The sequence below is a fragment of the Streptomyces sp. NPDC002564 genome (assembly GCF_042889645.1).
Lineage (GTDB): Bacteria > Actinomycetota > Actinomycetes > Streptomycetales > Streptomycetaceae > Streptomyces.
In genome coordinates this window covers 235,790-283,030 of the sequence record NZ_JBIARE010000010.1, presented here as the reverse complement: position 1 = coordinate 283,030, position 47,241 = coordinate 235,790, and the positions used below count along the sequence as shown (strand labels likewise).

Annotated in this window: 44 protein-coding genes and 1 pseudogene; 19 read left to right on the top strand and 26 right to left on the bottom strand. The window is 71.8% G+C overall.

The window, feature by feature from the left end; genetic code table 11:
• Nucleotides 1-15: 15 nt before the first annotated feature.
• The 5 genes from ACFYXE_RS30795 (at nucleotide 16) to ACFYXE_RS30775 (ending at nucleotide 3,894) form a co-directional block, all read left to right on the top strand.
• Nucleotides 16-126, top strand: coding sequence for a pyridoxine 5'-phosphate oxidase C-terminal domain-containing protein (locus tag ACFYXE_RS30795; RefSeq protein WP_389318193.1), 111 nt, complete (start codon nucleotides 16-18; stop codon nucleotides 124-126).
• Nucleotides 127-273: 147 nt separating this feature from the next.
• Nucleotides 274-780, top strand: coding sequence for a PhzA/PhzB family protein (locus ACFYXE_RS30790; protein ID WP_389318178.1), 507 nt, complete (start codon nucleotides 274-276; stop codon nucleotides 778-780).
• Nucleotides 781-842: 62 nt separating this feature from the next.
• The gene (locus tag ACFYXE_RS30785) at nucleotides 843-1,868 is read left to right on the top strand and encodes a methyltransferase (RefSeq protein ID WP_389318176.1); all 1,026 of its coding nucleotides are present in this window, start codon (nucleotides 843-845) and stop codon (nucleotides 1,866-1,868) included.
• A gap of 68 nt (nucleotides 1,869-1,936) precedes the next feature.
• Nucleotides 1,937-3,148, top strand: coding sequence for a phage tail sheath family protein (locus ACFYXE_RS30780; RefSeq protein WP_389318174.1), 1,212 nt, complete (start codon nucleotides 1,937-1,939; stop codon nucleotides 3,146-3,148).
• A gap of 104 nt (nucleotides 3,149-3,252) precedes the next feature.
• Entirely contained in the window at nucleotides 3,253-3,894 is a 642-nt protein-coding gene (locus ACFYXE_RS30775) for a hypothetical protein (protein ID WP_389318172.1), read from the top strand.
• A gap of 181 nt (nucleotides 3,895-4,075) precedes the next feature.
• Here the strand turns inward: ACFYXE_RS30775 and aroC are convergent, their stop codons facing one another.
• The 15 genes from aroC to ACFYXE_RS30700 form a co-directional block, all read right to left on the bottom strand.
• Entirely contained in the window at nucleotides 4,076-5,260 is a 1,185-nt protein-coding gene (gene aroC / locus ACFYXE_RS30770; protein WP_389318170.1) for a chorismate synthase, read from the bottom strand.
• A gap of 10 nt (nucleotides 5,261-5,270) precedes the next feature.
• On the bottom strand, nucleotides 5,271-6,563 hold the full coding sequence (gene aroA, locus ACFYXE_RS30765) for a 3-phosphoshikimate 1-carboxyvinyltransferase (protein ID WP_389318168.1): 1,293 nt from the start codon (nucleotides 6,561-6,563) through the stop codon (nucleotides 5,271-5,273).
• 121 nt (nucleotides 6,564-6,684) lie between these two features.
• Nucleotides 6,685-7,671 (bottom strand): ketoacyl-ACP synthase III, encoded by a 987-nt coding sequence (locus ACFYXE_RS30760; RefSeq protein WP_361180811.1) that lies wholly within the window; start codon nucleotides 7,669-7,671, stop codon nucleotides 6,685-6,687.
• Between the two features lie 137 nt (nucleotides 7,672-7,808).
• Nucleotides 7,809-8,984, bottom strand: coding sequence for a hydroxymethylglutaryl-CoA synthase (locus ACFYXE_RS30755; RefSeq protein WP_389318166.1), 1,176 nt, complete (start codon nucleotides 8,982-8,984; stop codon nucleotides 7,809-7,811).
• A gap of 3 nt (nucleotides 8,985-8,987) precedes the next feature.
• Nucleotides 8,988-10,046 carry a hydroxymethylglutaryl-CoA reductase gene (locus ACFYXE_RS30750; protein WP_389318164.1) on the bottom strand — a complete coding sequence of 353 codons (1,059 nt, stop codon included), beginning with the start codon at nucleotides 10,044-10,046 and terminating at the stop codon, nucleotides 8,988-8,990.
• On the bottom strand, nucleotides 10,043-11,134 hold the full coding sequence (fni, locus tag ACFYXE_RS30745; RefSeq protein WP_389318162.1) for a type 2 isopentenyl-diphosphate Delta-isomerase: 1,092 nt from the start codon (nucleotides 11,132-11,134) through the stop codon (nucleotides 10,043-10,045). The genes ACFYXE_RS30750 and fni overlap by 4 nt, the downstream gene beginning before the upstream one ends.
• Nucleotides 11,131-12,246, bottom strand: coding sequence for a phosphomevalonate kinase (locus ACFYXE_RS30740; RefSeq protein WP_389318160.1), 1,116 nt, complete (start codon nucleotides 12,244-12,246; stop codon nucleotides 11,131-11,133). The genes fni and ACFYXE_RS30740 overlap by 4 nt, the downstream gene beginning before the upstream one ends.
• On the bottom strand, nucleotides 12,246-13,298 hold the full coding sequence (gene mvaD, locus ACFYXE_RS30735) for a diphosphomevalonate decarboxylase (RefSeq protein ID WP_389318158.1): 1,053 nt from the start codon (nucleotides 13,296-13,298) through the stop codon (nucleotides 12,246-12,248). The genes ACFYXE_RS30740 and mvaD overlap by 1 nt, the downstream gene beginning before the upstream one ends.
• Nucleotides 13,288-14,268 carry a mevalonate kinase gene (gene mvk, locus ACFYXE_RS30730; protein ID WP_389318155.1) on the bottom strand — a complete coding sequence of 327 codons (981 nt, stop codon included), beginning with the start codon at nucleotides 14,266-14,268 and terminating at the stop codon, nucleotides 13,288-13,290. Before mvk ends, mvaD begins: the two co-directional genes overlap by 11 nt.
• Before the next feature lie 207 nt (nucleotides 14,269-14,475).
• Nucleotides 14,476-15,384, bottom strand: coding sequence for an aromatic prenyltransferase (locus tag ACFYXE_RS30725; RefSeq protein ID WP_389318153.1), 909 nt, complete (start codon nucleotides 15,382-15,384; stop codon nucleotides 14,476-14,478).
• 597 nt (nucleotides 15,385-15,981) lie between these two features.
• Nucleotides 15,982-17,373: a dihydropyrimidinase gene (gene hydA, locus ACFYXE_RS30720; protein WP_389318151.1), complete on the bottom strand. Its 1,392-nt coding sequence runs from the start codon at nucleotides 17,371-17,373 to the stop codon at nucleotides 15,982-15,984.
• 91 nt (nucleotides 17,374-17,464) lie between these two features.
• The gene (locus ACFYXE_RS30715) at nucleotides 17,465-18,748 is read right to left on the bottom strand and encodes an aspartate aminotransferase family protein (protein WP_389318149.1); all 1,284 of its coding nucleotides are present in this window, start codon (nucleotides 18,746-18,748) and stop codon (nucleotides 17,465-17,467) included.
• Nucleotides 18,745-19,587 (bottom strand): nitrilase-related carbon-nitrogen hydrolase, encoded by an 843-nt coding sequence (locus tag ACFYXE_RS30710; protein ID WP_389318147.1) that lies wholly within the window; start codon nucleotides 19,585-19,587, stop codon nucleotides 18,745-18,747. Before ACFYXE_RS30710 ends, ACFYXE_RS30715 begins: the two co-directional genes overlap by 4 nt.
• A gap of 218 nt (nucleotides 19,588-19,805) precedes the next feature.
• Complete coding sequence (locus ACFYXE_RS30705) at nucleotides 19,806-21,488, bottom strand: hypothetical protein (RefSeq protein ID WP_389318145.1); 1,683 nt, start codon at nucleotides 21,486-21,488, stop codon at nucleotides 19,806-19,808.
• Nucleotides 21,489-21,605: 117 nt separating this feature from the next.
• Nucleotides 21,606-21,857, bottom strand: coding sequence for a helix-turn-helix domain-containing protein (locus tag ACFYXE_RS30700; protein WP_389318143.1), 252 nt, complete (start codon nucleotides 21,855-21,857; stop codon nucleotides 21,606-21,608).
• Between the two features lie 48 nt (nucleotides 21,858-21,905).
• Between ACFYXE_RS30700 and map the strand changes: the two genes are divergently transcribed.
• A complete protein-coding gene (gene map / locus ACFYXE_RS30695) occupies nucleotides 21,906-22,673 on the top strand; it encodes a type I methionyl aminopeptidase (protein ID WP_389318141.1) in 768 nt (255 codons plus the stop codon).
• A gap of 143 nt (nucleotides 22,674-22,816) precedes the next feature.
• On the opposite strand, the gene ggt is transcribed toward map, so the two are convergent.
• Complete coding sequence (gene ggt / locus ACFYXE_RS30690; protein WP_361168028.1) at nucleotides 22,817-24,646, bottom strand: gamma-glutamyltransferase; 1,830 nt, start codon at nucleotides 24,644-24,646, stop codon at nucleotides 22,817-22,819.
• Nucleotides 24,647-24,750: 104 nt separating this feature from the next.
• Here ggt and ACFYXE_RS30685 point away from each other — a divergent pair, with 104 nt between their 5' ends.
• The 3 genes from ACFYXE_RS30685 (at nucleotide 24,751) to ACFYXE_RS30675 (ending at nucleotide 28,539) form a co-directional block, all read left to right on the top strand.
• Complete coding sequence (locus ACFYXE_RS30685; protein WP_361168025.1) at nucleotides 24,751-25,506, top strand: hypothetical protein; 756 nt, start codon at nucleotides 24,751-24,753, stop codon at nucleotides 25,504-25,506.
• A 133-nt stretch (nucleotides 25,507-25,639) separates the two neighbouring features.
• Entirely contained in the window at nucleotides 25,640-26,821 is a 1,182-nt protein-coding gene (locus ACFYXE_RS30680; protein WP_389318138.1) for an Ig-like domain-containing protein, read from the top strand.
• Between the two features lie 116 nt (nucleotides 26,822-26,937).
• Nucleotides 26,938-28,539: an alpha/beta fold hydrolase gene (locus ACFYXE_RS30675; protein ID WP_361168019.1), complete on the top strand. Its 1,602-nt coding sequence runs from the start codon at nucleotides 26,938-26,940 to the stop codon at nucleotides 28,537-28,539.
• 35 nt (nucleotides 28,540-28,574) lie between these two features.
• On the opposite strand, the gene ACFYXE_RS30670 is transcribed toward ACFYXE_RS30675, so the two are convergent.
• The 5 genes from ACFYXE_RS30670 to ACFYXE_RS30650 all read right to left on the bottom strand — a co-directional run bounded on the left by ACFYXE_RS30670 (nucleotide 28,575) and on the right by ACFYXE_RS30650 (nucleotide 32,344).
• Nucleotides 28,575-29,444, bottom strand: a complete 870-nt coding sequence (locus tag ACFYXE_RS30670) for an amino acid ABC transporter permease (protein ID WP_389318135.1) — start codon at nucleotides 29,442-29,444, stop codon at nucleotides 28,575-28,577.
• Nucleotides 29,441-30,085: an amino acid ABC transporter permease gene (locus ACFYXE_RS30665; protein ID WP_361168013.1), complete on the bottom strand. Its 645-nt coding sequence runs from the start codon at nucleotides 30,083-30,085 to the stop codon at nucleotides 29,441-29,443. Before ACFYXE_RS30665 ends, ACFYXE_RS30670 begins: the two co-directional genes overlap by 4 nt.
• Nucleotides 30,086-30,094: 9 nt before the next feature.
• Complete coding sequence (locus ACFYXE_RS30660; protein ID WP_389318191.1) at nucleotides 30,095-31,012, bottom strand: glutamate ABC transporter substrate-binding protein; 918 nt, start codon at nucleotides 31,010-31,012, stop codon at nucleotides 30,095-30,097.
• A 29-nt stretch (nucleotides 31,013-31,041) separates the two neighbouring features.
• Complete coding sequence (locus ACFYXE_RS30655; protein WP_389318132.1) at nucleotides 31,042-31,785, bottom strand: amino acid ABC transporter ATP-binding protein; 744 nt, start codon at nucleotides 31,783-31,785, stop codon at nucleotides 31,042-31,044.
• A gap of 115 nt (nucleotides 31,786-31,900) precedes the next feature.
• Nucleotides 31,901-32,344 (bottom strand): DUF6278 family protein, encoded by a 444-nt coding sequence (locus tag ACFYXE_RS30650; RefSeq protein ID WP_389318130.1) that lies wholly within the window; start codon nucleotides 32,342-32,344, stop codon nucleotides 31,901-31,903.
• 485 nt (nucleotides 32,345-32,829) lie between these two features.
• On the opposite strand from ACFYXE_RS30650, the gene ACFYXE_RS30645 reads away from it, so the two are divergent.
• From ACFYXE_RS30645 to ACFYXE_RS30625, 5 genes are all read left to right on the top strand, one after another.
• On the top strand, nucleotides 32,830-33,474 hold the full coding sequence (locus ACFYXE_RS30645; protein WP_361168004.1) for a PRC-barrel domain-containing protein: 645 nt from the start codon (nucleotides 32,830-32,832) through the stop codon (nucleotides 33,472-33,474).
• Complete coding sequence (locus ACFYXE_RS30640; RefSeq protein WP_389318127.1) at nucleotides 33,471-33,914, top strand: hypothetical protein; 444 nt, start codon at nucleotides 33,471-33,473, stop codon at nucleotides 33,912-33,914. Before ACFYXE_RS30645 ends, ACFYXE_RS30640 begins: the two co-directional genes overlap by 4 nt.
• 169 nt (nucleotides 33,915-34,083) lie before the next feature.
• Nucleotides 34,084-35,361: a sensor histidine kinase gene (locus tag ACFYXE_RS30635; RefSeq protein ID WP_389318125.1), complete on the top strand. Its 1,278-nt coding sequence runs from the start codon at nucleotides 34,084-34,086 to the stop codon at nucleotides 35,359-35,361.
• Entirely contained in the window at nucleotides 35,358-36,017 is a 660-nt protein-coding gene (locus ACFYXE_RS30630; RefSeq protein ID WP_389318123.1) for a response regulator, read from the top strand. Before ACFYXE_RS30635 ends, ACFYXE_RS30630 begins: the two co-directional genes overlap by 4 nt.
• Nucleotides 36,018-36,209: 192 nt before the next feature.
• Complete coding sequence (locus ACFYXE_RS30625) at nucleotides 36,210-37,979, top strand: SGNH/GDSL hydrolase family protein (protein WP_389318121.1); 1,770 nt, start codon at nucleotides 36,210-36,212, stop codon at nucleotides 37,977-37,979.
• A 33-nt stretch (nucleotides 37,980-38,012) separates the two neighbouring features.
• Here ACFYXE_RS30625 and ACFYXE_RS30620 read toward each other — a convergent pair whose 3' ends face one another.
• The 3 genes from ACFYXE_RS30620 to pcaC are packed head-to-tail and all read right to left on the bottom strand — an operon-like array spanning nucleotide 38,013 to nucleotide 40,809.
• A complete protein-coding gene (locus ACFYXE_RS30620; protein ID WP_361167990.1) occupies nucleotides 38,013-38,792 on the bottom strand; it encodes an exodeoxyribonuclease III in 780 nt (259 codons plus the stop codon).
• A 30-nt stretch (nucleotides 38,793-38,822) separates the two neighbouring features.
• Entirely contained in the window at nucleotides 38,823-39,455 is a 633-nt protein-coding gene (locus tag ACFYXE_RS30615) for an MBL fold metallo-hydrolase (protein ID WP_361168046.1), read from the bottom strand.
• A gap of 55 nt (nucleotides 39,456-39,510) precedes the next feature.
• On the bottom strand, nucleotides 39,511-40,809 hold the full coding sequence (pcaC, locus tag ACFYXE_RS30610) for a 4-carboxymuconolactone decarboxylase (protein ID WP_389318118.1): 1,299 nt from the start codon (nucleotides 40,807-40,809) through the stop codon (nucleotides 39,511-39,513).
• Nucleotides 40,810-41,224: 415 nt separating this feature from the next.
• Between pcaC and ACFYXE_RS30605 the strand changes: the two genes are divergently transcribed.
• Entirely contained in the window at nucleotides 41,225-41,545 is a 321-nt protein-coding gene (locus ACFYXE_RS30605) for an AIM24 family protein (protein WP_389318116.1), read from the top strand.
• 53 nt (nucleotides 41,546-41,598) lie between these two features.
• Here the strand turns inward: ACFYXE_RS30605 and ACFYXE_RS30600 are convergent, their stop codons facing one another.
• The gene (locus ACFYXE_RS30600; protein ID WP_389318114.1) at nucleotides 41,599-42,246 is read right to left on the bottom strand and encodes a TetR/AcrR family transcriptional regulator; all 648 of its coding nucleotides are present in this window, start codon (nucleotides 42,244-42,246) and stop codon (nucleotides 41,599-41,601) included.
• A gap of 149 nt (nucleotides 42,247-42,395) precedes the next feature.
• Between ACFYXE_RS30600 and ACFYXE_RS30595 the strand changes: the two genes are divergently transcribed.
• Nucleotides 42,396-43,154 carry an SDR family NAD(P)-dependent oxidoreductase gene (locus ACFYXE_RS30595; RefSeq protein WP_389318112.1) on the top strand — a complete coding sequence of 253 codons (759 nt, stop codon included), beginning with the start codon at nucleotides 42,396-42,398 and terminating at the stop codon, nucleotides 43,152-43,154.
• Nucleotides 43,155-43,340: 186 nt separating this feature from the next.
• Nucleotides 43,341-43,838 carry a hypothetical protein gene (locus ACFYXE_RS30590; protein WP_389318110.1) on the top strand — a complete coding sequence of 166 codons (498 nt, stop codon included), beginning with the start codon at nucleotides 43,341-43,343 and terminating at the stop codon, nucleotides 43,836-43,838.
• A 1,166-nt stretch (nucleotides 43,839-45,004) separates the two neighbouring features.
• On the opposite strand, the pseudogene ACFYXE_RS30585 reads toward ACFYXE_RS30590, so the two are convergent.
• Nucleotides 45,005-45,154: pseudogene (locus tag ACFYXE_RS30585) on the bottom strand (AAA family ATPase); the annotation flags it as partial.
• Between the two features lie 347 nt (nucleotides 45,155-45,501).
• On the opposite strand from ACFYXE_RS30585, the gene ACFYXE_RS30580 reads away from it, so the two are divergent.
• Complete coding sequence (locus ACFYXE_RS30580; protein WP_389318108.1) at nucleotides 45,502-45,624, top strand: tryptorubin family RiPP precursor; 123 nt, start codon at nucleotides 45,502-45,504, stop codon at nucleotides 45,622-45,624.
• 133 nt (nucleotides 45,625-45,757) lie between these two features.
• On the top strand, nucleotides 45,758-46,810 hold the full coding sequence (locus ACFYXE_RS30575; RefSeq protein WP_389318106.1) for a cytochrome P450: 1,053 nt from the start codon (nucleotides 45,758-45,760) through the stop codon (nucleotides 46,808-46,810).
• The last annotated feature ends 431 nt before the right edge of the window (nucleotides 46,811-47,241 follow it).

Here is a 47,241-nt window from a genome sequence, read left to right as displayed (position 1 = left end):
TTCGTCGGCTACCACCTGCAGCCCACCACCATCGAGTTCTGGGCCAACGGCACCGACCGCCTCCACGAACGCCTGCGCTACGACCGCACCGACCACGGCTGGAACACCACCCGCCTCCAACCCTGAACCCCGCCACCGTGCCCACCGGGCAGGCCGCCGCGTACGCACGCGACCGTACGCGCGCCCCCGGCCGGGACCGCGGTGACCGCTGTCCTTGTTCCGCAAGACCGCCGGGCCGCGTCGGCCCGCCGGCCCTCTCGTCCGGAGACCTTCATGACCTCGACCCCGTCCACCGAACCCGCCGTCGCGGCGCCGGTGTTCACCAACGACCTCGACCTGCGTGCCCGCAACCGCCGGGCCGTGGAGCGGTACATGGAGATCGGGCCCGAGGCCCGGCTGCGCCGCTACACGCTCTACACCGAGGACGGCACCGCCGCCCTGTTCAACACCGACATCGGCCGCCCCATCGTGGTCACCGGCCGGGACAAGCTCCAGCGGCACGGCGAGCTGTCCCTGAAGGTACTGCCCGACTGGGAATGGTTCGACGTGCAGATCTACGAGACGCAGGACCCCGCGATCATCTGGGTCGAGTGCGACGGCGAGGGCACCATCCGCTTCCCCGGCTATCCCGAGGGCCGCTACCGCAACCACTTCATCCACGGGTTCACCCTGCGGGACGGCCTGATCGCCGCGAGCCGCGAATACACCAACCCGATCGAGCACATGCGCGCCCTCAGCATCGACACGCCCCACATCAAGCGGGACTGGATCCCCTCCTGACCCACCCCGGCGCGGCGTACCGCGCCCTTGCCCCCACCGAAGTCCGTAGGGAGAGACAGGCCATGAGCTCGGACAACACCCCCCGCCCGGCGGCCCGCGCCGCCATCGACCTCATCACCGCCGCCTGGCACACGCAGGCCGTCTACGCGGCCACCAAGCTGGGGCTGCCCGATCTGATCGCGGCGGGCCACACCGTGCCGGCCGCGATCGCCCGGGAGGCCGGCGCCGACGAGGACGCCGTCCGGCGACTGCTGCGGCTGCTGCTGCGGCTGGACGTGGTCGACGGCGACGAGACCGACGGGTACCGCAACACGGAGGTGGGCGAGCTGCTGCGCGAGCGGCCCGGCTCGCTGCGGGACGTGTCCCTGCTCTACGGCGAGGAGTTCTACCGGGCGTGGGGGGATTCCATAGAGACCTTCCGCACCGGGCGGCCCGGCTTCGAGACGGCGCACGGCCACTCGCTCGTCGACTATCTGAGCAAGGACACCGACGCGGCCCAGCGCTTCCAGCGGGCCATGCGGGCGCAGGCGAACAACTTCGCCTTCGACGCGGTGCCGGAGCACATCGACTTCACCGGTGACCGGCACGTCGTCGACATCGGCGGCGGCAGCGGCCAGTTGCTGGCCAGGGTCCTGGGTGCCGCGCCCGAGGCCCGCGGCACCCTGATCGACCTGGAGCACACCATCCCCATCGCCCGGGCGCACCTGGAGCAGACCGTCGGCGCCGACCGCGCCGAGCTCGTCGCCGGGGACATGTTCAGCACACCGGTCCCCCGGGGTGCGGACACCTACCTGCTGTCGCGGGTCCTCGGCGACTGGTCGCAGGAGCAGTGTCTGCGCCTCCTGCGCACCGTGCGCGAGGCCATGGCCCCGCACTCCCGGCTGCTGATCCTGGAGATGGTCGTCCAGGACGGCAAGGCCGGGCTGCTGGCCCCGCTGTGGGACCTCCACCTGATGGTGGTCAACGGCGGTCACCAGCGCTCCATCGGGGAGTACCACAGGCTGGCGGAGGGCTCCGGCCTGGCCGTCGACCGCTCGGTGTCCCTGCCCATGGAGACATCAGCCCTGGTCCTCACCCCTGTGGGCTGAGGACCCGACCGGGGAGGGGCCGTGCGGCCCCTCCCCTTCCGGAGAACCGTCGTGACCGAGGAGTCTGCATGTCCCAACAGCAGCCGAATCCCCCGCGCATCATCAGCACCGCCGGGCCGTTCGGCCCGGGTGTCCGGCTCCGGGAGGCGGACGGCGCCCGGGGCTCGGGGCTCGGGGCGCCCGTGATCCGCGGCGTGCACACGTCGGTCGCCGCCTTCGTGGGGGACGCGCGCGGCCTGCCGGGCAGGCCGGCCTACGTCCGCCATCCGCAGGAGTTCATCGAGGCGTTCTCGCACCGCAGGACCCGCGAGGACGCGCGCTCCCACGTCCACGACGCCGTGCTCGGCCACTTCCGCAACGGAGGGGGCGGGGTGTGGGTCATCGGCGCCGACGAGGGGGCCGCGGCGGGCACGGCCGGGGAGGGCGACCGGGTCGCCGCGTACCGGTCCGCCCTCGCCAGGCTGGCACGTCTGCCGGAGATCACTCTCGTGGTGGCGCCGGACCTGTGGCGGGTGCCGGCGGACGCGGACGGCATCGCGCGGGAGATCGCCGGGCACTGTGCCCGGCTCGGCGACCGGGTGGGGCTGCTGCACACCCGGCAGGGGCTCGCGCCCGCCGACGTCCGGAGCAGGCCGTTCGAACTGGACGAGCCCGAGGCCCAGTTCGTCGCGGTGCACTATCCCTGGCTGACCGTGACCGAGCCCGGCGGGACGGAACGGCTGGTGCCGCCGTCGGGGCACGTGTCCGGGCTGTGCTGCCGCGTCGACACGGAGCGGGGCGTGCACGCGGCGCCCGTGGGAGCCCTGGTGGGCGTGGTGAAACAGGAGTGGGAGCTGACGGACCAGGAGCAGGGTGCGATCGCCGAACGGGGCCTGAACGGGACGGGGTTCGTCGCGGGACAGGGCATCCGGGTGTCGGCGGCTCGCACGCTGTCCACGGAGTCCGGCTGGTCGGCCCTCGCCGTACGCCGCCTGGTGAACCACGCCCGCGCGTCGCTGCGCCAGGGCACCTGGTGGGCGGCCCACGAGACGAACACCGCCCCGCTGCGGGCGCTGGTGCGCCAGTCGGCCACGGCCTTCCTGCGCGGCCTGTGGCGCCAGGGGGCGCTGCCGGGCGCGTCCGCCGCCGAGGCGTTCGAGGTCGTCTGCGACGAGACCAACAACAGCGCGCAGGACACGGCACGGGGCCGGTTGAACCTGGACGTCGGCCTCGCCACCGTGCGCTCGGCCGAGTTCGTGACCTTCCGGATCCAGCACGACGCGGGCCACAGGATCCCCTGACCCGACCGTACGGCCCAAGAGTCCGGCCACACGGTCCTGACCAGCAGCGTCGCTTCAGGACGGCCGGTTCGGCAAGGCAACACCGTTAGAGGAGATGCAACACCATGGAGATTCACTCATGCTCGCGACACCACAGACAGGAGATCCGCACCGCCACCGGCGCCCTGCTCTGCGACCCGTGCACCAGGAAGCTGGAGCGTAATCTGCGCGCGCTGCCCGGCCTGCACCAGGAGGGCCTGCACCACGTCATGGCGACGACCACGCGCCGCAGGAACCCGACGAAGGTCTCCGGGAGCCGCAAGCGCGATCATCTGAACGTCGCCGCCCTCGACGCCAGGAGCAACATCGTCGCCATCCTGGAGTCGTGGGCGGGTTACGTGGCGGAGGAGCTCGGCACCACCGCCCCGCCCCGGTCCGTACCCCACCTGGCCTGCTTCCTCCTGCTCAACCTGGAGTGGCTCGCGGCCCAGCCGCCGGCCGCCGACTTCGCGGACGAGGTCCAGGGGCTGCACACCGAGCTGCTGCGGGTGGTCGAACCGGACCGCGGCGACCGCGACCCGCTCACCCGGCAGTGTGTGGTGGACCGGTGCACGGGGACGATCAACGCGTCGCCGCACGCCGTCGGGGCCGCGGGGAGCCCGGGCCAGAAGAGCAGCATCAGCTGTTCCGCCGGGCACTCGTGGGAGATACGGGAATGGCTCGTGCTGCGCCACCTCCTGGACCGGCAGCGCAGAGAGGCCGCCTGATCGCCGCCCTCGCGCACGGCGACGGCGGCCGGGGCTCCGTGACGGCGCTCGGCCTGTTCAGCGGGAGAGAGCAGGGCAGAGCGGTGCGGCGCCGACCGCGAGAGGGCGGAACAAGACGGACGGCCACGGCCCGCGGTACCTCACCGCGGGCCGTGGCCGACGAGCACGGTCTTCGGGCCGGTCACCGGATCTGGAGGTGATCGAGGTAGGACCGCACATTGCGCCGCGTCTCGGGCACACTGTCACCGCCGAACTTCTCCACCACCGCGTCCGCCAGCACCAACGCCACCATCGCCTCGGCCACGATCCCCGCCGCCGGCACCGCACACACATCCGAACGCTGATGATGCGCCCTGGTCGCCTCACCCGTGGCCACATCCACCGTCGCCAGCGCCCGCGGCACCGTCGCGATCGGCTTCATCGCCGCACGCACCCGCAACAGCTCACCCGTACTCAGACCACCCTCGGTACCACCCGAGCGCCCCGAGGTCCGGCGGATACCGTCCTGGGTGGACACGATCTCGTCGTGCGCCTTCGACCCCGGCACCCGCGCCAGCTCGAAACCGTCACCGACCTCCACCCCCTTGATCGCCTGGATCCCCATCAACGCCGCCGCCAACCGCGCATCAAGACGCCGGTCCCAGTGCACATGCGACCCCAGCCCCACAGGCACCCCATAGGCCAGCACCTCCACCACACCGCCCAGCGTGTCCCCGTCCTTGTGCGCCTGATCGATCTCGGCGACCATCGCCTTCGAGGCATCCGCATCCAGACACCGCACCGGATCCGCATCCAGCCTCTCGACATCCGCAGGCACCGGGTACACCCCGTACGGGGCCTTCGCCGCCGCCAGCTCCGTCACATGCGAGACGACCTCGATCCCGGCCGCCTCCTTCAAGAACGACCGCGCCACCGCACTCAACGCCACCCGCGCAGCCGTCTCCCGCGCCGACGCACGCTCCAGCACCGGACGCGCCTCATCGAACCCGTACTTCTGCATCCCCGCCAGATCGGCATGACCCGGCCGCGGACGCGTCAACGGAGCATTACGCGCCAGATCCGCCAACACCCCAGAATCCACCGGATCCGCCGACATCACCTGCTCCCACTTGGGCCACTCCGTATTGCCCACCATCACCGCGACCGGCGACCCCATGCTCAACCCGTGCCGCACACCACCCAAAAACGTGACCTCATCACGCTCGAACTTCATCCGCGCACCACGCCCGTACCCCAGACGACGCCGCGCCAGATGATCCGCCACCAACTCCGTGGTGATCGGCACGCCGGCGGGAAGACCCTCCAACGTCGCCACAAGCGCGGGTCCGTGCGACTCCCCCGCGGTCAGCCAACGCAACCTGCTCAACGGTGCTCCTTCACGTGCCGGTCGGTGCCGGACGGACTGCGTAGCCGGTGAACAGGCGCCGCATCTCGTCGTGGAACTCTGGGAAGGTCTTCGCCACGCAGGACGGGTCGTCCAGCGCGATCGTGTCCGGCACGGCGAGGCCGAGCACGGAGAACGACATGGCGATCCGGTGGTCGCGCCGGCACGCGATGACGGTGGGGCGCGGCGCTCCGGGGTGGACGGTGATCCAGTCGGGGCCGTCCGTGGTCTCGATGCCGCAGGCCCGCAGGTTGGCCGCCATCGCGGCGACGCGGTCGGACTCCTTGAGCCGCGCGTGGGCGACGCCGCGGATGGTGATGGGCGCGTCGGCCAGCGGCGCGACGGCGGCCAGGGTCATGAACGTGTCGGAGATCTCGCCCATGTCGACGGTGAAGCCGCCGCGCAGCCGTCCGGTGCCCGTCACGGTGGTGGCCGTGGGGCCCACGTGCACGACGGCACCGGCCCGGGCGAGGACGTCGACGAAGCGGAGGTCTCCCTGGAGGCTGTCGGTGCCCAGTCCGGGCACGGTGACGGTGCTTCCGGTGACGGCGGCCGCGGCGAAGACGTAGGACGCGGAGGAGGCGTCGGGTTCGACCGCGATGTCGGTGGCGGTGTACGCGCCCGGGGCGACGCGGAGCGTGCCGTCCGCGCTCTCCTCGACGTGCGCGCCGAAGCGGCGCATGAGCGCCAGGGTCATGTCGATGTAGGGGCGGCTGACCAGGCTGCCGGTCCGGATCGCCAGGCCGCGGCGCATCAGGGGCGCCGCCATCAGCAGCCCGCTCAGGTACTGGCTGCTCAGGGACGAGTCGACGGCGAGCTCGCCGCCCTCGATGCCCCGGGCGCGGATCAGCAGGGGAAGCCCGTTGCCCGGGCCGGGATCCAGCTCGACGCCCAGGGCGCGCAGCGCGTCGATCAGTGGGCGCTGCGGGCGGGCCCGGAGCTGCTCGGAGCCGTCGAAGAGGAAGGTGCCGTGGCCGGTGGCGGCGAACGGCGGCAGGAAGCGGGCGGCCGTGCCGGCGTCCGCGCACCAGGGGCGTGCGGTCCCGGTGGGGCCGCCGCCCGTGCCGGTCACGTCCCAGTACGCGTCCTGCGGGCCGCCGCGGACCGGGATGCCGCAGACGCCGAGCGCCTCGCGGAACGCGACGGTGTCCTCGCTCACCAGCGGGGCGCGCACCGTGCTCGTACCGTCCGCGGCGGCGGCGAGCAGCAGCAGCCGGTTGGTCAGACTCTTGGATCCCGGTACGCGGGCGGCCAGGCCGGTGCCGGGCTCCTTCTCCGTGATCACGCGGGTGCCTCCTGCGATGTCGTGCCGGGGAATCGGGCCGGGGAGCTCTCTCTGGGGGAAGTGAGGACTCCCCGGCCCTGTCGGGGTGGTGACCGTCAACGCCCGTGCGGGCGGGCGGTGTTCACCATTCGAGGAGGGCGAGCCCCGCGGCCATGCCGCCGCCGAAGCCGGCCAGCAGGATCAGGTCGCCGCGCCGGAAGGCGCCCTTGCGGGCCGCCGCGTCCAGCGTCAGCGGGATGGAGGCCGCTCCGGTGTTGCCGTACTCCTCCAGCGTCAGGTGCGTGGTGGCGCGGGAGAGTCCCAGGTCCTGGATGACGGTGTCGAGCATGACGCCGTTGGCCTGGTGCGGCACGAAGTGCGCGATGTCGTCCGGCGCGACTCCCGCCTCGTGCAGGAACTGCTTGGTGAGCTGCGGCAGTTGTTCCACGACGAAACGGCGCACCTCGCGCCCGTCCATCGCGAAGTACTGCAGGTTCGCCTCCAGGGCGGCCCGGTCGGGCGGGATGCGGCTGCCGCCGGCCGGTACCTGGATGAGGTCCGCGAGCTCCCCGTAGGTGTGCAGCGAGACGTGCCGTACGCGCGGGCCGGTGCCGGGACCCAGCACCAGCGCGCCCGCGCCGTCGCCGAACAGCACGACGGTCTTGCGGTCGGCCGGGTTCAGGATCCGCGAGTACACGTCCGCGCCGATCACCAGGGCGTGGCCGCCGCGGTGCGCGAGCATGCCCTCGGCCACCGACAGGGCGAACACGCTGCCCGAGCAGACCGCGTTCACGTCGAACGCCGCCGCGCCCAGGGCGCCGAGCCGCTGCTGCACGAAGACCGCGGTGGGCGGCTGCGGCCGGTCCGGCGTGGAGGTGGCCACGACGATCAGCGACAGCTCGGCCGCGGTGATCCCCGCCGCCTCCAGCGCCCGGCGCCCCGCCTGGACGGCCAGGTCCGAGGTGGCCTGCCCCTCGGCGGCCCACCGGCGTTCCCTGATCGCGGTCTTGCGGACGATCCACTCGCCCTCGACCCCGGCCGGGGCCCCGACCTCGTCATTGGAGACGACACGGTCCGGCACATAGGCGCCCGTACCAAGAACTGCGATATCGGCTGCGATATCGGTCATCCGCCTGCCCTACCCTCAACGCGACGTAAATGGTCTCTGCTCATGACAGGCGCCCGGACGGCCCCGCCGCTCCCGCAACAGACGTGCGCGGGCGGCCGCTCCGGGCCGCCCGCGCACCTGCCGTACCGCACGGCTGCCTACCGCCGCTCGTAGATCCGCTTGTGACCGCGCAGCCCGGCGAAGCGGAACTGTCCGCCGTTCTGCACGGGCGTCGGGTAGTCGCCGCCGTCGGTCGGGAAGGACCGCTCGTGCAGCTGGCGGTAACCGGCGTAGTCCAGCTCGGTGCGCCGCTCGATCGCCGCGAGGTTCTCCGCGGTGCGCAGCCGCTCCTTGTAGCCGGGCACGACCTCGCCGGCGAAGAACTCCGCGACGCTGCCCGAGCCGTAGCTCAGGAAGCCGATCGCCTGCCCCGACAGGTCCTGCGCCTGGTCCAGGAGAGCGGCCAGACCCAGGTACACCGACGCGGTGTAGCTGTTGCCGATCACCCGGTTGTAGGCGGTGCTCTGCCCGATCGCCGCGGCGATCACGTCCTGGTCGGTGTCCAGGCCGCCGTAGTTCAGCAGGTGGCGGTGCGCCTTGAACGCCATCTTGGTGAACGGCTGGTGGTAGCAGAACGCCGCGAACTCCTCCAGTCCGCGCCCGCCCTGACCGCTGTAGTCCTTCCAGCAGCCCTCCACCGCCTGGAGGTACGCGCTGATCGACTCCTGGCCGTCCACGAGCGCCGCGTCGCGGTAGTTGGGCCGCCAGAAGTCCATCACGTCCGCCGTGAACAACCCGGAGGGACCGTCGATCCGCACCAGCGCCGGGTCCGCGGACACCAGCATGGCCACCGCCGCCGCGCCCTGCGTGGCCTCCCCCGGGCTGTCCAGCTCGTACTTGGACACGTCGCTGGCGATCACCAGCACCTGCTGGGAGGGGTCGCGCGCCACCAGGCCCAGCGCGAACTGCAGCCCCGCCGTCGCGCCGTAGCAGGCCTGCTTCAGCTCCACCACCCGCGCCGCCGACGGCAGACCCAGCAGCGAATGCACGTACACACCGGCCGACTTCGCCTGGTCGATCGACGACTCGGTGGCGAACACCACCGTCCGGATCCGGTCACTGCCGTGCCGCTCCACGATCGGCGCGGCGGCGGCGGCCCCCAGCGTCACGATGTCCTCGTCCGCCGCCGGCACGCTCATCGACTCCTGGCCGATGCCGACGTGGTACTTCCCCAGCTCCGTACCGTTGTACGCGGCCAGCGCCGCGTGCGGCAGCACGAACTCCGTCGTCGCCAACGACAGATCGTGGATTCCTATGCCTGAACCACTGGACATGCCCTACACACCGACCTTTTCCGTCTGGTTACGCTCCAACTGGACGTGCGCGCGCATCAGTTCGCCGGGGTTCGTCTGGGCGGCGAGCAACGAGAGCTCTCCGCACAGGACGGTGGCCGCGGCGATGACGGCGAGCCTGCGGGCGTTCTCGCCGGGTTCGCGGTCGACCCGGCAGCCGAGCCGGGCGAGGTTGGTCTCCACGAACTCGAGGCCCTTGCCGTTGCCCACGGTGCCGACGATCAGGTTCGGCAGGGTGCAGGCGAAGTAGAGGTCGCCGTCGCGGTCCTCGGCCATGGTGACGCCCTGTGAGCCCTCGACGATGTTGGCCGCGTCCTGGCCGGTCGCGAGGTAGAAGCCGAGCAGCATGTTGGCGTAGTGCGCGTTCGCCGAGCGGATGCCGCCGGCGAGCAGGGTGCCGAGCATGTTCTTGCGGATGTTGAGCTGGACCACCTTGGCGGCGGTCGTGTGCAGGACGTCGGTGACGACGTCGCGCGGGATCAGCAGCTCCGTGACCACGTTCTTGCCGCGGCCCAGGATGCCGTTGATCGCGGTGGCCTTCTTGTCCGTGCAGTAGTTGCCGGAGATCGACCCGTAGGAGATGCCGGGGATCGTGTCGAGAAGGTGCTTGAGCAGCGCGTCGGACGCGAGCGTGGCCATGTTGTGCCCGGAGGCGTCACCGGTGGTGAACTCGAACCGGATGAACAGCAGGTTGGCGTTGATCTCGTGCCGGATGTCGATCAGCTGGGCGAACCGGCTGCAGCCGCGCACCACTTCGCGCAGCTCGTCGATGCGTGCCTCGATGGCGCGCGCGGCCACGTACGCGGTCTGCGCGTCCGTCGCCTCGACGAGGACGGAGCGGGTCATCCGCTCGTCGACGAGGGTGGCGACGATGCCGTTCTCGGCGAGCATGGACACCTTGGCGCCGCGGCCCACGGAGGGCCACAGCGGCGTCTCGTAGGTGGCCAGCGGGACCTGGGTCTCGGTGGTGGCGACGTTGCCGGAGATGCGCAGCGGGCCGACCCACCGCATCGGGACGCCGGCTATCGCGTGGGTCTCGGTCATCGGGTGCTTCCCGTCAGTTCTTGAGCGGCCTCGACAGAGCGGGAACGCTGGGCGAAGGGCGCCGTCTCGATGCCTCGGTCGGCGCAGAAGGTACGGAGGTCTCCCTGGATCAGCACGTCGCAGCGCCGCAGGTCGGCGGGGGTGCGCGCGCCGAGCATGGTCTGCAGGGCGGCCAGTTGGTCGAGCCAGGTGGAGATCTGGGCGATGAGCGCGGACACCCCGTCGTCCTTGAGCGTGCGCAGGAATCCGCCGGACACGCCGACGCCGGAGGCACCGAGCGCGAGGGCGCGGGTGACGTCCAGGGCGTTGCGGACGCCGCCGGAGGCCAGGACGGGGATGCCGACGTCCTGGGTGTCCAGGAGGCAGGCGGCGGTGGACTGGCCCCAGCCGTGCAGGAAGGCGTAGTCGCCGACCTCCCGCCGGCCGTTCTCGATGCGGGCGAAGTCGGTGCCGCCGCGGCCGCCGAGGTCGGCGACGCGCACGCCCAGGCTCTCCAGGAGGAGGACGGTCTCACGGCTGAGGCCGTTGCCGACCTCCTTGACGATGACGGGGACGTCGACGGCCGCCACGATCTTCTCGATCTGGGGGACCCAGGACGAGAACGAGCGGTCGCCCTCCGGCATCGGCGTCTCCTGCGCCGTGTTGATGTGGATCTGCAGGGCGTTGGCCCGCACCAGGTCGACGGCGCGCTGTGCCTTGTCGACCGAGGCCGTCGCGTTGACGTTGGCCAGGACGAACCCGTCCGGGTTCTCCTTGCGCAGCACGCTGAACGTGCCGGCGCAGGACGGGTCCTTGAAGTAGGCGCTCATCGACCCGGAGGCGACGGCGACGCCGGTCTCGCGGGCCGCGATGGCCAGGTCGCGGTTGATGATGCCGGTGCTTTCGCTGCCGCCGGTCATCGCGTTGATGTAGAGCGGCACCTGCCAGGAGATGCCGGCGAAGTTCGTGGCCAGGGACACGTCCGGGCGGTCGATGCCGGCCAGGGCGTGGTGGACGAACGACACCTCGTCGAACTGGTTGTGTCCGCTGAGTCCGCGCTGGTGCTCGACAGCGAGGCGGACGTGGTCGTCCTTGCGTTGAGAGATCATTCTTCGTTCCCTTCCATGGCGGGACGGAGCTGCAGGGGCCGCACCCCCGCCGTGGTCCACAATTTCCGTACGTGCGCGATGTCGGAGGACGCCTCGGCGTCCAGGAGTGCGATGCCGCAGTCGCCGCCGCCGGCCCCGGAGGGCTTGGCCGCGCCGCCGACCGTCTCGGCCGCGTCGCAGAGCGCGGTCAGCTCGGGGGTGAAGATCCCGAGCCCGACCGCTTCGTCCACCCGGGCCAGCTCCCGTCTGGCCCGGCGGATCTGTTCCAGGAGTCCGTTCCCGTCCCCGGCCTCCAGCGCGTCGACCGCGGCGCGCACGAAGTCGCCGGTGGTCTCGACGAACCGCCGGTGCGAGGCGCTGCCCCGCCAGGTCCGCCGGTCCAGGCCGGACACGAGGGACGCGGTGGAGGCGGGGTTGCCGGTCCAGCCGACCTCCAGGGCGAGGCCCCGGGGAGGCGGCAGCCTGCGGACCTCGTGGCCCGGCCAGGGGGCGCTCAGTGCCTCCCCGACGCCCGCGCGGCGGGCCAGGTCGAGCACGGCGGTCCGGTCGGGCGCCCGGTAGGCGAGCCAGCCGCCCCAGGTGCTCGCCGCGAGGTCACCGCCGGAGCCCTTGGGGTCGAGGCCCGCCGTGGCGAGCACGGCGAGCCGGTACCGCTCGTCGTACGACAGGTCGAGGCCGCAGAAGGCGGCCACCGCGTCGACGGTCGCCACGGTCACCGCACCGCTCGACCCCAGGCCGAACTTGGTGCCCCCGTCGTGCAGTCCGCTGCTCACCGAGACGTCCAACGCGGGTGCGTCCAGGCCGCGTTCGGCGAGCAGCCGGGTCACGGCCTCGACGGCCGCCACCACGTGGGTGAGGCCCTGGCGGGCGAGCCGCTCGTCCTGCGGGCCGCGGCCGGCCAGCCGCCCGTCCTGCCAGTGGCACCTGGCCGGTCGCGGGGCGAGGTCCGTGGCGAGGAGGACGCCGGGCTCGGCGGGGTCGGCGACGGTGACCGTGATGTAGCGGTCGACCGCCACCAGGATCGCCTGGTTGCCCGGCTCCACCACCGCGTACTCGCCCGCGACGAACAGCTTGCCGGGCGCGCGCCGCACGACCGTCGGCCGAGCGGACATCAGGCGCCCTCGGCCAGCAGCCGGGCGCCGGGGCCGGGGCGCGCGGTGTGGACCGCGCCGCCCTGGGCGGCGGCCCGCACCACGTCGGCGACGCGGTCGGCGTCGGCGTTGCGGCAGAGCACCTTGACGTTCGGTCCGGCGTCCATGGTCGCGTAGGCGGCGATGCCGTCGCGCCGCAGTTGCAGCACGCTGTCGAGGACGGTGAGCGAGGCGGGCGACATGTAGCGGACGGCGGGGCGGGCCGCGAGCATCGTGGCGTGCATGCCCAGCGCGTTGCGTTCGGCGATCTCGCCCACGGCCGCGAGGTCGCCGCGGCCGAGGGCGCGGCGCATGTCGACCAGGTCGTCCCTGCTGGAGAGGGCCCACGGCTCGTAGAGCGGCGAGGTGTCGACGGTGCGGCGCATGGCGGCGCGGCTGGACACGTCCTTGGGTCCGGCGTTGACCACGGCGACGACCAGGGCGGGGTCGAGGGGTCCTGCGGGCACGGGCTCGGCGTACGAGCTCAGGTCCGCGTCCTCGTCCGTGCCGTCCTCGCGGCCCGCGTGCCAGACCACGAAGTCGCCGAAGAGGGACCGGGACGCGGAGCCTGATCCGCGGCGGGCCAGCCGCGACAGCGCGGTGGCGTCGAGGTCCAGGCCGTAGGCGGCGGCCGCGGCCACGGCGAGGGCGGCGAAGCCGCTGGCCGAGGAGGCGAGGCCCGCGCCGGTGGGCACGGTGTTCTCGGTGTCGACGACGGCCCGGTGGCCGCTGCCGGCGCGCTCGCGCACCAGGTCGAGGAAGGTGACGATGCGCTGCTTCGCGTCGCCCTCGGCGGGCGCGCCGCCGAGCGTCACCTCGTCGTGGTCCGCGCCGGGGGCGAGGTGGACGCGGGTGGTCGTCGGGAAGATGTCCAGGGTCATCGACAGGCTGTCGGTGCGCGGCAGGATCAGCCGCTCGTCGCGCTTGCCCCAGTACTTGATCAGTGCGATGTTCGGGTGCGCCACCGCGGTCGCGCTCCCCGTGCTGCCCCGCGGTGCCGGACGCACCGCCGTGGCCTGCTGCTCAGCGCCCATGGCCGGCACTTCCCCTCAGCGGTACGACCCATGTCTGTTCGGCGCCGGCCTCGTGGAGGCGCCGGGTCACCGCGCTCGCCTGCTCGGACTGGGTCAGCGCGATGACGCAGCCGCCCATGCCCCCGCCGGTGATCTTGGCGCCGAGGCTGCCGGCCGCGTGCGCCCCGTCCACCAGGGCGTCGATCCGGTCGGTGCTCAACCCGGCGGCGCGCAGCAGTTCGTGATACTCCGTCATGCGGGAGCCGAGCTCTTCCGGCTTGCCGTCGGCCAGGGCGTGCCGGGCCTCGTCGGTCAGCTCGGTGGCGCGGCGCACGAAGCGCTCCTGCGCGCCGGGGTGCTGCTGGAAGCCTGCGCGCAGCAGGGCGACGGCGTCCTTGGTGCGGCCGACCTCGCCGCTGTCGGCGACGATGAACAACGCGTCGCAGCCGATGGGCAGTTCCTCGGCGCGGCCCTGCTGGAAGAGCAGCGGGCCCGGCGCGCCGACGGCGGTGGCGTCGACGCCGCTGGCGCGGCCGTGGGCCACGTTCTCCGCGGTCTGCACCAGGTCGAAGGCGGTCCGCGCGTCGACCTCGCGGTCGAAGAGGTCGGCGAGGGCGAAGACCACCGCCCGTGCGCAGGCGGCGCTGGAGCCGAGGCCCCGGCCCGGCGGGATCGCGCAGTCGAGGATCACGTCGAGGTGGACGTCGGCGGCGACGTCCATGGTCGTCCGGAACTCGTCGGCGAGCCGTCGCAGCCAGTCCGAGGCCTGGGTGGCGACGGGCCGCGAGGCGGAGCCGGTCATCGTCAGGGAGACGTCGCCGGAGTCGTCCGGGGCCTTGGCGGACCACCCGGCGCTCGCGGTGACCGCCAGCTGGGGCACCGGCAGGGCCAGGGCGGGAGCGCCGTACACCACCGCGTGTTCGCCCAGCACGATCGTCTTCGCGTGGGCGCGGCCGATACCGACCGTACGGGCGCGGCGGATTTCTGACACCCCCTCCGCCGAGGTCGGTGGCGTCAACGCACTCAGCTCCCTTTGTCTTTTCTGCATGGAGATCGCATCATCCAGATTTCTAGGAAGGAATGAAGCCTGCCGGGTGCGGTCACGGCCCCGGCCGTTCCAGAGAAAAGGGCCCGGCCGGAAGCGGGTGATCGCTTCCGGCCGGGCCCCTCGACTTCGGCCCCGGCGGGCGAGAAGTGCTCAGCCGTCGGAACGCAGCAGGTTCTCGACCTTCTTCTGCCACTGGTAGTACGAGGCGATCTTGTGGTACTCGCCCTTGGGCGTGGCCGCGATGCCGTAGACGTAATTGCGGCCCGTGGTGTCGTACGGGGCCTCCTTGATGAGCCGCTCGAAGGTCGGGGCGAAGGTGATGGGCAGGCCCAGCGGCTCCGTCGTCATCACCGAGTAGGTGAACCGGCTGATCTTCGGCGAGTCCCAGCTCAGCGTGACGTAGATGACGAACGACCGCTCGCAGAACTTCAGGAGCTCCTCGCTCGGCGCCGGGAGCCCGAGCTCGTCGAAGATCGCCCGGACGCCCTCCTCCTCGAAGACCGCGGCCGGCACGCGGTCGCCGACGCCGCCGCCGAAGTAGAGGTTCACGGTGCGCTTGGAGTAGTCGATGCCGACGGTGCTGACCATGTCGGCGATGCCCCACTTCTCGAAGAAGTCGAGGTTCGCGGCCACGCTCTCGGGCACGGAGGGCAGCTTGACCAGGTCGGACACCTTGATCAGGTTCTCCGCGCTGGGGAAGGACCAGGTCTTGGTGAAGCCGCCGGCGACACCGAAGTCGACGCCGCAGCTGGTGATGGGGAGGTTCTCGTGGACCTCCTTGAGCAGGCTGCCGACCGGGGGGTCCTGCCGGGGCGTGATGCCGTGCTCCAGGGCGCGGGCGTACGGGTCGAAGCCCTGCGGCAGCATCGTGAAGCGGGTGTCGAGGTCGTCGGCACTGCTGCCGGTCGACGCCCGGAAAGAGATGACGGAGTTGCCGACGACGTCCTCGAAGGCGTTGAGGATGGGCCACACCTTCTCGTGCGAGGCGGTGACGTCCACCACCTGGGCCGTCTTCTCGATGATCGAGTAGAGCTCTGTCAACTCGGCGGATTCCGACATGGTTCCTCCATTGATCGATCTTTACGTCTGGCGGGACGAGAACACCCGGGCGCCGTACTGCCGGGGCGCGTTCAACCGCTGGACGGCATGACGAAAGGAATACGAAGGGAATACGAAAGGGGACGCGCAGAATCGGCGGTCCCCCGCCCCGGGCGGACTTCATCCACGTGAAGAGCCGGAGCGGCATCTCATTGCTTAAGGTCGTCAATCCCCTTCGACCCGCGGGGATCGCACGCGCGGCTCTTGAGCCGTCCCGCACGGGGGCAGGACGGCACGCATGCATGGAGTGCGAAGGGGAAGCAGTACCGAACCGGGGAGAGACCCGGTCCCGCCCGTGCCGGCCAGTGGCCACGGCACTCGACCCGGCGCTTGGCGACGGGTTTTGGGCAGAGTCGGCGTGCAGAAATAGTGACACGGGCGGCTCCTTCGAGCCAAGGCCCCCTTGCAGTGACGCGGGTCACATGCCGTCAGGTCCCGGCAGGCGCCGGGCCGTTGCGGGCCCGCTCACGAGGAGGGGGCGAGAGGCCGCGCGATGCGGCCCTCACCCCCCTGGACGTGCGACGTCAGCCGTGCCTGCGGGGCGTCACCCGCACCGCCTCACGCGTACTGGCAGAGCCCCCGCGGCACGAACGACCCGTGCCCCGCGTGCCCCGTGTAGACCCGGTCCTCGATCACCGGGACGCCCCGGGACAGCACCGTCTCCACCCGGCCCGTCACCCGCTTGCCCTCGTACGCCGAGTAGTCCACGTTCATGTGGTGCGTCTGCGCGGACAGGGTCTGCTCGGCGTGCGGGTCGTAGACGACGATGTCGGCGTCGGCGCCCGGGGCGATGGTGCCCTTCTTCGGGTAGAGGCCGAACATCCGGGCCGGTGTCGCGCAGGCCACCTCGATCCACCGGCGGCGGCTGATGCGGCCCTCGACGACGGCCTGGTGCAGCAGATCCATGCGGTTCTCGACGCCCGGCAGACCGTTCGGGATCTTCGAGAAGTCGTCCCGGCCCATCTCCTTCTGCCCCTTGAAGCAGAACGGGCAGTGGTCCGTGGAGACCACCTGGAGGTCGTTCGTCCGCAGCCCGCGCCACAGCACCTCCTGGTGCTCGCGGGGCCGCAGCGGCGTCGAGCAGACGTACTTGGCGCCCTCGAAGTCCGGCTCGGCGAGGTTGTCGGTCGACAGGAAGAGGTACTGCGGACAGGTCTCGCCGAAGACCGGCAGGCCCTCGTCCCTGGCGCGGGCCAGCTCGGCCACGGCCTCCCGCGCCGAGACGTGCACCACGTACAGCGGGGCGCCCGCCACCTGGCTCAGCTTGATCACGCGGTGCGTCGCCTCGGCCTCCAGGAGCGCCTTGCGGACCTCCCCGTGGTACCGCGGGTCGCGCTCGCCCCGCTCCAGCGCCTGCTCCACCAGGACGTCGATGGCCAGGCCGTTCTCCGCGTGCGTCATGACCAGGCCGCCGTTGGACGCGGCGCGCTGCATCGCCCGCAGGATCTGCCCGTCGTCGGAGAGGAAGACGCCCGGGTAGGCGGTGAACAGCTTGAACGAGCTGATCCCCTCGGCGACGAGCCGGTCCATCTCCTTGAGGGAGGACGCGGTCACATCCGACATGATCATGTGGAAGCCGTAGTCGATCGCGCACTTCCCGGCCGCCTTCTCGTGCCACGCGTCGAGCCCCGCGGCGAGGGTGCCGCCCTTGGACTGGATCGCGAAGTCGACGATGGTGGTGGTGCCGCCCCAGGCCGCGGCGCGGGTGCCGGTCTCGAAGGTGTCGGCGGCGGTGGTGCCGCCGAAGGGCATCTCCATGTGCGTGTGGGCGTCGACGCCGCCCGGGATCACGTACTTCCCGGTGGCGTCGATCACCCGGTCGGCGCTCCATCCGTGGCTGTCCCGGGTGGCGAGCGCCACCACGCTGCCGTCCTCCACCAGGACGTCGACGGGCAGTTCGTCGGAGGCCGTGATGACCAGGCCGCCGGTGATCAGCGTGCGGTTGCTCATGTGGTGCGCTCCCTTTCCTGCGGTCCTGCCGGGTTCCTGCGGTCCTGCCCTGCCGGGATTCCGCGGCCCCGCCGGGCCGCGGTCGGGTGAACTAGGCGCTCCGCAGGGCCTGTTCGAGGATCGCGGCGCCTTCCTCCGCCTCCGCGACGGTCAGCGAGAGCGGCGGGGCGATGCGCAGCGCGCTGGTGTCGTGCCCGCCGCCCTTGCCGATGAGCAGACCGCCCTCGCGGGCCGCTTCGAGGACGGCGGCGGCCGCCTGCGGGTTCGGCCGGTCGGTGCCGGGCTCGACCAGCTCGATGCCGATCATCAGGCCGCGGCCGCGCACCTCGCGCACCACGGGCAACTGGGCGCAGATCGCCCGCAGCCGCTCGATGAGGAGTCCGCCCACCCGCCGGGCATTGCCCTGGAGGTCGTGCTCCAGGAGGTGGGTGAGGTTGGCGAGGCCGGCCGCCATGGTGACCGGGGAGCCGCCGAACGTCGAGATGGAGTTGGCGTCGAGGCAGTTCATGACCTCGGCGCGGGCCACCACGCCGCCGATCGCCATGCCGTTGCCGATGCCCTTGGCGAAGGTGAGGATGTCCGGCGGGCCGTGCTGCGCGTGCGCCTGCCAGCCCCAGAAGTGCTCGCCGGTGCGGCCCCAGCCGGTCTGCACCTCGTCGGAGATCCACAGGATGCCGTGCTCGTCGAGGACCTCCCGGAAGGCCGCGTACAGGCCGTCGGGCGGCGAGGTGAAGCCGCCGACCCCCTGGATCGGCTCGGCGATCAGCGCCGCCACTCCCCCGCGGCCCTGTCCGAGCATGTCCCGCAGGTCGGCGACGCAGGCGGCGGTGAACTCGGCGTCGCTCAGGCCGGCGTACGGGCCGCGGCTGCGGACGCCCCCGTGCACGTACAGCGTCTGGAGCGGCGAGAGGCTGGTCGGCGACCACGACTGGTTGCCGGTGATGCCGACGGTGGTGAAGGAGCGGCCGTGGTAGCTGTTGCGCATCGCCAGGATCTGGTTGGAGCGGCGGTACGCGGTGGCGAGCAGCAGCGCCGCGTCGTTGGCCTCGGTGCCCGAGGTGGTGAAGAAGACGCGGGCGTCGGGGATGCCGGACAGCGCGGCGACGCGCTCGGCGAGTTCCACCATCGGCCGGTCGAGGTAGAGGGTCGAGGAGTGGATGATCCGGGCGGCCTGCTCGCTCACCGCCTTGGTGACCTCGGGCAGGGCGTGGGCCGTCATGGTGGTGAGGATGCCGCCGAAGAAGTCGAGGTAGCGGGTGCCCTCGGCGTCCCAGACGTGGCGGCCCTCGCCGTGGGTGAGCTCCAGTGGCCGCCGGTAGTAGAGGGCGAGCCACTCGGGCAGGACGGCGCGGTGGCGGCCGTACAGGTCGGTCACGGCTGTACCAGCCCTTCGTAGGCGTCCGGGCGGCGGTCTCGGTAGAACGCCCACTGCTGGCGCACTTCGTCGATGAGGTCGAAGTCGAGGTCCCTGACGACGAGTTCCTCGCTCTTGTCGTCCGCCGGTTCACCGACGAACCGGCCGCGCGGGTCGACGAAGTAGCTCGTGCCGTAGAAGTCGTTGTCGCCGTACTCCTCCTGGCCGACGCGGTTGATCGCGGCGACGAAGTACTCGTTGGCGACGGCGGCCGCGGGCTGTTCGAGCTGCCACAGGTAGGCGGAGAGGCCGCGCGAGGTGGCGGAGGGGTTGTAGACGATCTGGGCTCCGTTGAGCCCCAACTGCCGCCAGCCCTCGGGGAAGTGGCGGTCGTAGCAGATGTAGACGCCCACCTTGCCGACGGCGGTGTCGAAGACGGGCCAGCCGAGGTTTCCGGGCTTGAAGTAGTACTTCTCCCAGAAGCCCTTGACCTGGGGGATGTGGTGCTTGCGGTACTTGCCCAGGTAGCTGCCGTCGGCGTCGATGACGGCGGCGGTGTTGAAGTAGAACCCGGACTGCTCGACCTCGAAGACGGGGACGACGATCACCATGCCGGTCTCGCGGGCGAGCTCCCGCATGCGGGTGACCGTGGGCCCGTCCGGCACGGGCTCGGCCCAGCGGTAGTGCTCCGGCTCCTGGACCTGGCAGAAGTAGGGAGCGTTGAAGACCTCCTGGAACCCGATGATCCCCGCCCCTTGGCGGGCCGCCTCACGGGCGTGCTCCTCATGCTTGGCGATCATGGATTCGGTGTCGCCTGTCCAGGTCGCCTGGACCAGTGCGGCGCGTACGACGTTGACCATGAGCTGCTCCTTCGCAGGTCCTTGAGAGGACGTCAGAGAGCCTCTACGCACGTAGACTTGCTGCGTGGATTAGGAGAACGTACGACTCCGCCGACGGGCTGAGCAAGACCATCGCCGTCAACCGGCGGAGTCGATCATGTTTCGCACCCGAGCGGGCGAGAAACGGGCGCGAAGCGGCCCGGCGACGGCAGCCGGGGCGGGCGTCCGGCCGGTCCCGGTCAGGCGCTGAAGCCCGCGACGCGCAGTGCGTGCACCAGGTCCCAGTGGTGCTCGTCGGAGACGCCCTGCGCCGTGTCGAGGAGCAGGGGTATGAGGCGGTGCGGGTCCGTGTGGGCGCAGCGGGCCACGTCCTCGGAGGTGCGCACGCGGACGTAGGAGTCGAGCAGCGCGCGGGCCTCCCGCTCCCGGCCCGCGTCGATCAGCGCGAGCACGGCCTCGGCGATCTCCGGCGCGGGGCGCGCGACGCCCTGGCGCAGCAGCTTCCTGCAGTCGTCGGAGCGGCCCGCCCCGGCGAGGGCGTCCGCCAGCGCGACGAGCCGGTCGGGCGGCAGCGAGGCGGCCTCCCACAGCAGGGTCGCCCAGTCGGCGCCGAGCCCGGCGCGGTGCAGTTCCCCGGCGAACAGCGGGAGCCGGGCGGCGGGCCAGCCCGCTGCCTCGACGAGCACGCCGTGCGCCTCGCCGCTGCGGCCCTCGCCGCGGAGCCGGACGAGGTCCTGGACGGCCTCCGCGGTGGCGCGGACGTCCGCCTCGTCGGCCGTGTCGCCTGCGGGGCGCGGCGCGGGCGTCCGGCCGGCGGGGGCGAACCGCGCCCCGCGCGGGGCGCGCCCGCCCTCCACGGGGGCGGGCGCGGCGACGGCTCCGTCCGCGCCCTGCGCTCCGCCGTCCCCGAGCCCGGCGAACCGCGCGCCGCGGGGGCGGCGCCGGGTCCGCCCGGCACGCGCCGGGGCCGGTTCGGGGGCCTTCTCCTGCCGGGGTACGCGGGGCTCGGCGTCCGGTGCCGCGTGGCGCGCGGAGACGGGGTCCGTGCCACCGCCGACGGGGCCGCCCGCGTCCGCGGGGGCGGCGTGCCCACCGCGCCCCTGGCCCCCGGCGCCCGGGACCGCGAAGACGTCGTCGTGCGCCGGCCCGTCGGCCTCCCGCTCCGGCCCCTGCCCGAAGTCCCCGTCGTACGCGCCGTATGCGTCCCCGTGGCCGTTACCGCCAGCACCGCCCGCGCCCTCGAACGCGCCCCCGAAGTTGTCCGCGGGCACACTGGCGAAGATGCCGCCCGGCCCGCCGTACGTGTCCCGGCCGCCGGAGTCGCCCGCCGCTGCCGCCCCGAAGTCCCCCGCGGGCGGTGCCCCGAAGTCGCCGCCCGTGGCCTCCGTGCCGAGGTCGACCCAGGACGGGCGCCTGGCCTCGGTCAGCCGGTCCATGCGTCCCCGCAGCTCCGCGCAGCGGGCGGTGGCCCGCTCGTGGTCGTCGCGGACCCAGGCCAGGTCGAGGTGGATCCGCTCGACGTGGTCCGCGTCGGCCGCACCCGTCAGTTGCCGGCCCAGATCGGCCTGCCGCTCCAGGGCCACCCGCTGCTCCCCGAGCATCATGTCGAGCCGGTCGCCGAGGAGTTCGAGCCCGCCGGGGCGCGCGTCGTACGCGTCGAGGGAGGCCCGGTGGAGCGCGCGCGCCCGGCCGGTCTCGCGCTCGGCCTCCGGAATGCCGCGGTCCGCCGCGAGGTCGTGGAGCAGCGCCTGCACCACGTCCCAGGGCGGCACCTCGGCGCCGTCCAGGCATGCGCGCATGCCCTCCGGGTCGCGCTGCCAGAAGACGCCGCACCATCCGGCGTTCTGGTCGAGCCGCCCGAGGAGGTCTCTCAGGTATCGCGCGAACTCCCTGACCTGATCAGGGAGTTGTCCCACTGCCATCTGCCAGCACCGCCCCGTGGAGACAGGAGTCTTCCGGTCCGGAAGATAACACCAGACGTGTTACGGGACGACTACACGCAGTTTGCCGCCGCGTCGTACGCCGCCGGGATCAGGACTTCAGACCACGGTCAGCTCGCACCGGACCACCAGCTCGTCCAGCGAGAGTCCGAGCGCGGAGGCCAGCGCCGCCACGGTGAAGAGGGCGGGCGTGGGTGCCCGGCCTGTCTCGATCTTGCGGAGCGTCTCCGCGGAGACGCCCGCCTCGGCGGCGACCGACACCATGCTCCGCGCACCGCGGGCATCCCGCAGGAGCATGCCGAGACGCTCGCCCCGTTCGCGCTCTTCGGGGGTCAAAGGAGTCCGTACCATGCGGCCATCGTAGCCGACCCCCATTCAAATACCGGTATAGTAATTGGCATGGTGGAACTCAAGACAGCAGAATCGATCGAGGCGATGCGTGCAGCGGGCCGCATCGTGGCGCAGGCCCTGACCGCATGCCGCGAGGCGGCCGCCGTGGGCGTGTCCCTGCTCGACCTCGACGAGGTGGCGCACGACGTGCTCCGCAAGGCCGGCGCCTCCTCCCCCTTCCTCGGCTACCGCCCGCACTTCGCCCCCACCCCGTTCCCGGGCGTCATCTGCGCGTCGGTGAACGACGCGATCGTGCACGGCATCCCCGACGGCTACCGGCTGCGCGACGGCGACCTCGTCTCCATCGACTGCGGCGCCGAGCTCGCGGGATGGGTGGGTGACTCCGCGATCAGCTTCACGGTCGGCACCCCGCGCCCGGCGGACCTGCGTCTCATCGAGACGGCGGAGCGCGCCCTGGCCGCGGGCATCGCGGCGGCCGTGCCGGGCAACCGCATCGGCGACATCGCGCACGCCGTCGGCACGATCTGCCGCAAGGAGGGGTACGGCATCCCGGAGGACTTCGGCGGCCACGGCATCGGCCGCAGCATGCACGAGGACCCGGGCGTGCCGAACGAGGGCCGTCCCGGCCGCGGCATGGTCCTGCGGCCCGGCATGGCCCTGGCCATCGAGCCGATGGTGGTCGCGGGCGGCGGCGACGGCTACTACCCGGCGCCGGACGGCTGGACGCTCCGCTCGAACGACGGGAGCCGGGCGGCGCACGCCGAGCACAGCATCGCGATCACCGAGGACGGCCCGAGGATCCTGACCGCACTGTGATCCGTACGGTGATCCGTGCTGCGATCCGTGCTGCGATCCATACGGTGATCCGCCGCCGCGTGCGGGCCGGGAGGCTCCGGGACCCGCGGACGGCCTGAGGGGTCGGGGCCGCGCATTCCGGGCCCCGACCCCTCCGGCGCACCTCACCGGTCGGGATGCACCACCATCGCCGACCCGCCGCCCCTGCGGACCTTCTCCGCGGCGGCGAGCCACCTGCCGTCCGCGAGGCGCTGGACGCCCGTGGCGGCACCGATCTCCGGGTTCTGCTTGAAGGAGTGCCCCAGCGCCTCCAGCGCCTTCTTCGAGGGGCTGTCCCACAGGCCGGGTTCGAGCTCGGTCTGCGCGGCGTTGCGCTGGCTGGCGCGCGGCGCGGCGATCGCGTCGACCAGCGGAAGGTCCCGGTCGACGAAGCCCGTCAGGGTCTGCAGGACGGTCGTGATGATGGTGGCGCCGCCCGGCGAGCCGAGCGCCACGACCGGCTTGTCGTGCCGGAGCACGATCGTCGGGGAGATCGAGGAGCGCGGCCGCTTGCCGGGCCCGGGCAGGTTCGGGTCGTGCACCGCCGGGTCGGCCGGCGCGAAGGAGAAGTCGGTCAGTTCGTTGTTGAGCAGGAACCCGCGCCCCGGGACGGTGATGCCGCTGCCGCCGGTGGACTCGATGGTCAGGGTGTACGCGACGACGTTGCCCCACTTGTCGGCGGCCGTCAGATGCGTGGTGTTCTCGCCCTCGTACGTCGTCGGGGCGGCCTTGTCGCCCGTCGCGCAGGCCCTGGGCCTACGCGGGTCGCCGGGTGCGAGCGGGCTCTTGAGGACGGCGTCGTCCTTGATCAGGCAGGCGCGCGAGTCGGCGTACCGCTGGGAGAGGAGCTGCTTGGTCGGCACGTCCTCGAACGCCGGGTCGCCGACCCAGCGGCCGCGGTCGGCGAACGCGATGCGGCTCGCCTCGATGTAGCGGTGCAGGTAGGCGGTCTTCGACGCCTCGGAGAGGTCCGTGCGCTCCAGGATGTTCAGCGCCTCGCCGACGCTGGTACCGCCGGAGGACGAGGGCGCCATGGAGTACACGTCGAGTCCGCGGTACGAGGTCTTCGTCGGGGCCTGGCGCTTGACCGCGTACGCCTTGAGGTCCTTGGCGGAGAGGTCGCCGGGCCGCGCGACGCGGTCCGCGTCCGGGTCGACGGGCGGCTTGTTCACCGTGCGCACGACGTCCTTGCCGAGCTCCCCGCGGTACAGCGCGCCGACGCCCTCGCGGCCCAGCTCGGCATAGGTGCGGGCCAGGTCGGGGTTCTTGAACGTCGACCCGACGACCGGCAGCTCGCCGCCGGGCAGGAACAGCTTCGCGGTGTCGGGGAAGTCCTCGAAGCGCTGCCGGTTCGACTCGGTCTGCGCGCGGAAGGTCGGGTCGACCGTGAAGCCGTCGCGCGCCAGGCGCTCGGCGGGCTTCAGGAGGGTGCGCAGGCTCTTGCTGCCCCAGGCGTCGAGCGCGGACCGCCAGGTGGCGGGCGTGCCGGGGGTGCCGACGCTCAGGCCGCTGGTGACGGCGTCGGCGAAGGGGATCGGCTTGCCGTTCTCCAGGAACAGCCCGGAGTCGGCGGTGCGCGGGGCCGTCTCGCGGCCGTCGATCGTGCTGACCTCGCGGGTCTTCGCGTCGTAGTGGACGAAGTAGCCGCCGCCTCCGACACCCGCCGAGTAGGGCTCGGTGACGCCGAGCGCGGCGGCGGTGGCGACGGCCGCGTCCACGGCGTTGCCGCCCTTCCTGAGGACCTCGATGCCCGCCGCCGAGGCGTCGGGGTCGACACTGGCGACGGCGCCGCCGGATCCGACGGCGACCGGCTCCTTGTGCGGGGTGGCACCCGCGGGGCGCGCGGACGCCGGTTCCGCCGAGCGCGAAGGCGAAGGGGGCGCGGCCGCACCGACCGACACCAATACCCCTCCGACCGCCCATAGGGTGAGATTCCGTACGACAGCGCGACGCATTCGTACCTCCAGTCAACAACCGTCTGCGCAGCGTAACTTCACCTGCCCTGCCGCGTCAGGACCTCCTCGAACACCGGTGCGGCGGCCCGCTAGCATGCGCCCCCATGACTGAAGACGTGCGCAACCTCGTCCTCGGCCTGATCGCGGTCGGCATCGCTGCCGTCCTTGGCTGGCTCGTCCGCGGCTACCTGTGGAAGCGCAGGCTCCGCCGCAAGCAGGCCTTCTTCGGGCTGCCCGACAACTCCGAGTCGCTGCTCGTGGTGAACCGCGACGCGGGCGGCCCCGAACTGATGGTGGTGCGCCAGGACGTCTTCGCGCTGCTCGAACTCTCCGCGGTGATCAAGGAGTGCGGGGCGCACGCCCAGGTGGTCGCGCACGACGCGGCCCAGCAGGGCTTCGGCGAGCGCACCGAGTTCTGCGTGGGCAGCCCGGTGGCGAACCGCCGGATGGCCGCGCACATGCACTCGCTGCTGCCCGGCGTGCGCGTGAACACGGAGCCGGAGCCGGTCGCCGACCGCGGCGCCTTCCAGATCGGCGGCGAGCGCTACCGCCTGGAGTCCGGCCTGACCGAGTACGTGATCCTCGCCCGGCTCACCGCGGACCAGGGCCAGGAGGCCAGACCCGTCTTCCTCTTCTGCGGCCAGCGCGCGGTCACCAGCCAGGCGGCCACCCGCTATCTGGCCCGCCACCACGAGAAGCTCGCCCGCAAGCACGGCGGCAACTCGTTCGTCCTGCTCCTGAAGATCGTCAATTCGCAGGCGTACGGACCCGACGTCGTCGAGCTCGTCGCGGACGTGACGCGCGCCGCGCGGACGCCGCTGCCCACGCCGTCGGCGCGCTCCTCCCATCGCGCCAAGTGACGCCGCCCTCACGCAGCGCCGACACCGACCGGCGCCTTACGTGATCTAGCGGGGAATTTCCGGACAACAGGCAACCCGTCCCGGCCATGGCCCCTCTCTCCGTGCAGTCCACATTCGCACGGAGGTACGTTCCTTGACCCCGCAGAGCTCTTCGAGCCGCCGACGCCCCCTTCGCACCCGCCACGCGGCGACCGCGGGCCTCGCGGTGCTGGCCGCCGCACTGACCGCCTGTTCGGGCGGCGGCGCGTCCGGCGCCGACAAGGCCGCCGAGAAGCCGGAGATCTCGGTGAACCTCTCGGGACAGCAGGCGAGGGCGGGCGAGCCCGTGAAGGTGAGCCTGGCCGACGGGAAGCTCAAGCAGGTCACCGTCGCCGACGCCAAGGGCGGCAAGCTGTCCGGCAAGGTGTCGGCGAACGGCTCGACCTGGACCTCGCAGCGCAAGGCCGCCCCCGGCACCTCCTACGAGGTCGAGGCGGTCACGGACCAGGGCGGCAGCGCGAAGGCCTCCTTCAAGACGGCCGCGCCCGACCAGGTCAACAAGGTGACGCTCACCCCGGGCAAGAGCAGCACGGTCGGCATCGGCCAGCCCCTGTCGATCACCTTCGACCACCCGGTGAAGAACAAGGCCGCCGTCGAGAAGCAGCTCAAGGTGACGACGTCGAACGGCACGACGGGCTCCTGGGGCTGGATCAAGAACTACGACGGCAAGGACCGCGTCGACTGGCGCCCCAAGGAGTACTGGAAGTCCGGCACCAAGGTGAAGCTGGACGCCCGTCTGAACGGCATCGACTCCGGCGGCGGCTGGTTCGTCCGCGACTACGCGACCGGCTTCACCGTCGGCCGGAGCCAGATCGTCAAGGTGAACCTGGACACCAAGACGGCCACCCTGCTGCGCGACGGCAAGGCGGTCAGGTCGCTGCCGATGTCGGCCGGCACGCCCGGCGGCGAGAAGGCCTCCTGGGGCGGCACCTCCGTCCTGATGTCGAAGGAGGGCACGATCAACATGCGCTCCGAGACGGTGGGCCTGGGCGACTCCTACGACAAGATGGTCGACTACTCGATGCGCCTGACCTGGTCGGGCATGTACGCGCACGCGGCCCCCTGGAACGCCTCGTACTTCGGGAACACCAACCACAGCTCGGGCTGCGTCGGCATGAGCGACGGCGACGCGGGCTGGCTCTACGGCCAGGCCCAGATCGGCGACCCCTTCGAGGTGACCGGCAGCGGCTCGAAGGGCGCCCCGGACCCGGGCAACGGCTACGGCGAGTGGAACATCTCCTGGTCCGACTGGCAGGCCAAGAGCGCGCTGCGGTAGTCGCCCACCCTCCACCTATCGTTACCCGGGCGTAACTTACCGACGGGTTACCCCCGGTAAGGGATCACGGTTACCGTCGGGTCACTTTGCACTTTCAACGAGTGAGGAAGTGACCCGTGAGAGCTCCGCACCCGCACCGGACCCTGCGTACGACCACCGCGGGCGCCGTCTGTTCGACCCTGGTCGCCGGCGCCGCCCTCGGTCTCGCCCCGGCGGCGCAGGCGGCTCCGGCCGCCGCGCCGCCGGCCGCGAGCTCCACCGACGTGCGCTTCGTCGACATCCCCGGCGACGGCGGCACCGTCCTGAAGGCCAACGTCTTCACCCCCAAGGACGCGAGGCCCGGGGCCGGCTACCCCTCGATCGTGCTGCCCACCAGCTGGGCCGTGCCCCAGATCGAGTACGTCGCCCAGGCCCAGAAGCTCGCCGACTCGGGCTATGTCGTGGTGAGTTACAACTCCCGCGGCTTCTGGCAGTCCGGCGGCGAGATCGAGACCGCGGGCCCCGAGGACATCGCCGACGCCTCCAAGGTCATCGACTGGACCCTGGCGAACACCCCGGCCGACCCGGCGAAGGTCGGCATGGCGGGCGTCTCGTACGGCGCGGGCATCAGCCTGCTCGCCGCCGGGCACGACAAGCGGATCAAGGCGGTCGCCGCCCTGAGCGGCTGGGCCGACCTCATCGACTCGATCTACAGCGGGCGCACCCAGCACGCCCAGGCCGCGGCCCTGCTCGGCGGCGCAGGCGCGCTCACCGGACGGCCGAGCGCCGAACTCCGGCAGACCCTCGAGGACTTCCTCGGGTCCAACCTGGACAAGGAGGACGAGATGATCGCCTGGGGCGCCAAGCGCTCCCCCGCGACCTATCTCGACAAGATCAACGACAACGGCGCGGCCATCATGCTGGGCAATGCCTGGGGCGACACGCTCTTCCCGCCCAACCAGTACGCCGGGTTCTACGAGCGGCTGACCGGCCCCAAGCGCCTGGAGTTCCGCCCCGGCGACCACGCGACGGCGGAGGCGACCGGCCTGCTCGGGCTGCCCAACGACACCTGGACCTCGACCCGCCGGTGGTTCGACCACTACCTCAAGGGCACGGACAACGGCATCGACAAGGAGCAGCCGGTCCAGCTCAAGTCCCGTTCGGACGGCGGCTACGAGGGCTACCCGGACTGGAAGTCGGTGGGCCCCACCCGCAAGAAGATCGCCATGGCGGGCTCCACCACGATCCGCACGAACGTCGACTCGGGCGCCAACGGCGGCATCGCCATCCTCTCCAACGCCCTCGACCAGTTCCTGAAGATCCCGCCGATGGCCTCGGTGCCGCTGCTGCCGCGCCGCTACACGGGCGTGTGGGAGTCGGAGCGGTACGCGAGCACCCAGCGGGTGCGCGGGACGGCGAAGCTGCACACCACGCTCACCAGCACCAAGGAGAGCGGCACCCTCGTCGCGTACCTCTACGACGTGGGCCCGCTCGGCCTCGGCAAGCTGGTCAGCAACGCGCCGTACACCTTCCACGGCAAGACGCCCGGAAAGCCGTTCGGCGTGGACCTGGAGCTGTTCTCCACGGCCTACGACGTACCGGCAGGACACAAGCTCGCCCTGGTCGTCGACACGGTCGACCCGCTCTACATCGAGCACAACCCGACCGGCGCGCAGCTGACCTTCTCCTCGCCGGAGGCGGACCCGTCGTACGTGTCCGTTCCCCTGCGCGAGCAGTGATCACCGGCTGCTGCCGGGTGGGTCTGGCCCATCAGCTACTGCGCACCCGGCAGCAGCGTCCCTGGTTCGGCCGGGGCGATGTCCGCGGCCTCGGTCTTCGGGTTGCGCCGCTGACGCTTCGACACCCACTGGGCGAACCACGACAGCAACATGCACATCCCGATGTAGATCGGTGAGATCACCATGACCACGGGGATGAAGGGCAAATCGTAGTCGAGATTCGACGCGATGAGCTTCCCGGCATGGAGGAACTCCTCGTAGGTGATCAGATAGCCGAGCGAGGTGTCCTTCAGGGCCACCACCAACTGGCTGATGATGGCGGGCAACATGGCACGCACGGCCTGCGGTACGAGGACGTGTCCCATGACCTGTGTCTTGCGCATTCCGAGCGCGTAGGCCGCCTCCCGCTGCCCCCTCTCCACGGAGTTGACGCCGGATCGGAAGACCTCGGCGAGTACGGAGCCGTTGTAGAGCGTGAGCCCGGCGACGAGCGCGGGCAGCGGCTGGACCTTCAGCGCCACGAAGACGAAGAAGATCATCACCAGGACGGGCATCGCCCGGAAGAACTCCACGAGGAGCGTGGCCAGCCAGCGCACCGGACGGTGGTCGGAGAGCCGCCCCATCGCGAGCAGGCCGCCGAGGGCGAGCGCGAGGACCGCGGAGATCGCGAAGGCCTTCAGCGTGTTGCCGAGGCCGCGCAGCAGCAGTTCCTGGATGCCCTTGTACTCGAAGGGCGTCCACTTGGTCGCCGTGAACTGGTCGGTGTCGAAGAGCAGATACAGGATCCACGCGACGAGTCCGAGCACGACCAGCGTGGAGAGCACCCCGTACAGCTTGTGGCGGCGCACGGTCCGCGGGCCCGGGACGTCGTAGAGGGCGGTGGAATCGTGGGAGAGGGCTTTCATCGGGCGACTCCCCAGCGCTTTTCGAGGACATTGAAGATCGCGCTGATGGCGAGGGTGATGATGAGGTAGCCGAGGGCGATCCAGACGAACGTCCAGATGATGTTGTAGCCCAGCTCGCTGAGCGTCTTGTAGGTGCCCAGCAGCTCGGTGACGCTGAACGCGCCCGCGATCGCCGAGTTCTTGGCGAGCGCGATGAGGTTGGAGCCGACCGGCGCGATCACGGAACGGAAGGCCTGCGGCAGCACGACCATGGACAGGGTCTGGCCGAAGCTCATGCCGAGGCTCCTGGCCGCCTCGCCCTGCCCCTTGGGCACGGTGTTGATGCCCGACCTGAGCGCCTCGCAGATGAAGGCGGAGGTGTAGCAGCCGAGCGCGAGCACCGCGAACACCTTGAAGGGCAGCACCAGGCCGAAGCGCGGCAGGCCGAGCAGCACCGCGAAGAACAGCAGCGTCAGCGGGGTGTTGCGCAGGACCGTCACCCACACGGTGCCGAAGACCCGGAAGGACCCGACGGGTGCCACCCGGAACGACGCCATGACGAACCCGAGCACGAGGGCGAGGATCGAGGCGTAGACGGTGAGTTCGACGGTGCCGAGGAAGCCCTCGCCGAACGTGGAGAAGTTGTCTGTCAGTACGTCCACGACGCCTCCTCAGCTCGCCGGGTAGCGGTCGATGGCGGGCGGCCGCGGCGCCGGGACCCCGGACAGGCCCAGGGTGGCGTCGTAGGCCTTCTTCCAGTCGCCGTCCTTCTCGCCCGCCGCGAGGGCGTCGTCGATCGCGAACCGCAGGGCGTTGTCGTTCCGGGGTACGCCGATGCCGTACGGCTCCTTCGAGAAGGGCTTGCCGACCACCTTGAGCTCGTCGGGCACCTTGGCCGCGTAGCCGATCAGGATGGCGTCGTCGGTGGTGACCGCGTCGACCTGGTAGGTCAGCAGGTTGTCGACGCAGACCGAGTAGGTGTCGTAGGCGACGAGGGTGGCCTTCGGGTAGTCCTGCTGGATCCGCTGGTAGGGGGTGGATCCGGCGGCCGAGCAGACGCGCTTGCCGGCCAGGTCCTGCGGGCCCTTGATGTCGTCCTCGTCGCTGCGCACCAGCAGCCCCTGGCCCGCCATGTAGTAGGGCCCGGCGAAGCCGACGAGCTTCTTGCGGTTGTCGTTGATGGTGTACGTGCCGACGTAGTAGTCGATCTGCCCGTTCTGCAGGGCGGTCTCGCGGTTCGCCGACGCGATCGTCTTGAACTCGATCCGCCCGGGGTCCAGGCCGAGCGAGGCCGAGACCATCTTGGCGATCTCGATGTCGAAGCCGGAGTAGGCCCCGGTCGCCGGGTCCTTCTCGCCGAGGTAGGGCTGGTCCTCCTTGGCGCCGACGACGAAACGGCCGCGGCTCTTCGCCTTGCGCCAGGTCCGCGAGTCGGGCAGCTGGAAGCCGGTCACCACCCGGTACTTGGGCAGTTCGTCGGCGGCGGGCCCCTTGGTCGGCGGGCTGCCCTCCTTGCCGCACGCGGCGGCGGCGCAGGCGGCGAGGAGGAGCGCGGCGAGCAGGCGGGTCGTCCGCACGGTGTGGCGCATGGTGTGTCGCTTCACGAGCACGCCCCCCGTCAGTGCTTGAGGATCTTGGAGAGGAAGTCCCGGGCGCGCTCGCTCTCCGGGTGGGTGAAGAAGTCCTCCGGGGCCCGGTCCTCGACGATGCGTCCGTCGGCCATGAAGACGACCCGGTTGGCGGCGAAGCGGGCGAAGCCCATCTCATGGGTGACGACGACCATCGTCATGCCGTCCCTCGCGAGCTGCTGCATGACCTCCAGGACCTCGTTGATCATCTCGGGGTCGAGGGCCGAGGTCGGCTCGTCGAAGAGCAGCGCCTTGGGGTCCATGGCCAGGGCGCGGGCGATGGCCACGCGCTGCTGCTGGCCGCCGGAGAGCTGTGCGGGGTACTTGTCGGCGTGCGCGGACAGGCCGACGCGCTCCAGAAGTTCCCGGGAGCGCTGCTCCGCCTCGTCCTTCTTGCGGCCCCGCACCTTGACCTGCGCCAGCGAGACGTTCTGGAGAACGGTCTTGTGCGCGAAGAGGTTGAAGGACTGGAAGACCATGCCGACCTCGGCGCGGAGCCGCGCGAGGGCCTTCCCCTCGTCGGGCAGCGGTTGCCCGTCGAGTCTGATCTCTCCCGACTGGATGGTCTCGAGTCGGTTGATCGTGCGGCACAGTGTCGATTTGCCCGACCCCGACGGGCCGATGACCACGACCACCTCCCCCTTGCCGACGGTGAGGTCGACGTCCTGGAGGACGTGCAACTCTCCGTAGTACTTGTTCACATCACGCAGCTCGATCAAAGGATCGACGGCCATGGCAAGACCTGCCCACTCTCAGCTGTGTACGTCCGCGCAAACTATCCACGCAAAAACGGGACTTACTGGACGACACGCACTTATGGGCATTAACCGTATTTGAAGAATCCGGCGATCAGGCCTCCGACGCCTCCGCGTGGACCTGGGACAGCTCGGGCGCGCCCTGCACCGCCCAGTCGAGTCCCGCCTCGACGACCTGGATGTCCCGGCCGGTCTTCAGCCGGACGACCGGACTGCCGCCGGGCCACACGTGCCAGGTCGCGCCCGGCACCGTGCGCACCACGACGGTGCCGAGGTACAGGCCCGCGTCGTTGCCGAGCCAGGGCAGCATCTCGGGGTCGTCGCGCCAGAGCGGGAGGAGCTGGTCGAGGGCGGCCAACGAGGCCGGGGAGTCGTCGAGTTCGAGTCCGGCGGCGCTCGCCTGGGAGCGCAGCAGCTCGCACTCCGAGAACAGTTCGGCGACACCCTCCGGATCCTGCTCGAACGCGGCCGCGAGCCCGTGGGCCCGGTCCGTCCCGGCGTGCCGCCTGCGCCACTTGTCGAGGAACGGGATGTTCATGGTCGGCCTCTCCGTCGCGCGGCGCCGCCGGATGCGCGGCCTGGCGCTGATTCCGTATGTCCAAGAATGTATCTTGCATCAGTTGATCACGGAATCAGCCGAATCACGCGGTAGGCGACCCCGAAGGCGGAGCGCGCACGCGTCGGTGCTTGTCCTCCCTCGCCCCTCCCCCGGCACGGACGGCCGCACTCCCGTTCCGGCGCCCGCCTCAACTCCTCGCCTGTGTCGCGCTGTTCGCACCGCCCGGCAGGTGACTGCGACCCGCGACGGGGTATCCGTCAAGACCTGAGCGGTCGGCCCGTCCGCTCGTGCTGCGGGCCCGTTCGGTCCGGGAGGTGGACGATGGTGTGGTGGGTGTGGTTGGTGGCCGTGGTCGTCGTGTTGGGTCTGCTGGTCGGCGCGGTGGCCGGCGTCCAGGCCCGGCGGCGCAGCGGCGGTGTGATCGTGGTGCGGCGGGGCCGGCGGCCCGGGCGGGGGAAGGTGCGATGACGGCGCCGCTCCCGGTCCTGATGGCGGCCGGTGACCTCACCAAGCGGCCGGTGGTCACGCTGGCAGGCGAGGCGGTCGGCCAGGTCAAGGATGTCGTGCTCGACGGGGCGGGCGGCCGCATCGCCGGGTTCACGCTGGCCGGGCGGCGACTGCTGTCCGGTCCGCTGCGCAAGAGCCTGCCGTGGACGGCGGTGCACGCCCTGGGCGCGGACGCCGTGATGATCACCTCGGCCGACGCGCTGGAGGACAAGTCCGCCGTCGCCTCCTGGGAGGAGGCCTCCGGCGGTCTGGTGCGCGGCGCGCGGGTGCTGACCGACCAGGGAGTGCAGGTGGGTTCCGTGCTCGACGTGGTGGTCGAGGCGGGCCGCGAGGGGCGGGTGGTCGGCGTGGAGATGTCCTCGACCGAGGCGCTGGGCCGGCACGAGCGCAAGGTGTTCCTGCCGCTGGGCAGCCGGGCCGCGATGACCGGCGACACGCTGATCGTCCCCGCGCAGGAGACCGCGCACGCCGTCGAGGAACTCGGCGAACTGGCCGCGGTGGTGTGGCGGCAACGGCTCGGCGCCACGGGCGGTCCGCCCGCCGACCCGGTCCCGGGGCCGGGCCGGGGCACCGGCGCCGTCGGTGAGGAGCGGACCTCATGATGCTGCTCAGCCAGACCGTGGGACGGCCGGTCGTCAGCGCCGCGGACGCCGCGCAGGTCGGCACCGTCGCCGGGCTCGTCGTCGAGCCCGACGGTGCCCTGATCACCGCCCTCAGGCTGGACGGCGTGAAGGACGGCGGTGACGTGGTCGCCTGGACGGACGTGCACGCGGTGGGACCCGACGCGGTCGTCGTCGGCACGACCGGGGTCGCCCGGTTCGCCTCCGCGGACTCCGCCGACCGCCAGAACCTGCTCGGCAAGCGCCTGTTGACGGAGCTCGGCGACGAGGCGGGCACCCTCGCCGACGTCGCCTTCGACCCGGAGTCCGGCCGCATCGACACCCTGCACAGCTCACGGGGCGAACGCATCCCGGGCGTCCGGCTGCTCGGGGTCGGCGCGTACGCGGTGGTGGTCGGGGTCGGCGGTGAGAAGAGCCTCTGAGGTTCGAACCACTGAGCGCGCCGGTCGCCGGACCGGCGCGCGCCGCTGCCGGTCCGGCTCACGAGCCTGCCGGTAGACCTGCTGACGGGCCTGCTGACGAACACTGTCGACCCTGGTCGTACACCCGTGGTCGATTCCCTGTACGAGTCCCGCTGGTTACGATCACCGCATGTCCACCACCCCGCCGGTCACCCGGCTCCGGCACGCGCCGCCCGGCGCCTGGGCCGCCGCGGCCTGGTGCCTGGGCACGATGTCGGGCGCGCGTGCCTACTACGGCGTCTCCTGGCTGCCGACCAGCACGCAGCCGGGGCCCGCGCCCTGGGAGTGGCTGGTCGTCGCGGTCGCCCTGGGCGCGGCGCTGTCCGTCGTACGGCTGCTGGCCCGGCGTCCGCTGGTGTCCCTGGGCCTGCTGATCGGCGCGTCGTACGCGGCGACGCTCGCGATAGACTCGACGAACCTCGGCTTCCTGCACTACGCGGCGGTGGACATCGCCATGGGGTTCGTCGTGGCGACCGGGGCGCGCCCGGCCCGCACCACCGCCGTCGTCCTCGCCCTGTGCGTGCTGCCCGGTTACGCCCTGCTGCGGCTCGCGCTCGGGCTCCCGCTCCGGCTCGACCACACCGTCACCTCCAGCTGGTCGGACTGGCAGACCGTGGCCCTGGCGGCCGCCGTCGCCTGGCTGGCCGGCAACTCGGTGCGGCAGGCCCGCGCGTACGCCGAGCGGCTCGGCGCGCAGGCCGCGGCGCAGGCCGTCACCGCCGAACGGCTGCGCATCGCCCGGGAGATGCACGACACGGTGGCGCACAGCATCGGCATCATCGCGCTGCAGGCGGGCGCCGCGGCCCGGGTCGTGGAGACCCAGCCCGCCGGGGCGCGCGAGGCGATGATCGCGGTGGAGCGGGCGGGCCGCGAGACGCTGGCCGGGCTGCGCCGCATGCTGGGCGCGCTGCGCGCGAGCGAGGCGGGCGGGGCGGGCGGGGACGGGGACGGCGGCCGGGAGAAGGCGCCGACGGGTCCGGCCGAGGGCCTCGCGGACGTGGACCGGCTCGCCGCCGCGACGACGGCCGCCGGGGTGCGGGTGGACGTGGTGTGGCGCGGCGAACGACGGCCGCTGCCCCCGGACATCGACCTGTCCGCGTTCCGCATCGTCCAGGAGTCCGTCACCAACGTGGTGCGGCACGCGGGCGCCCCGACCTGCCGGGTGTCCGTGGACTACCGCGAAGAGGAGATCGTGATCGAGATCGAGGACACCGGCCCGGCCGGCGGGGCATCCGCCCACGGCACGGCACCCCGTACGGGCAAGGGCCCCGGCACCGGGTACGGCCTGGTCGGCATGCGCGAGCGAGTCGCCCTGCTGCACGGCGAGTTCAGTGCCGCGCCCCGCCCCGGGGGCGGCTTCCTGGTCGCCGCCCGGCTGCCGGTCCCGGTGACGGCGGGTGCCCGATGACGATCCGCGTGCTGCTCGTCGACGACCAGCCCCTGGTCCGTACCGCCCTGAGCATGGTCATCACCGAGGCACCGGACATCGAGGTCGCGGGCGAGGCGTCCACGGGCGACGAGGCGGTCGCGCGCTGCGCCGAACTGCGCCCGGACGTCGTGGTGATGGACATCCGGATGCCCGGCATGGACGGCATCGAGGCCACCCGGCGGATCACCTCGGGGCCGACGCCCGCGCACGTGGTCGTCCTGACCACGTTCGACGACGACGATTACGTGTACGGGGCGCTGCGCGCCGGTGCCGCCGGCTTTCTCGTCAAGGACATGGCGCTGGACGACATCCTGGCCGCGGTGCGGGTCGTCGCGACCGGCGACGGCCTGATCGCGCCGAGCGTCACCCGGCGGCTGATCAAGGAGTTCGCCGGCCGCCCGGCCGCCGCGCCGTCGCGCGGGACGCCGATCGAGGGCATCACGGAGCGCGAGCGCGAGGTGCTGACCCTGGTGGGCCGCGGCCTGTCGAACACCGAGATAGCCGAGGAGCTCTGCCTCAGCGTCGCCACCGCGAAGACCTATCTGACCCGGCTGCTCGCCAAGCTCGGCGCCCGGGACCGGGTGCAGCTGGTCATCCTCGCGTACGAGAAGGGGCTGGTGTCGGCGGACCGCTGACGGACCGTCGGGGCGCCGGCCCGGTGATGTGCCCGGCGAGTTCGCGCCGTGTTCACGCGTCCCTCATTGACTCGCCTCCGCCGCCTCCTTAGCTTCATGGCGCATCCGTCATCCGTCATCCGTCATCCGTCATCACTCGTCACACGTCGCCCGCGGCTCCGTCGACGGGCCGTCATCCACGGGAGGTCCGTCGTGCGCCGACGCAGTTGGGGGGCGGCCGTCGTGCTCGCCCTGTTCACGGGTGTCGTGCCGGTGGCATCGGCGCGGGCCGCGCCGCACGCGCCGGTGCCGCTCCCCCTGGTCCGGCACTTCGACAACCGCGCGGTCAGCGACGACGCCCGTCCCGGCGCCGCGGACTTCGACGGTTCGGGTGGCTCGCTGTCCGCCCGGGACCTGGCGGCCGCGGGCTGGACGCCCGGGCGGACCCTGGCCGTGGACGGGGCGCGCCTCACATGGCCGCGCGGCAAGCCGGGCGCGCCGGACAACGTGCGGGCCGACGGCCAGTCGGTGCGGGTGCACGGCCGCGGGAACGCCCTGGCCTTCCTGGTCGCGGGCACCGGCGGCGAGGCGAGCGGTACGGGCACGGTCCGCTACCGCGACGGTTCGCGCGGCACCTACCGGCTGACCGCGCCCGACTGGCGCTCGGGGCCGCTCGCCACGAAGTCGGTGGCGCTGCCGCACATCAACACGCCGGGCGGCCAACTCGCCGAGCAGGCGCGGCTGTACACGGTGACGGTGCCGCTGGCCCGGGGCCGCGAGGTCGCCTCGGTGACCCTGCCGCGCGACCCGGGCGCCCCGGATCTGCATGTGTTCGCCCTGTCGGTGCGGGCCGGGTCACCGGGCTGGACGGGCACCTGGTCCGCGTCGACCGCCGGGTACACGGCGGTGGGGCCCTGGGCCGACCGGTCCGTGCGGCTGGTCGTGCACACCAGCAGGGGCGGGCCACGGGTGCGGATCCGCCTGGACAACACCTTCGCGGCGGCGCCCGTGCGGATCGGCGGGGCGACGGTGGCGGTGCAGGAGGCCGGGGCGGAGGCGCGCGGCACGCCGCGGCGGCTGTCGTTCGGGGGCTCCGCGGGCACCGAGATCCCGGCGGGCGCCCAGGCCTTCAGCGATCCGCTCGGCTTCGCCGTGCCCGCCGAAGCGAACCTCCTGGTGAGCTTCCACCTGCCCGGCCCGGTGACGACGGCGCCCGTGCACAGCCAGGCCATCCAGCGCTCGTACGTCAGCGGCCCCGGCGACCACACGGCGGACGCCTCCCCGGCGGCGTACACCTCGTCGATCACCACGTGGCCGCTGCTGACCGGCGTCGACGTGAGCGGCGGGCCGGGGTCGGTGGTGCTGCTCGGCGACTCGATCACCGACGGCGTGCGGTCCACGCAGGACGCGAACCACCGCTGGCCCGACGTCCTCGCGAACCGGCTCCTGAACCAGTCCGACGTACCGCGCTTCGGCGTGCTCAATCAAGGCATCTCCGCGAACCGCGTGGTCGCCGACCGTTATCCCGGCGACGGCGTCTCCACCGACACGGGCGGGGTGAGCGCCCTGCACCGCCTCGACCGGGACGTCCTCGCCCAGACGTCGGCGCGTACCGTCGTCGTCTTCGAGGGGATCAACGACGTGCGCTGGGGGGCGTCGGCGGGCGAGGTGATCGCGGGGCTGCGGGAGATCGCGGACCGCTCGCACGCGCGCGGGCTGCGGGCCGTGGCGGCGACGATCGCGCCGTGCGAGGGCGAGGCGCTCTGCACGGCGGCGGCCGACCAGCAGCGGCAGGCCGTGAACGCGTATCTGCGCACGGGCGGGGACTTCGACGCCGTCCTCGACTTCGACGCGGTGCTGCGGGACCCCGCGCACCCGGCGCGGCTCCTGCCCGCCTACGACAGCGGGGACCACCTGCACCCGGGCGACGCGGGGCTCGCGGCGCTCGCGGGCTCGGTGGACCTGCGCGAGCTGGTGCCCTGAGGCGGGCGGTGGGCCCGCCCGCCCCGGCGTGCCTCAGACGTCCAGGTCCACCACGACGGGCGCATGGTCCGACGCGCCCTTGCCCTTGCGCTCCTCACGGTCCACGTACGCGTCGGAGACGGCCTTGGCGAAGGGCTCGTTCCCGTACACGAGGTCGATGCGCATGCCCCGGTTCTTCGGGAAGCCGAGCTGGCGGTAGTCCCAGTACGTGAACGGGTGGTCGTACTTGAGGGGGCGCGGGACGACGTCCGTCAGGCCCGTCTCGCGCAGGGCCGCGAGGGCCGCGCGCTCGGCGGGGGTGACGTGCGTGGCGCCCTCGAAGAGCGCGGGGTCCCAGACGTCGTCGTCGGTCGGCGCGACGTTGAAGTCGCCGAGGACGGCGAAGGGCCGGGGGCCCGCGGCGTCCTCGGCGACGGCCGCCTTCAGGGCCTCGAACCACTGGAGCTTGTAGGCGTAGTGGGCGTGGTCCACCTCGCGGCCGTTCGGCACGTACACCGACCAGACGCGGACCGGGCCGCAGGTCGCGGAGATGGCGCGGGGCTCGTCCACGCCGTCGTACCCGGGGCCGCCCGGCAGGCCCGTCACGACGTCGTCGAGGCCGGCCTTGGAGACCAGCGCGACGCCGTTCCACCGACCTGTCGCGTTCACCACCGACTCGTATCCCAGCTCGCGGAGCTCGGCGGCGGGGAACTGCTCGGCCGTCGTCTTGGTCTCCTGGATGCACAGCACGTCCGTGCCGGTGCTCTCCAGCCAGGCCAGCAGCCTCGGCAGACGGGCGGTGATCGAGTTCACGTTCCAGGTCGCAATGCGCATGCCCCACAACCTACCGGGCGGCACCGACAGTCACAGGCCGGCCGACTCCCCCGGCGTCAGGCGCAGGTGTTCCGCCCCGCCCAGGGAGCCGATCTGGCTGTCGTAGACGGGCCGGGCGAGGTCGGTCAGGAGCGCGTCATGGATGTCGTAGGCGCGCCGCGGCCGCACCTCGCGGACGTACTCGATCACTTCGGAGATCTTGTTCCAGGGCGCCATGACGGGCAGCATCAGCGTGTCGACGGGCTGGTCGGGGACGGTCAGCGCGTCGCCGGGGTGGAAGACCGAGCCGTCCACCAGGTAGCCGACGTTGGTGATCCGCGGGATGTCCGGGTGGATGACGGCGTGCAGCTCGCCGTGCACCTGGACGTCGAAGCCGGCGGCCGTGAAGGTGTCGCCGTGCCCGACGGTGTGCACGCGCCCGGGGAAGGCCGCCGAGATCTGCTCCGCGACGGACCTGAGGGTCCAGATCTCGGCTCCGGGACGGGCCTCCAGGGCGGCCCGCAGCCGGTCCTCGTTGAAGTGGTCCGGGTGTTCGTGGGTGACGAGGATCGCGTCGGCGCCGAGCGCGGCGTCCTCCTCGCTGAAGCCGCCCGGGTCGACGACGAGCGTGCGCCCGTCCTTTTCGAGGCGCACGCACGCGTGGGACTTCTTCGTGAAGGTGATGTTCCGGGCGGGCCCGGCCTGGGTGTCGGGAGAAGTGGTCATGTCTCCCATCCTGCTACTCCTGCGGCGTGGTTTCCTCACGGATCACGGCCTGGGCGATCTTGAAGGCGGAGTTCGCCGCGGGCACGCCGCAGTAGACGGCGGCCTGGAGCAGGACCTCCTTGATCTCTGCAGGGGTGAGGCCGTTGCGCAGCGCGGCCCTGGTGTGGAAGGCCAGCTCGTCGAGGTGGCCGCCCGCCACCAGCGCGGTGAGCGTGACGCAGCTGCGGGAGCGGCGGTCCAGACCCGGCCGGTTCCAGACCTCGCCCCAGGCGTAGCGGGTGACGAGCTCCTGGAAGTCGCCGGAGAAGTCGTCGGCGGAGGCGAGCACCCGGTCGACGTGCGCGTCGCCGAGGACCTCGCGGCGGACCTTCATGCCCGCCTCGTACAGGTCGGCCCCCGCGGTGCCCGGCACGGCCGGGGGCTGCTCCATGGGAGCTATCTCGGCGAGCGGCGACAGGGCGGGCGGGGCGAGGACGGGCTTGACCGGGACCGCGCCGAGCGCCGACTGGCCAGCCATGGTGTCCGTCGCGTTCTGCCAAGCGGTGGAGAAGTGGCGTACGAGGAGGTCGGTGACCGCGGCGGGCTGCTCGACCGGTGCGAGGTGCGAGGCGCCGGGCACGACGGCGAGCCGGGCGTCGGGGATGCCCGCGACGAGCGTGCGGGCCTCGCCCTGCCCGGTGACCTGGTCCTCGGAGCCGACGAGCACCAGGGTCGGCACGCCGATCCTGCCCAGCTCGGCGCGGACGTCGAAGGCGGCGAGCGCCTCGCAGGCGGCGATGTAGCACCCCGGGTCGGTGGTGCGCACCATCTGCACGGCCCAGTCGGTGATGGCGGGCTGGGCCGCGGCGAAGCCGGGCGTGAACCAGCGCTCGGGGGCGGAGCGCGCGATGGGGTCGAGGCCGTTGCTGCGCACGATCACGCCCCGCTGACGGAATTCGTCGGCGGTGCCGAACCGCGGCGACGCGGCGATCAGCGCGAGTGAGGCGACGCGCTGCGGGTGGCGCAGCGCGAGCTCGGCCCCTATGGCGCCGCCGAAGGCGCAGCCCGCGTACCCGAAGCGCTGGACGCCGGCCTCGTCGAGGGTCGCGAGCAGCCGGTCCACGAGCTCGCCGACCGAGCCGCAGGGGTGCGCGGGGGCGCCGCCGTGGCCGGGCATGTCGAAGCGGAACACCCGCCAGTGCCGGATCAGGTCGGGTATCTGCCGGTCCCACATGTGCCAGGTCGTCCCCAGCGAGGCACCCAGGATCAGGACGGGGGCGTCCTCTGGCCCGTCAAAGCGGTATTGCAGGGTGTCCTTCGGTGTCTCACTCACCCGCCCGACCCTCTCATCAGTCACAAAAAGTCACATCGTCGGGGTGAACCTAGCGGGTCCTTGCTCCCTCGTGCCGCGGGGCCGGGATCGCCCTTGGGTATCCAAGCACATGCTCTCCGGCCTGCACTGGTGACCGCGTCAGCTGTGGGCCCTCCAGGGGCGCGCCCTCTTCAGGTCCCAACCGGCATGACCTCCCCCGTAGAGCACGGCTTCCAGGATGACTCAGATGACGCACCGAGCGAGGTGACACGGACAAGGCGCGGCGCGATCGGCCCGAAAACGTTCCACAATCTCCCCACCGGCATCTCGAACACCACATCATGAACAAGATCTGTCCTCACTGGGTGGACGACTTTGCCGCAGCAGGGCGTCGGCAACTTCCTGCACGCGCCGTGACCGTGAGGGGCTGACCCTGATGACGGTGAGCGGCGAGGGCGAGGCGCGGTTCGCGTCCGACGCCGCGCACTGTCTCCTCGTCGACGTGGACGACAGCCATGGGTTCACCGTCAAGGCCGCGGGCATGGCGGGCGGAGGTCTGTTCAACTGCACCTTCTTCGGTACCGGGCGCCTCGCGCTGACCAGCACCGGGGTACCGCTGGTCCTGCCGGTCACCGCGCAGGCGCCCGTCTACGTGGACACTGATGCCGTCGTCGCCTGGAGCCCGCAGCTGAAGCTGGAGGGCGACGGCACCGTGGTGGTCAACCCCGGCGAGCCAAAGCCCGCCTCCACGTCCTGACATTCAAAACCCGGGCGAGTGTCGGCCGCGCCCATTCAGCGGCGCCGGAGCTTTCAGGAGTGCTGCGGTTGGTCGGCGCCGCGTCCGTAGCGGGCGAGCATCGTCGTGACCGCCTCGTCGACGGCGTGGCCGACGTCGGCCGGCGCGGGGCTCCAGTCGGCGAGCAGCATGCGCGGCCACAGGACGTAGTTGGCGATCATGCCGAGGAACTGGTTGGTGGCGCTCTCCGCGTCCGGTACCACCGCGGTGCCCGCGGCGTGCTGGGCCTCCAAGTAGTGCTGGACGGAGACGAAGTAGGGAAGCTTGCCCAGTTCGAACTGAGCCCGTCCCAGTTCCGGGAACCGCGGCAGTTCGGCGATGACGATACGGAAGAGGGCCGCCATCGCGGGCCTGCCGATCAGGTCGGCGTACTGGAAGCCGATCGCGCTCAGGCCGGTACGCAGGTCACCGGGCTGCGTCGCGGGGGCCGCCGGGTCCGGGCCGCCCTTCCAGTACTCGGTGACGATGGCCTCGAAGAGCGCGGCCTTGGTGGGGAATTGCTTGAACAGCGTGGACTTCGAGACGGCTGCTTCCTGCGCGATCTTCGCCAGCGAGGTGCCGTCATAGCCCCGTTCCAGGAACAGCCTGGTGGCCGCTGCGGTGATCGCCTCCCGCTTGCGCCGGGCGAGTTGCTGGTGGTGCTCGGAGAGTCCTGCGGTCATGGCGCCAGTATGACTCATGGCGAGGCGAGTCACTTGACTCGCCACTCCATGGATGGTTTCGTGACCGAGGAGGCGAGTCACACGACTCGCCTCTGACCGACGGGGCGGTCCCCCGTCGGCGCCAACCGTTCCTGCGGGGAGAAGCACTCATGGAGTCAGGCAAGATCGCAATGGTGACCGGCGGCAATCGCGGGCTGGGCCGGGCCACGGCTCAGGCGCTGGCCCGGCACGGGCTGCGCGTCATCGTCACCTACCGCGGCGACGCACAGCAGGCCGAGGAGACGGTCAGAAGCGTCCAGGAAGCGGGTGTCGAGGCCGCCGCACTGCGGCTGGACATCAGCGATGTGGGCTCCTTTCCCGCCTTCGCCTCCCGCCTGGCCGCGCAACTCGGGCACTGGGGCGCCACACGGCTGGATGTCCTGATCAACAATGCCGGGATCGGGCTGTTCGGACCGTTGGAAGCTGTCACGGTCGACGACTTCGACGCGGTGATGGACACCAACGTGCGCGGGACGTTCTTCCTCATCCAGGCACTTGCGCCCCTGCTGGCCGACGGAGGGCGGATCATCAACGTCTCCTCCTCTCTCAGCCGCCACACCAGCGCCGGCACCTCGGTCTACTCGGCGTCCAAGGCGGCGGTCGACGTCCTCAGCCGGACCCTGGCCATCGAGTTGGGGGCGCGCAAGATCCGCGTGAACGCCATCGCCCCGGGGCCGACCGCCACCGACTTCAACGGCGGTGCCATGCGCGACGACGCACAGGTGCGCGAGGGCCTGGGCGCGCAGACCGCGCTCGGCCGCGTCGGTGAACCACAGGAGATCGGCGACGCGATCGCCGCGCTCGCCTCCGAGGACCTGCGATGGGTCACCGCCCAGCGCCTCGAGGTATCCGGCGGTGCCCTCCTGTAGGGCCTGTAGGGCCCCGCCCGCACGGTGCACCTCGCCTCTGCTGGCGGAACCTGCGAATACGGGACTGGCTTTGTTAACGAGAACCGGTTCTGGTCCAACTTCTGTGGAGCTCTCAGGCTCTGTAACCTGCCGGGACTGGATGGCCCTTCGCGACTCGTTGACAGACCTGTTTGGGATCATGCCCACATGGACTTCGACCTCGCCCCACCGGCCGGCGTTGGCCCGTTGCGGATCGGTATGACTCGGCACGCGGCCAGCACGGCACTGGACTCGCTCCGCGACCTCTCTGCGGTCTCGGAGTCTGATCGGCCGGGGCAGCAGGTCTTCCGTCCCAGCGGACTGATGATCAGCATCCACTGCATGCGAGACATGCTTGAAGCCATCGAGTGGGGAAGGCCGTCGTCCCAGACGGACCGAGTGTTGTTTCAGGGTGTGGACGTGTTCGCGCTTCCGGCCCGCGAGGTTGTCCAGCGCATGGGCGAGTTCACCTCGATTGAGGAAGATCCTGACGACGATGCGTCATTCATTGCCCCGGACTTGCTGCTGAGCTTCTGGCGTCCGTTCGCGGCCGACGATGAGCCCGAGGAAGAGCAGGGCTACCACTTCAGCTCGGTCCTGCTGGCACGGCCTGGCTACTACGACACCCCTGCTCAGGCTGCGGAGCGACTCCAGCCGAGCTCCTGACGGGCCCGTCAGGACGCCAGCAGGACTCATTTCCGCAAGAGGTCGAAGCCGGCTCGGTCGTACCTCTGACGCTTGATCATTGTGATCCGGTTGACGTGGCCTTCGACGACGCCGGAGCTCCACGGCAGTGTGAGGCCGGCGGTGACAGCTACGAGATCGCGTTCGAGGCCGTTGACAAGGTGTGGAGGCTGGGCAGGTCGTCGGCGCGGACCGCCTTGATCCATTGCGGGAGCTGGTCGCCCTGGAGGCGGGTGAGAATCTTCCCGAACGCGCGGACATGCCCCGTGAGGGCAGCCAGTTCGGGGCAGCCGGCGAGGACGGCTTTGAGCTGCGGCCGCGGACTTGCGGTCCACCTCCGCCTGCGCGGAGAGCACAAGACGATGCGCTTTGAGCAGCTGACCTCGGCCGCACTGACCTCGCCGCGGGCCTGTCGCTTTGCGCCTGCCAGAACGACGACGTCTCGGCCAAGGACAGCTCGTCCGCCGGCTCCTCCGCGTCGGTACCTTCCCCGGTCTCCTCACCGTCGGCCTCGTCGCCATCGAACAGCGGGAGCTCCAGCGGCACCCAGCCACCGTCTCCCGCCCCGTGCACCACGCCAAACAGCTTCTGATAGGCCGCTGTATGGCACAGCGCGGCTTCCGCTACGAGGCCTCTCCCCCTACAGCCACAGCTCCGGAAGATGCCGCTTCAGACGCGGCCTATTTCGGCCTCGAGACCCTCACACCGCCGCAACCGCCCAACTCCCAGGCTGCGCAGCCCTCGGAGCGACCACACAGCAAAAGCTTCGGCCAGGCACTCTACGGAGATCCCCGGCGCAGGATCTCCGCGAGCCACCTGGAGATCAGCGTGAATCGGCCCGCCACCGGCTGCGTTGCCGACGCCGAGAAGCGCCTCCTGGGCGAAGGGGGTCGCGATGCCAGCTCGCCCTACGGCTGCGGCTCGATGAAGGCGAACGCGACTCCCTGCACGCACTGGCCAAGGACCCCGCGTTTCGCACCGCGACGTCACGCTGGCGCGCCTGCATGAATGAAGCAGGCTTCACCGCCGCGAAAGACCCCCAACAGCTCGTCTCCTCTCTGTCCCCGAAAACAACCCTGGCCAAGCAGCCCACGGCCCGCGGCCCGCGCCGATGTGACCTGTGTCTGATCGAGGTGGCTCCCGGGCAAGCCGAGCTCGTCGAGGCAGAGCAGGTCGACCCACCCACTGCGGGCGATCGCCTTGCTCAGCTGCTTCGCGTCGGCAGCTTCGGCCAGCTCGTACACCAGCTTCGTCGCCAGGACGTACTTGACCCGGTGGGCAGCCATCGCGGCCTCGGTGGCCTCCACTTGGCGCCGACACCGATCTGGCTGTAGCGGTCGATCCGCAGAGAGAAGAGCCGGCCCGTCTCGAAGGGCTCCTGCGGCAGCGGCGCCCGCAACGGCTGATCGGCCGCGAGCGGAACGGACAGCTGCTCGGCGCCCTCTTCCAGAGTGGGCCGAGGCGCCCCGGGACCAGCCGCGCCCCACGCGCTGACGTTCCGCTGACGTTCCGCTGACGCACGCTGTCGCGCATCAGCTCCGACCGACTCCGGATATACCCGGCATGGCATATCACCTGCGCGTTTATCAGGTATTGATTGGACACAGAGACGCTCCGCAGGTCCCCGTCCGGCCCGGACCGACATATGGTCCGGCGCGGACTCCACGGAAATGACGGAGGTATCCCCATGAAGGCGGTCCGTTCCCTCAAGAAGAAGATCACCGGCGAAAAGAGCCTCAAGTCCTACGCCTGGTACATCTGGTACTAGAACGGCCGGCCAGGCACCGCGCGCATCCCGCGCGGATGCCCGGCCCTCAAGGACGCAACGCGCCGTCGAGGCCCGCGTCCGGTGTGCCCCACGGGCCCGCCGGGCACGGGCCTCCCGCTCTGGGAGATCCCCGATGTCCATATCCGGTACCGACCGGCTCGCGCGGACGACCGTCTTCACGCCGCGCCTCGACGCCCTGCTGCGCGACCACTGCGGCCAGGACCTGTTCCGCCTGGACGACGACACCGTCGGCGTCGCCGGGCCGGCCCTGACCGACCAGATCCTCGCCGCGCGTCTGGCCACCGACCGCGAACGCCCCACCTTCAAGCCTCTGCAGGGGCGTTCCATCCCGCGCACCGAAGCGTCCACCATCATGCAGGCCATCGGCCGCGACGTACGGGCGGCCCTCAAGAAGCCCGTGCCGGGCGACGTCGACCTCTCGGGAGAGTGGCCCCACGTCGGCCACGTGTACCTGCGCGACCTGATCCTCGGCGCCGACCCTTACCGGCTGCGCATCCTCATGGACCGCACCCTGGAGCTGACTCCCAAGCTCACCTGGACAGTCATCGCCGCCGGCGCGGCCCTGCCCGGCAGGCGGCACCACGACGCACCCGTCAGCAGCATCGCGGGCCTGACCGCGAAGGCCGCCACCTACGGCGACCGCCGCTACGCCATGGGCCTGTACCGGCGCGCCGCCGCCCCGGTCTGCTTCACCATCTCCACGCTCGTCGCCAACGCGTACTGGCTCGGGGCGCCGTTCGACGAGGACACCCCCAACGAGCACATCCTGTACGAGGCCATGCGGCTGCTGCCGCCCTCCTGGAACCTCCTGCGCAACGCGTCCCCCGAGTATTGCGCCCTCGACGACCGCATCGGCACGGCCGACGACATCCTGATCCTGCCGCTGCTCAGCCACCGCGACCCCGGACTCTGGGACGACCCCGACGACTTCCGCGCCGGACGCTGGGCCGACCTCGACCCCGACGACCACCCCGGCTACCTACCCTTCGGCCACGCCTCCGAACGCTGCTGGGGGCGTCACATGGTGATGCCGCTTGCCGGGATGCTCCTCGACATCCTGCGCGCCGACGGGGCGAGGGTCGACCCGCGGCAGACCACCGCGAAGGTGCCGCTCGCAGGGCTGCTCGGCGTCGACAAGGTGCGGCTCGTACGCCAGCCGCGCTGACGGGGGCCTCAGCCGGCCGCCGAGTGGCCGGGACTTCCTGCACCGTGGCCTGGTTACCCGAACTGGGCAACCAGGCCGCCGGAAGCGGATACCAGCAGATCATGTCCCAGTATCCAAGCAACGGGAGAGGCCCGCTCCCCGGCCTCCTCAGGCGCAGCCAGTGGTTCCGCCGACCGGCTGTCGGCCAGTGGCCGGTCGGCGCCCAACTGCCGCGGGTGCCAACGACACCACCTCACCGGCCGAACCCCGGGGAGCTTCCGTGTCCGTGGTCCACGGGACGGCCACCCAACCGCATGCGGCATGGCGGGGGGGGGGGGGGGGCGGGGGGGGGGGGCGCCCCCCCCGCCCCCCGGGGGGGGGGGGGCGGGGCGGGGGGGGCGGGGGGGGGGGGGGGGGGGGGGGGGGGGGGGGCGCCGGCGGGGGTGGGGCGG

Excerpts from the sequence above, each read along its gene's own strand:
- ACFYXE_RS30790 (WP_389318178.1), top strand. The coding sequence starts at position 274 with ATGACCTCGACCCCGTCCACCGAACCCGCCGTCGCGGCGCCGGTGTTC.
- ACFYXE_RS30785 (WP_389318176.1), top strand. The coding sequence starts at position 843 with ATGAGCTCGGACAACACCCCCCGCCCGGCGGCCCGCGCCGCCATCGAC.
- ACFYXE_RS30780 (WP_389318174.1), top strand. The coding sequence starts at position 1,937 with ATGTCCCAACAGCAGCCGAATCCCCCGCGCATCATCAGCACCGCCGGG.
- ACFYXE_RS30775 (WP_389318172.1), top strand. The coding sequence starts at position 3,253 with ATGGAGATTCACTCATGCTCGCGACACCACAGACAGGAGATCCGCACC.
- ACFYXE_RS30760 (WP_361180811.1), bottom strand. The coding sequence starts at position 7,671 with ATGACCGATATCGCAGCCGATATCGCAGTTCTTGGTACGGGCGCCTAT.
- ACFYXE_RS30755 (WP_389318166.1), bottom strand. The coding sequence starts at position 8,984 with ATGTCCAGTGGTTCAGGCATAGGAATCCACGATCTGTCGTTGGCGACG.
- ACFYXE_RS30750 (WP_389318164.1), bottom strand. The coding sequence starts at position 10,046 with ATGACCGAGACCCACGCGATAGCCGGCGTCCCGATGCGGTGGGTCGGC.
- fni (WP_389318162.1), bottom strand. The coding sequence starts at position 11,134 with ATGATCTCTCAACGCAAGGACGACCACGTCCGCCTCGCTGTCGAGCAC.
- ACFYXE_RS30740 (WP_389318160.1), bottom strand. The coding sequence starts at position 12,246 with ATGTCCGCTCGGCCGACGGTCGTGCGGCGCGCGCCCGGCAAGCTGTTC.
- mvaD (WP_389318158.1), bottom strand. The coding sequence starts at position 13,298 with ATGGGCGCTGAGCAGCAGGCCACGGCGGTGCGTCCGGCACCGCGGGGC.
- ACFYXE_RS30725 (WP_389318153.1), bottom strand. The coding sequence starts at position 15,384 with ATGTCGGAATCCGCCGAGTTGACAGAGCTCTACTCGATCATCGAGAAG.
- hydA (WP_389318151.1), bottom strand. The coding sequence starts at position 17,373 with ATGAGCAACCGCACGCTGATCACCGGCGGCCTGGTCATCACGGCCTCC.
- ACFYXE_RS30710 (WP_389318147.1), bottom strand. The coding sequence starts at position 19,587 with ATGGTCAACGTCGTACGCGCCGCACTGGTCCAGGCGACCTGGACAGGC.
- ACFYXE_RS30705 (WP_389318145.1), bottom strand. The coding sequence starts at position 21,488 with ATGGCAGTGGGACAACTCCCTGATCAGGTCAGGGAGTTCGCGCGATAC.
- ACFYXE_RS30700 (WP_389318143.1), bottom strand. The coding sequence starts at position 21,857 with ATGGTACGGACTCCTTTGACCCCCGAAGAGCGCGAACGGGGCGAGCGT.
- map (WP_389318141.1), top strand. The coding sequence starts at position 21,906 with ATGGTGGAACTCAAGACAGCAGAATCGATCGAGGCGATGCGTGCAGCG.
- ggt (WP_361168028.1), bottom strand. The coding sequence starts at position 24,646 with ATGCGTCGCGCTGTCGTACGGAATCTCACCCTATGGGCGGTCGGAGGG.
- ACFYXE_RS30685 (WP_361168025.1), top strand. The coding sequence starts at position 24,751 with ATGACTGAAGACGTGCGCAACCTCGTCCTCGGCCTGATCGCGGTCGGC.
- ACFYXE_RS30670 (WP_389318135.1), bottom strand. The coding sequence starts at position 29,444 with ATGAAAGCCCTCTCCCACGATTCCACCGCCCTCTACGACGTCCCGGGC.
- ACFYXE_RS30660 (WP_389318191.1), bottom strand. The coding sequence starts at position 31,012 with ATGCGCCACACCGTGCGGACGACCCGCCTGCTCGCCGCGCTCCTCCTC.
- ACFYXE_RS30655 (WP_389318132.1), bottom strand. The coding sequence starts at position 31,785 with ATGGCCGTCGATCCTTTGATCGAGCTGCGTGATGTGAACAAGTACTAC.
- ACFYXE_RS30650 (WP_389318130.1), bottom strand. The coding sequence starts at position 32,344 with ATGAACATCCCGTTCCTCGACAAGTGGCGCAGGCGGCACGCCGGGACG.
- ACFYXE_RS30645 (WP_361168004.1), top strand. The coding sequence starts at position 32,830 with ATGACGGCGCCGCTCCCGGTCCTGATGGCGGCCGGTGACCTCACCAAG.
- ACFYXE_RS30640 (WP_389318127.1), top strand. The coding sequence starts at position 33,471 with ATGATGCTGCTCAGCCAGACCGTGGGACGGCCGGTCGTCAGCGCCGCG.
- ACFYXE_RS30635 (WP_389318125.1), top strand. The coding sequence starts at position 34,084 with ATGTCCACCACCCCGCCGGTCACCCGGCTCCGGCACGCGCCGCCCGGC.
- ACFYXE_RS30630 (WP_389318123.1), top strand. The coding sequence starts at position 35,358 with ATGACGATCCGCGTGCTGCTCGTCGACGACCAGCCCCTGGTCCGTACC.
- ACFYXE_RS30620 (WP_361167990.1), bottom strand. The coding sequence starts at position 38,792 with ATGCGCATTGCGACCTGGAACGTGAACTCGATCACCGCCCGTCTGCCG.
- ACFYXE_RS30605 (WP_389318116.1), top strand. The coding sequence starts at position 41,225 with ATGACGGTGAGCGGCGAGGGCGAGGCGCGGTTCGCGTCCGACGCCGCG.
- ACFYXE_RS30600 (WP_389318114.1), bottom strand. The coding sequence starts at position 42,246 with ATGACCGCAGGACTCTCCGAGCACCACCAGCAACTCGCCCGGCGCAAG.
- ACFYXE_RS30595 (WP_389318112.1), top strand. The coding sequence starts at position 42,396 with ATGGAGTCAGGCAAGATCGCAATGGTGACCGGCGGCAATCGCGGGCTG.
- ACFYXE_RS30590 (WP_389318110.1), top strand. The coding sequence starts at position 43,341 with ATGGACTTCGACCTCGCCCCACCGGCCGGCGTTGGCCCGTTGCGGATC.
- ACFYXE_RS30580 (WP_389318108.1), top strand. The coding sequence starts at position 45,502 with ATGGTCCGGCGCGGACTCCACGGAAATGACGGAGGTATCCCCATGAAG.
- ACFYXE_RS30575 (WP_389318106.1), top strand. The coding sequence starts at position 45,758 with ATGTCCATATCCGGTACCGACCGGCTCGCGCGGACGACCGTCTTCACG.